Origin of the sequence: Allobrachymonas sp. (assembly GCF_041912815.1) — a bacterium.
Taxonomy (GTDB): Bacteria; Pseudomonadota; Gammaproteobacteria; order Burkholderiales; family Burkholderiaceae_C; genus Brachymonas.
The window spans coordinates 112763-167528 of the sequence record NZ_JAYRLV010000003.1 but is presented as its reverse complement, the minus strand read 5'-3'; the positions used below and the strand labels follow the sequence as shown (position 1 = coordinate 167528).

56 protein-coding genes, 1 pseudogene and 1 riboswitch (2 of these 58 cut by a window edge) are annotated in these 54766 nt (G+C 67.8%); of the genes and pseudogenes, 31 read left to right on the top strand and 26 right to left on the bottom strand.

Translation table 11 applies throughout. The annotated features are described in order from the left end of the window. From ACE3P9_RS04645 to ACE3P9_RS04620, 6 genes and pseudogenes are all read right to left on the bottom strand, one after another. On the bottom strand, window positions 1–173 hold the 5' portion of the coding sequence (locus tag ACE3P9_RS04645; protein ID WP_374492100.1) for a magnesium transporter CorA family protein. It extends 1054 nt beyond the left edge of the window; 173 of the gene's 1227 nt are visible here — the first part of the coding sequence; it begins with the start codon at window positions 171–173; the stop codon falls past the left edge of the window. 58 nt (window positions 174–231) lie between these two features. Further along, on the bottom strand, window positions 232–1245 hold the full coding sequence (hemB, locus tag ACE3P9_RS04640; RefSeq protein ID WP_374492098.1) for a porphobilinogen synthase: 1014 nt from the start codon (window positions 1243–1245) through the stop codon (window positions 232–234). A gap of 211 nt (window positions 1246–1456) precedes the next feature. Beyond that, a complete protein-coding gene (locus ACE3P9_RS04635; protein ID WP_374492097.1) occupies window positions 1457–2284 on the bottom strand; it encodes a P-loop ATPase, Sll1717 family in 828 nt (275 codons plus the stop codon). Then, window positions 2223–2993, bottom strand: coding sequence for a P-loop ATPase, Sll1717 family (locus ACE3P9_RS04630; RefSeq protein ID WP_374492096.1), 771 nt, complete (start codon window positions 2991–2993; stop codon window positions 2223–2225). Before ACE3P9_RS04630 ends, ACE3P9_RS04635 begins: the two co-directional genes overlap by 62 nt. A 69-nt stretch (window positions 2994–3062) precedes the next feature. After that, window positions 3063–3757 (bottom strand): annotated as a pseudogene (locus ACE3P9_RS04625) (IS3 family transposase); the annotation flags it as partial. 39 nt (window positions 3758–3796) lie between these two features. Beyond that, the gene (locus tag ACE3P9_RS04620; RefSeq protein WP_374492095.1) at window positions 3797–4000 is read right to left on the bottom strand and encodes a helix-turn-helix domain-containing protein; all 204 of its coding nucleotides are present in this window, start codon (window positions 3998–4000) and stop codon (window positions 3797–3799) included. A 122-nt stretch (window positions 4001–4122) separates the two neighbouring features. After that, window positions 4123–4344, top strand: a riboswitch (cobalamin riboswitch). A gap of 188 nt (window positions 4345–4532) precedes the next feature. On the opposite strand from ACE3P9_RS04620, the gene ACE3P9_RS04615 reads away from it, so the two are divergent. The 17 genes from ACE3P9_RS04615 to ACE3P9_RS04535 all read left to right on the top strand — a co-directional run bounded on the left by ACE3P9_RS04615 (window position 4533) and on the right by ACE3P9_RS04535 (window position 19927). Next, window positions 4533–5201: an energy-coupling factor ABC transporter permease gene (locus ACE3P9_RS04615; RefSeq protein ID WP_374492094.1), complete on the top strand. Its 669-nt coding sequence runs from the start codon at window positions 4533–4535 to the stop codon at window positions 5199–5201. Continuing rightward, complete coding sequence (locus ACE3P9_RS04610; protein WP_374492093.1) at window positions 5198–5608, top strand: energy-coupling factor ABC transporter substrate-binding protein; 411 nt, start codon at window positions 5198–5200, stop codon at window positions 5606–5608. The genes ACE3P9_RS04615 and ACE3P9_RS04610 overlap by 4 nt, the downstream gene beginning before the upstream one ends. Further along, window positions 5598–6353: an energy-coupling factor transporter transmembrane protein EcfT gene (locus ACE3P9_RS04605; protein WP_374492092.1), complete on the top strand. Its 756-nt coding sequence runs from the start codon at window positions 5598–5600 to the stop codon at window positions 6351–6353. Before ACE3P9_RS04610 ends, ACE3P9_RS04605 begins: the two co-directional genes overlap by 11 nt. Then, complete coding sequence (locus ACE3P9_RS04600; protein WP_374492091.1) at window positions 6350–7240, top strand: energy-coupling factor ABC transporter ATP-binding protein; 891 nt, start codon at window positions 6350–6352, stop codon at window positions 7238–7240. Before ACE3P9_RS04605 ends, ACE3P9_RS04600 begins: the two co-directional genes overlap by 4 nt. Then, the gene (gene cobM, locus ACE3P9_RS04595) at window positions 7237–8145 is read left to right on the top strand and encodes a precorrin-4 C(11)-methyltransferase (protein WP_374492090.1); all 909 of its coding nucleotides are present in this window, start codon (window positions 7237–7239) and stop codon (window positions 8143–8145) included. Before ACE3P9_RS04600 ends, cobM begins: the two co-directional genes overlap by 4 nt. A 4-nt stretch (window positions 8146–8149) precedes the next feature. Then, on the top strand, window positions 8150–9241 hold the full coding sequence (locus tag ACE3P9_RS04590) for a CbiX/SirB N-terminal domain-containing protein (RefSeq protein ID WP_374492089.1): 1092 nt from the start codon (window positions 8150–8152) through the stop codon (window positions 9239–9241). Between the two features lie 81 nt (window positions 9242–9322). Continuing rightward, window positions 9323–10006 (top strand): precorrin-8X methylmutase, encoded by a 684-nt coding sequence (locus ACE3P9_RS04585; RefSeq protein WP_374492088.1) that lies wholly within the window; start codon window positions 9323–9325, stop codon window positions 10004–10006. 17 nt (window positions 10007–10023) lie between these two features. Then, window positions 10024–11235, top strand: coding sequence for a cobalt-precorrin-5B (C(1))-methyltransferase (locus ACE3P9_RS04580; protein WP_374492087.1), 1212 nt, complete (start codon window positions 10024–10026; stop codon window positions 11233–11235). A gap of 7 nt (window positions 11236–11242) precedes the next feature. Next, window positions 11243–11836 (top strand): methylated-DNA--[protein]-cysteine S-methyltransferase, encoded by a 594-nt coding sequence (locus ACE3P9_RS04575; protein WP_374492086.1) that lies wholly within the window; start codon window positions 11243–11245, stop codon window positions 11834–11836. Then, window positions 11833–12588 carry an NAD-dependent deacetylase gene (locus tag ACE3P9_RS04570; RefSeq protein WP_374492085.1) on the top strand — a complete coding sequence of 252 codons (756 nt, stop codon included), beginning with the start codon at window positions 11833–11835 and terminating at the stop codon, window positions 12586–12588. Before ACE3P9_RS04575 ends, ACE3P9_RS04570 begins: the two co-directional genes overlap by 4 nt. 65 nt (window positions 12589–12653) lie before the next feature. Next, window positions 12654–14000: a precorrin-6y C5,15-methyltransferase (decarboxylating) subunit CbiE gene (cbiE, locus tag ACE3P9_RS04565; RefSeq protein ID WP_374492084.1), complete on the top strand. Its 1347-nt coding sequence runs from the start codon at window positions 12654–12656 to the stop codon at window positions 13998–14000. Beyond that, entirely contained in the window at window positions 13997–14908 is a 912-nt protein-coding gene (gene cobI, locus ACE3P9_RS04560; RefSeq protein WP_374492082.1) for a precorrin-2 C(20)-methyltransferase, read from the top strand. Before cbiE ends, cobI begins: the two co-directional genes overlap by 4 nt. Next, window positions 14905–15705: a cobalamin biosynthesis central domain-containing protein gene (locus ACE3P9_RS04555; protein WP_374492081.1), complete on the top strand. Its 801-nt coding sequence runs from the start codon at window positions 14905–14907 to the stop codon at window positions 15703–15705. The genes cobI and ACE3P9_RS04555 overlap by 4 nt, the downstream gene beginning before the upstream one ends. Further along, window positions 15702–16184: a cobalamin biosynthesis protein gene (locus ACE3P9_RS04550; protein WP_374492080.1), complete on the top strand. Its 483-nt coding sequence runs from the start codon at window positions 15702–15704 to the stop codon at window positions 16182–16184. Before ACE3P9_RS04555 ends, ACE3P9_RS04550 begins: the two co-directional genes overlap by 4 nt. After that, complete coding sequence (cobJ, locus tag ACE3P9_RS04545) at window positions 16181–17200, top strand: precorrin-3B C(17)-methyltransferase (RefSeq protein WP_374492079.1); 1020 nt, start codon at window positions 16181–16183, stop codon at window positions 17198–17200. The genes ACE3P9_RS04550 and cobJ overlap by 4 nt, the downstream gene beginning before the upstream one ends. Before the next feature lie 134 nt (window positions 17201–17334). Beyond that, window positions 17335–17640, top strand: a complete 306-nt coding sequence (locus ACE3P9_RS04540) for a ferredoxin (protein WP_374492150.1) — start codon at window positions 17335–17337, stop codon at window positions 17638–17640. A 262-nt stretch (window positions 17641–17902) separates the two neighbouring features. Beyond that, window positions 17903–19927 carry a methyltransferase domain-containing protein gene (locus ACE3P9_RS04535; protein WP_374492078.1) on the top strand — a complete coding sequence of 675 codons (2025 nt, stop codon included), beginning with the start codon at window positions 17903–17905 and terminating at the stop codon, window positions 19925–19927. A 202-nt stretch (window positions 19928–20129) separates the two neighbouring features. Here ACE3P9_RS04535 and ACE3P9_RS04530 read toward each other — a convergent pair whose 3' ends face one another. Next, window positions 20130–21266: a PilT/PilU family type 4a pilus ATPase gene (locus tag ACE3P9_RS04530; RefSeq protein ID WP_374492077.1), complete on the bottom strand. Its 1137-nt coding sequence runs from the start codon at window positions 21264–21266 to the stop codon at window positions 20130–20132. A 40-nt stretch (window positions 21267–21306) separates the two neighbouring features. Continuing rightward, window positions 21307–22350 carry a type IV pilus twitching motility protein PilT gene (locus ACE3P9_RS04525; RefSeq protein WP_374492076.1) on the bottom strand — a complete coding sequence of 348 codons (1044 nt, stop codon included), beginning with the start codon at window positions 22348–22350 and terminating at the stop codon, window positions 21307–21309. Between the two features lie 245 nt (window positions 22351–22595). Between ACE3P9_RS04525 and ACE3P9_RS04520 the strand changes: the two genes are divergently transcribed. Beyond that, on the top strand, window positions 22596–23324 hold the full coding sequence (locus ACE3P9_RS04520) for a YggS family pyridoxal phosphate-dependent enzyme (protein ID WP_374492075.1): 729 nt from the start codon (window positions 22596–22598) through the stop codon (window positions 23322–23324). 43 nt (window positions 23325–23367) lie between these two features. On the opposite strand, the gene ACE3P9_RS04515 is transcribed toward ACE3P9_RS04520, so the two are convergent. Continuing rightward, window positions 23368–24360: a hypothetical protein gene (locus tag ACE3P9_RS04515; protein WP_374492074.1), complete on the bottom strand. Its 993-nt coding sequence runs from the start codon at window positions 24358–24360 to the stop codon at window positions 23368–23370. A gap of 173 nt (window positions 24361–24533) precedes the next feature. On the opposite strand from ACE3P9_RS04515, the gene ACE3P9_RS04510 reads away from it, so the two are divergent. Further along, a complete protein-coding gene (locus ACE3P9_RS04510) occupies window positions 24534–25673 on the top strand; it encodes an aminotransferase class V-fold PLP-dependent enzyme (protein WP_374492073.1) in 1140 nt (379 codons plus the stop codon). A 32-nt stretch (window positions 25674–25705) separates the two neighbouring features. On the opposite strand, the gene ACE3P9_RS04505 is transcribed toward ACE3P9_RS04510, so the two are convergent. From ACE3P9_RS04505 to ACE3P9_RS04490, 4 genes are all read right to left on the bottom strand, one after another. Further along, window positions 25706–26617, bottom strand: a complete 912-nt coding sequence (locus tag ACE3P9_RS04505) for a LysR substrate-binding domain-containing protein (protein ID WP_374492072.1) — start codon at window positions 26615–26617, stop codon at window positions 25706–25708. Window positions 26618–26671: 54 nt separating this feature from the next. Next, window positions 26672–27520 carry a formyltetrahydrofolate deformylase gene (gene purU / locus ACE3P9_RS04500; RefSeq protein WP_374492071.1) on the bottom strand — a complete coding sequence of 283 codons (849 nt, stop codon included), beginning with the start codon at window positions 27518–27520 and terminating at the stop codon, window positions 26672–26674. 230 nt (window positions 27521–27750) lie between these two features. Next, window positions 27751–28047, bottom strand: coding sequence for a DUF3567 domain-containing protein (locus tag ACE3P9_RS04495; protein ID WP_374492149.1), 297 nt, complete (start codon window positions 28045–28047; stop codon window positions 27751–27753). A 266-nt stretch (window positions 28048–28313) separates the two neighbouring features. Then, window positions 28314–29582: a DUF3108 domain-containing protein gene (locus tag ACE3P9_RS04490; RefSeq protein ID WP_374492070.1), complete on the bottom strand. Its 1269-nt coding sequence runs from the start codon at window positions 29580–29582 to the stop codon at window positions 28314–28316. 140 nt (window positions 29583–29722) lie between these two features. On the opposite strand from ACE3P9_RS04490, the gene ACE3P9_RS04485 reads away from it, so the two are divergent. The 4 genes from ACE3P9_RS04485 to ACE3P9_RS04470 all read left to right on the top strand — a co-directional run bounded on the left by ACE3P9_RS04485 (window position 29723) and on the right by ACE3P9_RS04470 (window position 33510). Beyond that, window positions 29723–30742: a fumarylacetoacetate hydrolase family protein gene (locus ACE3P9_RS04485; RefSeq protein WP_374492069.1), complete on the top strand. Its 1020-nt coding sequence runs from the start codon at window positions 29723–29725 to the stop codon at window positions 30740–30742. 167 nt (window positions 30743–30909) lie between these two features. After that, complete coding sequence (locus ACE3P9_RS04480) at window positions 30910–31308, top strand: hypothetical protein (RefSeq protein WP_374492068.1); 399 nt, start codon at window positions 30910–30912, stop codon at window positions 31306–31308. Between the two features lie 266 nt (window positions 31309–31574). Then, window positions 31575–32180 (top strand): copper chaperone PCu(A)C, encoded by a 606-nt coding sequence (locus ACE3P9_RS04475; RefSeq protein ID WP_374492066.1) that lies wholly within the window; start codon window positions 31575–31577, stop codon window positions 32178–32180. Window positions 32181–32517: 337 nt separating this feature from the next. Next, window positions 32518–33510 (top strand): PhaM family polyhydroxyalkanoate granule multifunctional regulatory protein, encoded by a 993-nt coding sequence (locus ACE3P9_RS04470; protein ID WP_374492065.1) that lies wholly within the window; start codon window positions 32518–32520, stop codon window positions 33508–33510. A 24-nt stretch (window positions 33511–33534) separates the two neighbouring features. Here ACE3P9_RS04470 and ACE3P9_RS04465 read toward each other — a convergent pair whose 3' ends face one another. From ACE3P9_RS04465 to nosZ, 8 genes are all read right to left on the bottom strand, one after another. Then, window positions 33535–34377, bottom strand: coding sequence for a pirin family protein (locus ACE3P9_RS04465; protein ID WP_374492064.1), 843 nt, complete (start codon window positions 34375–34377; stop codon window positions 33535–33537). Window positions 34378–34415: 38 nt separating this feature from the next. Continuing rightward, window positions 34416–35045 (bottom strand): nitrous oxide reductase accessory protein NosL, encoded by a 630-nt coding sequence (locus tag ACE3P9_RS04460; protein WP_374492063.1) that lies wholly within the window; start codon window positions 35043–35045, stop codon window positions 34416–34418. A gap of 101 nt (window positions 35046–35146) precedes the next feature. Continuing rightward, window positions 35147–35731, bottom strand: coding sequence for a nitrous oxide reductase accessory protein NosL (locus ACE3P9_RS04455; RefSeq protein WP_374492062.1), 585 nt, complete (start codon window positions 35729–35731; stop codon window positions 35147–35149). A gap of 13 nt (window positions 35732–35744) precedes the next feature. Next, entirely contained in the window at window positions 35745–36560 is an 816-nt protein-coding gene (locus ACE3P9_RS04450; protein WP_374492148.1) for an ABC transporter permease, read from the bottom strand. Further along, window positions 36560–37597, bottom strand: a complete 1038-nt coding sequence (locus tag ACE3P9_RS04445) for an ATP-binding cassette domain-containing protein (RefSeq protein ID WP_374492061.1) — start codon at window positions 37595–37597, stop codon at window positions 36560–36562. The genes ACE3P9_RS04450 and ACE3P9_RS04445 overlap by 1 nt, the downstream gene beginning before the upstream one ends. Continuing rightward, a complete protein-coding gene (locus ACE3P9_RS04440) occupies window positions 37581–38837 on the bottom strand; it encodes a nitrous oxide reductase family maturation protein NosD (protein WP_374492147.1) in 1257 nt (418 codons plus the stop codon). Before ACE3P9_RS04440 ends, ACE3P9_RS04445 begins: the two co-directional genes overlap by 17 nt. 80 nt (window positions 38838–38917) lie before the next feature. Further along, a complete protein-coding gene (locus ACE3P9_RS04435) occupies window positions 38918–41569 on the bottom strand; it encodes a 4Fe-4S binding protein (RefSeq protein WP_374492060.1) in 2652 nt (883 codons plus the stop codon). A gap of 208 nt (window positions 41570–41777) precedes the next feature. Continuing rightward, complete coding sequence (gene nosZ / locus ACE3P9_RS04430) at window positions 41778–43739, bottom strand: TAT-dependent nitrous-oxide reductase (RefSeq protein ID WP_374492059.1); 1962 nt, start codon at window positions 43737–43739, stop codon at window positions 41778–41780. 351 nt (window positions 43740–44090) lie between these two features. Here nosZ and ACE3P9_RS04425 point away from each other — a divergent pair, with 351 nt between their 5' ends. After that, window positions 44091–45164, top strand: a complete 1074-nt coding sequence (locus ACE3P9_RS04425) for an FAD:protein FMN transferase (RefSeq protein WP_374492058.1) — start codon at window positions 44091–44093, stop codon at window positions 45162–45164. Window positions 45165–45196: 32 nt separating this feature from the next. Here the strand turns inward: ACE3P9_RS04425 and ACE3P9_RS04420 are convergent, their stop codons facing one another. Together ACE3P9_RS04420 and ACE3P9_RS04415 are read right to left on the bottom strand one after the other, a co-directional pair. Next, entirely contained in the window at window positions 45197–45994 is a 798-nt protein-coding gene (locus ACE3P9_RS04420; RefSeq protein WP_374492057.1) for a class II glutamine amidotransferase, read from the bottom strand. A 38-nt stretch (window positions 45995–46032) separates the two neighbouring features. Continuing rightward, window positions 46033–46263, bottom strand: coding sequence for a cysteine-rich CWC family protein (locus tag ACE3P9_RS04415; RefSeq protein WP_374492056.1), 231 nt, complete (start codon window positions 46261–46263; stop codon window positions 46033–46035). A gap of 155 nt (window positions 46264–46418) precedes the next feature. On the opposite strand from ACE3P9_RS04415, the gene ACE3P9_RS04410 reads away from it, so the two are divergent. The 7 genes from ACE3P9_RS04410 to ACE3P9_RS04380 all read left to right on the top strand — a co-directional run bounded on the left by ACE3P9_RS04410 (window position 46419) and on the right by ACE3P9_RS04380 (window position 53444). Then, window positions 46419–46775: a hypothetical protein gene (locus tag ACE3P9_RS04410; RefSeq protein ID WP_374492055.1), complete on the top strand. Its 357-nt coding sequence runs from the start codon at window positions 46419–46421 to the stop codon at window positions 46773–46775. Continuing rightward, on the top strand, window positions 46753–47535 hold the full coding sequence (locus ACE3P9_RS04405) for a prolipoprotein diacylglyceryl transferase (RefSeq protein ID WP_374492053.1): 783 nt from the start codon (window positions 46753–46755) through the stop codon (window positions 47533–47535). Before ACE3P9_RS04410 ends, ACE3P9_RS04405 begins: the two co-directional genes overlap by 23 nt. Then, window positions 47532–48515 (top strand): hypothetical protein, encoded by a 984-nt coding sequence (locus ACE3P9_RS04400; RefSeq protein WP_374492052.1) that lies wholly within the window; start codon window positions 47532–47534, stop codon window positions 48513–48515. The genes ACE3P9_RS04405 and ACE3P9_RS04400 overlap by 4 nt, the downstream gene beginning before the upstream one ends. A gap of 96 nt (window positions 48516–48611) precedes the next feature. Next, window positions 48612–50066 carry a radical SAM protein gene (locus ACE3P9_RS04395; protein ID WP_374492051.1) on the top strand — a complete coding sequence of 485 codons (1455 nt, stop codon included), beginning with the start codon at window positions 48612–48614 and terminating at the stop codon, window positions 50064–50066. A 193-nt stretch (window positions 50067–50259) separates the two neighbouring features. Next, complete coding sequence (locus tag ACE3P9_RS04390) at window positions 50260–51633, top strand: class I SAM-dependent RNA methyltransferase (RefSeq protein WP_374492050.1); 1374 nt, start codon at window positions 50260–50262, stop codon at window positions 51631–51633. Further along, window positions 51630–52946 (top strand): hypothetical protein, encoded by a 1317-nt coding sequence (locus ACE3P9_RS04385; RefSeq protein ID WP_374492049.1) that lies wholly within the window; start codon window positions 51630–51632, stop codon window positions 52944–52946. The genes ACE3P9_RS04390 and ACE3P9_RS04385 overlap by 4 nt, the downstream gene beginning before the upstream one ends. 9 nt (window positions 52947–52955) lie before the next feature. After that, window positions 52956–53444, top strand: a complete 489-nt coding sequence (locus ACE3P9_RS04380) for a putative toxin-antitoxin system toxin component, PIN family (protein WP_374492048.1) — start codon at window positions 52956–52958, stop codon at window positions 53442–53444. Window positions 53445–53480: 36 nt separating this feature from the next. Here ACE3P9_RS04380 and ACE3P9_RS04375 read toward each other — a convergent pair whose 3' ends face one another. The 3 genes from ACE3P9_RS04375 to ACE3P9_RS04365 all read right to left on the bottom strand — a co-directional run. Continuing rightward, window positions 53481–54056, bottom strand: coding sequence for a YbhB/YbcL family Raf kinase inhibitor-like protein (locus ACE3P9_RS04375; RefSeq protein ID WP_374492146.1), 576 nt, complete (start codon window positions 54054–54056; stop codon window positions 53481–53483). Window positions 54057–54146: 90 nt separating this feature from the next. Next, window positions 54147–54530, bottom strand: coding sequence for an aspartate 1-decarboxylase (gene panD / locus ACE3P9_RS04370; protein ID WP_374492046.1), 384 nt, complete (start codon window positions 54528–54530; stop codon window positions 54147–54149). A gap of 83 nt (window positions 54531–54613) precedes the next feature. Beyond that, window positions 54614–54766 carry the 3' end of an NAD(P)/FAD-dependent oxidoreductase gene (locus tag ACE3P9_RS04365; RefSeq protein WP_374492044.1) on the bottom strand. It continues 1593 nt past the right edge of the window, so 153 of the gene's 1746 nt are visible here — the last part of the coding sequence; its start codon lies beyond the right edge, outside the window; its stop codon occupies window positions 54614–54616.

Below are 54766 nucleotides of genomic sequence, written 5' to 3'. Positions count from 1 at the left end.
AGATCGAACAGCTGCGACCCGCCCAGGTGCTGTGCCGTCTGCTGCACCATCGGCAGCAGGGCAGGCAGCTCCTCGCGGTCCAGAATCAGCCACACAAAGCCCTCTGCCGGCAGCGCCGCAGGCACCGCGTCGGCAAAGCGCAGGGTATCGGCCGTGAATTCGACGATCTGCATGGCAGGCAGCAGGGGCAGGTGTACCGGCGAACGGTGCGAAAACGAAAACCGCCCGGCCTCAGCGGCCGTGCGTGCGCAGCCACTGCGCCGCTTCCAGCGCGCTGTAGGTCAGAATGCCATCGGCCCCTGCGCGCTTGAACGCCAGCAGGCTCTCCATCATCACCGCGTCGTGGTCGATCCAGCCGTTCTGCGCCGCCGCCTTGAGCATCGCGTATTCGCCGCTCACCTGGTAGACGAAGGTGGGGACGTGGAAAGTCTCCTTCACCCGCCGCACGATGTCCAGATACGGCAGCCCCGGCTTGACCATCACCATGTCGGCCCCTTCGGCAATGTCGAGCGCCACCTCGCGCAGCGCCTCGTCGCTGTTGGCCGGGTCCATCTGGTAGACCTTCTTGTTGCTCTTGCCCAGATTGGAGGCGCTGCCCACCGCGTCGCGGAACGGGCCGTAGAACGCGCTCGCATACTTGGCGCTGTAGGCCATCAGGCGCGCATTCACCAGCTCCTCGCGCTCGAACGCGGCACGGATCGACCCGATGCGCCCGTCCATCATGTCGCTCGGCGAAATGATGTCGGCCCCCGCCTGTGCGTGCAGCACCGACATGCGCGTGAGCAGCTCCACCGTGATGTCGTTGAGGATGTAGCCGCTGTCGTCGAGCACCCCGTCCTGCCCGTGGCTGGTGTAGGGGTCGAGCGCCACATCCGTCATCACGGCCAGCTCCGGAAACTCCTGCTTGATCGCCGCGATCGTGCGCGGAATCAGCCCCTCGGGATTGAGCGCCTCCCGCCCCTCCGGGTCCTTGAGCGACGGATCGATGGCAGGGAACAGGTCGATGCACGGAATGCCCAGCTCCACGCACTGCTCGGCCACCCGCAGCAGCAGGTCGATCGACAGCCGCTCCACCCCCGGCATCGACCCCACCGCCTCGCGCCGCTGCGTGCCCTCGTGCACGAACACCGGCAGGATGAAGTCATCGGCACTCACATGGTGCTCGCGCACCATGCGGCGGGTAGCGTCATCCACACGCAGACGGCGCGGACGACCAGCAGGAAAAGCAGCGTAAGGAGTAGTCATGATCCCAGCAACAAAGACAGAACACAAAAGCACCCCCTCCCGTGCGCCCCGCAGGCCCCCGGCCCGCCACCAGCCCACGGAACAGGGCGGAATGGGGGCATTCTATGCCGGTGGGGGGGCGGGGCAGTGTTGCACTTCGGATTGGAGACCGCCCTTCATGCCATGACTGTCTCATATCGGGCCGCAGGCAGAGAGGTTTTGCAGACCTTCCCTAGGCATTTGAGGTGCCGTTCGGCCTAGTGGGGGGAAGCTTTGCCAGTTGAGCTTGCTTAACACCAAGAAGATAAGTTCGGAAAGCCGGATGAACCTCCCATCGTGCACCTTGCATAGAGTTCCAGTTCGCCAACTTGACAAAGTTGGAATCTTCGTGAAAAAGGATGTGGCGAAACCCGCGTGGCTTTGAAGTGTCAGCGACCCGTGGATTTAAAAATCCAGTCTCGTGCAAGAGCCGAAGGATAGAAATGGCATCATCAACAACATCTGGTCGAAGCTGCGCTCCACGTATTTGTAGCGAGGCGATGCTCGGCACCGTGAGAAGGTGCCTGCGAAGCTTTTCAAAGTCAGACTCAAAGTCAAGATCAGCGAATGTGTTGATGATCTCTCGGATGTTCTTGCAATCGAGAGAGAACTCATTTACAACGTCATCTACCCGCTCCGAAGAATAGATTTTCATTGCGTTCTCGGCCTCTCTACTGCCGATCAAGGGCGCGTTTCCTTGTTTGGCTGCATCAACCATGTTCTTGACAAGTTGAATGGCATCCCTTGGGCGCTCACGAGCTGATTTCGATATGAATGAATCCCAAGAGCGTCGCTCGTCACTTGTCGGCAGCGTCATGGTTGTGTCGCTGAAAAAGATGGTGTAAGGGTCTATTTTTGTTTGACCAGCGTCTCTGGCGGCTCGTTCCAATCGTTTTCTGACAATGCTCTGCATAAGCTTGTCATCTGCCAAAAGTGGGATCACCAAGCCACGCATGTGATCAGTCTGATCTCTTTGCCCCTGACTCTCGCTGGTGAGGCGCGTCCAGACGCTCGATCGCAAACTTATTTATAATTGCTCTTACTGCACTGCATTCCCCAGTTAGCCGTCTGACGGCCAACAAAAGTGCCCAAATTCTGTTTAGATGAGCAGGTTGGTCTGGGGCGGCTAACTGATCGGTGTCATCGATAAGCAGGTAGAAAACATTGCTTGATGAAAGCAACTGTGAGTTGATTGCTCTGATCAAATCGTGTGCAGAGTTGGTTCCCGCAAGTTCCTTTGCTAGCTGTGCTCCGTTTATTTTTGAGGCAGGTAAAGACACTGCAGAGATGAGCTGTAGCGACTTTTGAATGAAGTCATCTTCCGCAAGTCCTTGTTGGCGTGCTTCGTTGTGAAGTTTTGCGGCGTCCCCCTTCAGCATGCCCTTCAGTTGCGCGCCAATCTGCGCTCCCATTGTCCGTAGCAACACTTCGTAGTAATAGCGCTTCAATGAGCCGATATCAGGCGATGATGGAATCTCCTTAGAGGAGATATTGTCGGGCCGAATCAGTAGGCATGGCAGTTTTTTTGCTTTAGCCACCTTGTCGATCCACTCGACAACAGCACTTTTCCCGATGCCTTTGTTTCCCACAAGAACTCGCATTCCACCTGGTTCAATTGCGCATAGCTGCGTAAATTGACTCGGCACGATAAATATCTCTCCAAGAAATGACCGGTCGCCTTCTGCGGTGCCAGTTCTGACATACTTTAAAAGGTAGTCAAGTTTGCTCATATTTATTTCCGGCTGGTAGGAAAGAAAAGATGCGATGAGCCACCCCGGGATTCGAGGAGGCCGATTGGTCTAAGTTGATACCTCTGTCGAGGTATTGCTGTTGGCGAGTTGCCTCCAGTAGTTTGCCTCAGCTTCTGCCGGAGGAATGCCTCCGATCGACGTGAGCAGTCGGACGTGGTTGAACCAGTGCACCCACTGCAGGGTGGCCAGTTCCACGGATTCCCTGTTCTTCCAGGGGCACCGGCGGTGAATCACCTCGGCCTTGTACAGACCGTTGATGGTCTCGGCCAGGGCGTTGTCATAGGAGTCCCCCTTGCTGCCCACCGAGGGGCGTATGTCGGCCTCGTCCAGACGTTCGGTGTAGCGGATAGAAACGTATGGACTGCCCCTGTCGGAGTGGTGCGTCAAGGCTGCGCTGAGGGCTGGCGGTCGTACAGGGCCTGCTCCAGGGCGTCGAGCACAAAGTCTGCCTGCATGCTGCGGCTGACCCGCCAGCCCACGATGCGCCGGGCGTACACGTCCACAACGAAAGCCACATACAGCCAGCCCTGCCAGGTCGAGACGTAGGTGAAGTCCGACACCCACAGCTCGTTGGGACGGCTGGCATGGAAGTGCCGATTGACGTGGTCCAGCGGGCACGGCGCCGAGGTGTCCGGAGTGGTGGTGCGCACTCGTGTGCCGCGCCGCGCCCCTTGCAAGCCCATGGCACGCATCAGTCGCTCGACCGTGCAGCGCGCTACCACGATGCCTTCGCGGTTCATCTGCAACCCGCCGACACGAGAGACGTTCACGATCTTGATGCATCAGCACTGTAGCTTGAACTCTGCAGAGTAGGCGCCGCGTTTGGGCTGCAGGGCGGCGATACCGTGCAGACGGTAGTGACTGACCCAGGTCCGAATCTTCTCCTCCGGCACTGACCAGCGCCGGGCAAGCAGCTTTGCGCCGCCTTCTCCAACCAGAAAGCTCTCGACGACCTTGAGCTTGAACCTTGTTTCGTACTTCTCCATGGGGCCCCTCGAAGTTCATCCAACTTCTGGGGGGTAGTTCAAACTCGGTGCGGTTCAATGACCCTGGGGCTGGGTGATCCGGTCCACAGCTGCCGCTCCCCCTCCCCAGCACGCACCTCCGTTCCTATAATGGCGGCACGGGTGCGTGGGTTGCCGGGCTTTGGGTCTGGCGCCTGCGTTAAACGGGAAGCCGGTGACGCCATGCAGCTAGTGGCCATTCCGGCGCAGCCCCCGCTGCTGTAAGCCTGACGACTCCGCCTCACGCCACTGCGTCCTCCGACGCGGGAAGGCGCGGACTAGGAAGAGGGCAAGCCAGAATACCGGCCCGCGACGAGCCAGCACCATTCCCCGGGGGATCTGGGAGTCTGCTGCCGCGCGTTGGCGTGCGCCTCTGTGTTTCCTCTCTGCGGAAACGGCGGGGCGCGGCTGCCGTGCCGGCCTGCCCAGACTTTCCCTGCCCATCTTCCTGTTGCCGTGGTGCGCTCGTGTCTTTCACATCACACGGTTCGACGGGAGGTTTCGAATGCACATCATGGAAGGTTTTCTGCCACTCAAGCACGCGGTGGCATGGACGGCGGCTTCGGCGCCGTTTCTGGCAGCGGGCATCTGGTCGGCGCGCCGCAGTCTGCGCGATCACCCGGAGCGGCGCATGCTGCTGGGGGTGTCGGCGGCGTTTTCCTTTCTGCTCTCGGCCATGAAGCTGCCCTCGGTCACGGGCAGCTGTTCGCATCCCACGGGAGTGGGGCTGGGCGCCCTGCTGTTCGGGCCGCTGGCGATGGTGCCGGTGAGCTTTGTGGTGCTGCTGTTCCAGGCGCTTCTGCTGGCGCATGGGGGGCTGACGACGCTGGGGGCCAATCTGTTCTCGATGGGCATTGCCGGGCCGCTCATGGCGGCGGCGGTGTTCCGCACCGGGCGCGTGCTGCGCCTGCCGCTGAGCGTGAATGTGTTTCTGGCGGCGACGCTCGCTGATCTGGTGACATATGTGGTGACCTCGCTGCAGCTGGCGCTGGCGTTTCCCGATGCGATCAGCGGGGTGGCGGGCTCGATGCTCAAGTTCGGCGGCATCTTTGCCGTGACGCAGATTCCGCTGGCGATCAGCGAGGGGCTGCTGACGGTGCTGGTGGTGCAGGCCATGACGCGCCTGCAGGGCGAGGATCTGCGCGGTCTGCCGCTGTATGCAGGGCAGGAGGTGCGGGCATGAAGCGGCAATTCTGGATCATTGCGGCATGCGTTGTGGTGCTGACTGTGGCGCCGCTCCTGTTCGTGCGCACGCCGGCGCTGGGGCCGGACGGCAAGGCGCAGGCGCTTTTTGGCGGGTCGGACGATGCAGCCCGCGACGCCATCACGGTGATTGCACCGCACTACCGCCCGTGGTTTGCGCCCCTGATGGAGCCCGGGCCCGAAATCGCCTCGATGCTGTTTGCGCTGCAGGCGGCCATTGGGGCGGGGGTGATCGGCTACTGGCTCGGGGCGTCGGTGACGCGCCAGCGCGAACGCGAGCGCCAGCGCCGCGAGCGGGAGGCAGCCGGCCATGCGCCGGAGCAGCCCGCCCATCAGGAGCGTATCTCTGCTGCTGCGGGCCCCGCCGGAGTGGCCCGTGTGGATTGAGCAGGCTGCCTATGCCAATCGCTGGCGCGATGTGACACCGGGGGCCAAGGCCCTGTTTGCGGGCTGTGGCCTGGCGGCGGCCTTTGTCGCGCCGGACTGGAAGGCCGAGCTGCTGCTGGCGGCGCTGCTGGCGGCGGTGACGCTGGGTGGCGCGCGGGTGCCGGCGCGGCTGTATGCGCGGGTGGTGGCACCGGCGGGCAGCTTTGTGGTGCTGTCGTGCGCGACGCTGCTGGTGGCGGTGGCGCCTTCGGCAGGCGGGTGGCCGGAGGTGCACTGGCATGCGGCCGGCTGGCCCGAGGCTGCCCTGACGGGCACGCGGGCCATGGCGGCGCTGGCGGCCATGGTGGGGCTGGTGCTGACCACGCCGCTGAGTGACCTGATCGGGCTGGCGCGCCGGCTGCGGGTGCCCGAGGTGCTGGTCGATGTGATGGTGCTGTGCTACCGCATGGTGTTCGTGTTCATGGAGGCGTGGGACGACGGCGTCACGGCGCAGGCGGCGCGGCTGGGCTATGGGCCTTTCCGGCGCTCGGTGCGGTCGCTGGCGCTGCTGGCGGCCAATCTGGCCGCGCAGATCTGGAGCCGCGCCCTGGCGCTGCAGGCAGCGGCGAGCGCGCGCAATGGCGACGGCCCGCTGGATTTTCTGGCACCCGACTATGCCCATGCCCGGCGCGATCTGCGCGTGGCGGGCTGTGCCGGGGCGGCGCTGCTGGCGGGCATGGTGGCCCTGCGCGGAGGTCTCGCATGACGGCGGCGGAGGGAAATCTGCTGCTGGAGGCGCAGGACGTGTCCTACCGCTATCCCGACGGGAGCGCCGGGCTCGATGGCTGCACCCTGGCCATTGCCTCCGGCACGCGCAATGCGCTGCTGGGTGCCAACGGCGCGGGCAAGACCACGCTGCTGCAGCACTGCAATGGCCTGCTGCGGCCGGCGTCGGGGGAGGTGCGCGTGCACGGCACGCCGCTCGACTATGGCCGCCGGGGGCTGCATGCGCTGCGGCGCGAGGTGGGCATGGTGTTCCAGAATCCGGATCGCCAGCTGTTCTCGGCCTCGGTCATCGAGGATGTGTCGTTCGGGCCGCTCAATCTGGGGCTCGACGAACCCACCGTGCGCGCCCGGGTGGCCGAGGCGCTGGAGGCCGTGGGCATGACGGCGCTGGCGCGCAAGCCGGTGCACCAGCTCAGCTTCGGGCAGAAGAAGCGGGTGTGCATTGCCGGCGTGCTGGCCATGCGGCCCCGGCTGCTGCTGCTCGATGAGCCCATGGCCGGGCTCGATGCCGGCATGCAGCAGGAGCTCGCGGCGCTGCTCGACGGGCTGGTGGCGGACGGCATGACGGTGCTGCTCTCGACCCACGACGTGGATTTTGCCTATGGCTGGGCCGACGCGATCCACCTGCTGCGGGCAGGGCGCTGCGTGGCCTCGGTGCCGGCGGCGGAGCTGCCGCACCATGCCGAGGCCCTGCAGGCCGCAGGCCAGCCGCTGCCCCAGGCAGCGCAGTGGCAGGCGGCGCTGGCGAGGCGGGGGCTGCTGCCGGCGGCACCGTCGGTGCGCAGCATGGCGGCCCTGCTCGGGGTGGTGCAGGCACTGCCCGATGCATTCTTTCTTCATTCTCAACCACAAGGAGGCCCGGCATGATGGATGCCGCGCAAGCGCAAGTCTGGTTCGTGGGGGCCGGTCCCGGAGACCCCGAACTGCTCACCGTCAAGGGACGCGGTCTGCTGGAGCGGGCCGGTGCCGTGCTCTATGCCGGGTCGCTGGTGGACCAGGCGGCCACCCGCTACACCCCCCCGGGCTGCGAGATTCGCGATTCCAAGGACATGACGCTGGAGGAGATGACCGACTGGCTCATCACCCGCGCCCGCCAGCACGACACGGTGGTGCGGCTGCAGACCGGCGATCCGGGACTGTACGGCGCGCTCATCGAGATGACGCGCCCGCTCGATGCGGCGGGGGTGGCCTGGGCCGTGGTGCCGGGGGTGTCCTCGGCCATGGCCTCGATGGCGGCGGCGGGCGAGTCCATGACCCTGCCGGAGGTGACGCAGACCGTGATTCTCACCCGCGTGGAGGGGCGCACGCCCATGCCCGAGGGCGAGGACCTGGCCGCGCTGGCCGCACACCACACCACGCTGTGCCTGTTCCTGTCGATCACGCTGCTGCACAAGGTCGAAGCCGGCCTGCGCGCGGCCGGCTGGGCAGATGACAGCCCCATGCTGGTGGTGCACAAGGCGAGCTGGCCCGGGCAGGAAAAGGTCGTGCGCGGCACGCTGGCCGACATCCGGCAGCGCTGCCGCGAGGCGGGCATCGTGAGCCAGGCCATGATCGTGGCGAGTCCCACTCTGGGCGCGAGCCAGTGGGAGACGCTGGCCCGCTCCAAGCTCTACGATCCGGGCTTCACGCACCGCTTCCGGCGCGCGAGCACGCCGGCATCCCCGGCTCCGGCCGCTGCGGGGCACGACGCGCCCCCTGCCGAGTCCGCACCTGCAATTTCTGCGGCATCCTCTGCCGCTTCTGTTCCGCCCACGGAACATTCCGGAACCTGACTCCATGCAAGACACTCTTCTCCTGGTCGGTCACGGCTCGCGCGCTGCGGGCGGCAACGACGAAATCGAACAGTTCGCGGCCCGCTGGCGCGAGCGGCATCCGGGCTGGCACATCGAGGTCGGCTTCATCGAGTTTGCCGATGTGCTGCTCGACGAGGGGCTGGACCGCGCCGCGCGCGCAGCCCGTGCCGGCACCGGCCGCGTGCTGGTGCTGCCGCTCATCCTGAACGCGGCCGGGCACGTCAAGGGCGACATTCCACGCGCCATCGAGGCCGCCAGCCAGCGCCATGCCGGCGTGCGCTTCGACCAGGCTCCGCATCTGGGAGCGGGCGAGCCGATCCTGACCGTGCTGCGGCGCAAGCTCCGGCATGCCATGCACCGCCTCGATGTGCCCGATCCGCGCAGCACGGGCGTGGTGCTGCTGGGGCGCGGCTCCAGCGACCGCAAGGCCAACGGCGAGGTGGCCAAGATGGCCCGCTGGCTGTGGGAGGAGAGCGACCACGAGCTGGTGGACATCGCCTTCACGGGCATCACCCACCCCCGACTGGAGCGCGTGGTGCAGCGGCAAGTGACGCTGGGCATGACGCAGGTCGTCGTGCTGCCGTACTACCTGTTCACCGGCACGCTCATGGAGCGCATCGACCGGCAGATGGGGCATCTGGCCCGGCAGTACCCCGGCGTGCGCTTTGCCCATGCGTCGTACTTCGGCTTCGAGCCCGAGATTTTTGCATTGCTCGACGAGCGCGTGGACCGCTGGCAGCGCGGCGCGCCCCATGCCACGGTGCGGCACGACCACCATCTGTACGCCCCCCACAGCCATGACCATGGCGCCGACCACGATCACGGTCCCGATCATGCCCATGACCACAGCCATGAGCACGCACACGGTCATGACCATGACCATGACCATGACCATGCACACGGGCATGATCACGCACACGCCCATGGTTCCGAGGGGCACGGTCATGACCACGATCACGACCACGCGCACGGCGCTGCCCCGCTACCCGCCGACGACGGCAACGATGCGGCCCGCCACTGCACCCACCGCACGCCGGAACCCGGCCAGCCGGTGCACCCGGCGCATCCGGCCTGAGGGCAGGGCGCACGCCTGCCGATCTGCCGCGCACCCCGGGGTGCCGGCCTTCCGTTTTCTCTTTTTCCGAGTGATCCGACCATGAGCACCGTCAACACCATCACCGAACAGCTCACCCGCGCCGGGCAGGCCATCGAGCACGACAGCTTTGCCATCATCGACCGCGAGGCTGGCCCCCACGCCTACACGGCCGACCAGTGGCCCGTGGTGCGCCGCATGATCCACGCCAATGCCGATTTCGACTTCAATGGCCTCACGCGCTTCCATCCGGCTGCGGTCGATGCCGCGCTGCAGGCCATTCTGGGCGGCGGCACGCCCGTCGTGGCCGATGTGGAGATGATCTGCGTGGGCCTGTCGGCCCCCCGCCTGCGCCACTTCGGCATGACCACGCACCACTTCATCAGCGACGACGACGTGATCGCCCAGGCCCGCGCCGAAGACACCACCCGCGCCGTGCAGGCCATGCGCAAGGCGCACCGGCTGGGGCTGCTGGACAGGGCGATCGTCGCCATCGGCAATGCCCCCACCGCGCTCATCGAGATCGAGCGCCTGATCCGGGAGGAGGGCGCCCGCCCCGCGCTGGTCATCGGCATGCCGGTGGGCTTCGTGTCGGCCGCCGAGAGCAAGGCGCTCATGGCCGGCGTGCAGGACGTGCCCTGGATCGTCATCGACGGCCGCAAGGGCGGCTCCACTCTGGTGGTGGCCACCCTGCACGCGCTGCTGGCGGTGGCCGAGGCACGCCAGAAGCAGGCCGAGGCCGCCTGAGCCAGGGGAGCACCAGCATGGACAAAGCACCAGCCCGTGGAACCCGCACCGGCTTCACCACCGGGGCCTGCTCGGCCGCGGCGGCCCGTGCCTGCGCCATCGGCCTGATCGAGGGCACCGTGCCTGCGCAGGTCACCAGCGTGCTGCCCAACGGCGACCACGTGACCTTTGCCGTGGGGGACGGACATGTGGAGGGAGAGGGCGACGCGCGCGCCGCCCATGCCTACATCGAGAAGTTCGCCGGCGACGACCCCGACTGCACCGACCGCGCCCACCTCACCGTGGACCTGCGGCTGCTGCCCGGCCAGCCCGGGGACATCGTGTACCGCAACGGCCCCGGCGTGGGCACCGTGACGCTGCCCGGACTGGGCCTGGAGGTGGGCGGCCCGGCCATCAACCCCGTGCCGCGCCAGAACATCGCCGACAACCTGCGCGAGGTGGCAGCCGGGCTGCTCGCCACGCACGGATTCGAGGTCACCATCAGCGTGCCGGGCGGGGAGGAGATGGCCCGCAAGACCACCAATGCCCGCCTCGGCATTCTGGGCGGCATCAGCATTCTGGGCACCACCGGCATCGTCAAGCCCTATTCCACCAGCGCCTGGCGGGCCAGCGTGGTGCAGGGCGTGCAGGTGGCTGCCACGGTGGAGCACGATCTGGTGGCGCTCACCACCGGCGGGCGCACCGAGACCTTCGTCATGGCCGAGCTGCGCCGTGACCATCCCGGCCTGCCGGCGGCCTGCTTCGTGCAGATGGGCGACTTCCTGCGCTATGCGCTCGACGAGGCGGTGGCGCAGGGCATCCCGCTCGTGGTGCTGGGCGTCATGGTGGGCAAGCTCACCAAGATCGCGCAGGGCGAAACCATCACCCATGCCAACCGCAACGTGGTCGACACCGATCTCGTGGCGCGCATCGCCCGCGACATCGGCGCCAGCGAGGCCGACTGTGCCGCCATCGCGGGCGCGGAAACGGCCCGCTTCGGTGCCGAGCTGATGGTCGAGCGCGGGCTGGGCGATGCGTTCCACCGGGCGCTCGCGCAGGCCGCCATCGACACGCTCACCGCCCCCGCGCGCTACGGCCACGCCTTTCAGCTGCGGGTGCTGGTGTGCGACTTCGCGGGGCACAAGGTGGCCGACGTGTGGTCGGCACCGCCCGATCCGCATGCGCTGCCCGCCACGGCGGGGCGCACCGGCATCGGCCACACGCACAGCGCCGACTTCGACACCGAGTGAGGCTCCCATGACTCTGCTGGCCCAGACCTTCTTCACCCCCCTTGGCGACATGCTGGCCCTGTGCAGTGCGCAGGGCGTGCATCTGCTCGACTATGCCGACCGTGCCGAGGCGCGGGGCTTCCGGCTTGCGCGCGAGGCCGTGCGGGCCCATCACGGCATGGAGCAGCCCGCAGCCGCGGCGGGAGAGGAGTTCGAGGTCCGCGAGGCCCGGGCCCACCTGCAGGCGCTCGTGGCCCAGCTCACCGCGTATTTCGACGGCACGCGCCGGGAGTTCGATCTTGCCCTCGTGCCCTACGGCACCCCGTTCCAGCTCGCCGTCTGGCAGGTGCTGCGGGCCGTGCCCTACGGCCACACGCGCAGCTATGCCGACGAGGCCCACGCGCTCGGGCAGCCCGGCGCCGTGCGGGCCGTGGCCATGGCCAACGGGCGCAACCCGCTCGCCATCGTGGTGCCCTGCCACCGCATCATCGCGAGCGATGGGCGCCTGGCCGGCTACACCGGCGGCGTGGAGCGCAAGCGCGCCCTGCTGGCGCTCGAGGCAGGGCAGACTTCCTGCTGGTCCGTGCAGGAAATGGACGATCTCATGAAGGGTGGCGCATGAATCCTGTGCACAAGCCCCTTTGCGTCGTGCTCACGGGCGCAGGCATCAGCGCCGACAGCGGCCTGCAGACCTTCCGGGGTGCGGGCGGCCTGTGGGAGGGACACCGCGTCGAGGACGTGGCCACGCCCGAGGCCTTTGCAGCCCACCCGCAGCGCGTGATCGACTTCTACAACGTCCGCCGGCGCCAGCTGCGCGCAGTGCGGCCCAACGCCGCCCACGAGGCGCTGGTGGCGCTGGAAGCAGGGTACGAGGTGCGCATCGTCACCCAGAACGTGGACGACCTGCACGAGCGCGCAGGCAGCCGCCATGTGCTGCACCTGCACGGCGAGCTCACCCAGCTGCGCAGCACCGCGCGGCCCGACTGGCGCATCGCCTGGCACGAGGACCAGACCCCCGACCAGCGCGACCCCTGGGGCGCGCCGCTGCGGCCGCACATCGTGTGGTTTGGCGAGGAAGTGCCCCTCATGCCCGAGGCCGTGGCCCAGGTCGAGGCGGCCGATGTGGTGCTGGTGGTCGGCACCTCGCTCAAGGTCTACCCGGCTGCAGGGCTGGTGCACCATGCGCCCGCCCATGCCCCCGTGTACCTCATCGACCCCCATCCGGCGCCGGGCCTGTCCGGCGTGCACGTTGTGGCCGAGCGGGCGGCTGTGGGCGTGCCGCGCGTGGTGCGCCAGCTGCTGGAGCAGGTGGGCGCTGATGGCGATGCCGATGCGGGTGCCACGCCCCCTCCAGTTCCTCCCCTTTCCCGATGAGCCGCGATCCCGTGCGGCGTGCGCCAGCCGGCTCTTCCTTCTGATCCTCTGTTCTTCTGCAGTCCATGACCGATTCTTCTGATTCCTCTGTTTCCTCCTCCTCTCCCGATCCCAACCGCTGCCGCGTCATCGGCGTGCTCGATGACGGCGTGGCCAGCCTGGGCGCCACGGCGCTCGCGCACCTGCGCACGGCCGATGTGGTCATCGGCGGCGCCCGCACGCTGGCCCTGTTCGGGCCGGAGCTGCGAGCCGACTGTGTGCGGCGCGACCTGACCGGGCACCTGGCGCAGGTGCCCGAATGGATCCGCGAAGCCCGCGAGCGCCACCAGCGCTGCGTGGTGCTGGCCACCGGCGATCCGCTCTGCCACGGCATCGCGCCGTATCTGGCAAGCCGCCTGTGCATCGAGGCGCTGGAGATCCTGCCCAACCTCAGCACCCTGCAGCTCGCGTGTGCCCGCCTCGGGCTGGCCTGGCAGGATGCCCGCATCGTCTCCGTGCATGCGCGCGACGCGGGCGAGTGGCAGACAGGCGCTCCGCCCAGCCACGGCCTCTATGCGCTGGCGCAGGCGCTGCGTGCCCACGACCGGCTGCTGGTGCTCACCAGCCCCGACAACACGCCCGCCCGCATTGCCCGCCTGCTGCTGGCCGAGGGGCTGGGCGACGCCTTTGCCATGGCCGTGGCCGAGAACCTGCTCCAGCCCGGCGAGCGCGTGCATGCACAGCTCACCGTGCAGGAAGCGGCCTCCGGCACCTTTGCCCCGCTCAACGTGGTGGTGCTGTGGCGCCTGCAGCCACGTCCCGATCCCGTGCTGCTGGGGCTGCCCGATGGCGCCTTCCACCAGCGGCAGCCCGACAAGGGCCTCATCACCAAGCAGGAGGTGCGGGCCGTGTCGCTCGCGCGGCTGCAGCTGCGGCGCGACAGCACCGTCTGGGACATCGGCGCCGGCAGCGGCTCGGTCGGCCTCGAAGCCGCCCGTTTGTGCACGGCCGGGCACGTATACGCCATCGAGAAGAACGAGGGCGACCACGCCATCGCGGGCCGCAACCATGCCGCCTTCGGAGTGAGCAACTACAGCCTCTTTCATGGCCGTGCCCCCGAAGGGCTCGACGCCTGGCCCGACCCCGACGCCGTGTTCATCGGCGGTTCGGGCGGAGAGCTGGCGGGACTCATCGGCCTCATCCTGGGCCGGCTGCGCACCGGCGGCCATCTGGTGATGAACTTCGTCACCCTCGAAAACCTCGCCACCGCCACGGCCGCCCTGGCCGCAGCCGCCGACACCGATCCCGCCCTTCAGTGGGACGTGCTCCAGCTGCAGGCCGCCCGCAGCCGTCCCATCCTTCACATGCACCGCATGGCCGCCGAAAACCCGGTCTGGATCGTGTGCGCCTCCCGCGAGGAATCCCAGACATGACCCTCTCCACACCGCCTTCTTCCGCAGCAGCTCCGGCGCTGCCTGCCCGCACTGCCGGCCAGCCCCTGGGCCGGCTCATCGGCGTGTCGCTCGGCCCGGGCGATCCGGGCCTCATCACCCGCGCTGCCTGGGCGGCGCTCCAGCGCCGCGACTGCGCCTGGGTGTACCCGGCCCGCAGCGGCAAGACGCCGAGCTATGCGCTCGACATCGTCACCCGCGCCGGCCTGACGCCCCCCGACACCCACGGCCTGCTGCTGTTTCCCATGACGCACGACGGCGAAAAGCTCGCACGCGCCTGGCTCAAGGCCGCCGACACCGTGCTGCCCTGGCTCGCAGCGGGGCTGGACGTGCTTTTCCTCGTCGAGGGCGATGCCAGCACCTACGCCACCTTCGGCCATCTGGCCCGCACCGTGCAGGGGCTCGATGCGCGCGTGCAGGTGGAGATCATCGCCGGCGTCAATTCCTTCACCGCTGCCTGCGCCGATGCGGGCGTGCCCTTCGCCGAGCAGGACGACACCGTGGCCATCGTGCCCGCTGCCTACGGCGTGAGCGCCGTCGACCGCCTGCTGCCGGATTTCGACACGCTCGTGCTCATGAAGATCAAGCCCATCCTCGACGAGCTCATCGACTGGCTGGAAGCACGCCAGCTGCTCGAAGGTGCGCACTTCATCGAGCGCGTCGGTGCCGAGGACGAACGCCGCGTGAGCGGCACCGCCCTGCGCGCGCTGCGCGGCACCCGGGTGAACTACCTCTCGCTGCTCATCGTGCGCCATCCGCACCGCGTGCGTGGCGAACGCATCAAGGGCTGCCTGCGCAAGGCCGGCCCCGACGCAGCTCCCTCCGCCTCCGCCATTTTTCCCTCCATTTCCACCCCTACAGCCCCTACGGACGAAGAGAACGCCGCATGAGCCAAGACACCACCGTCGTCACCAGCGCACCCGCCACCCCGCCCGAAGCCACGCGTGTGTGCATCGTTGCCATCACCCGCCACGGCGTGACGCAGGCCCGCACCCTGACCAGCCGCTGGCCCGAAGAGCTGCCGCCGCCCACGCTGTGCACCTCGGCCAAGTTCGCCGCCGAATGGGCCAGCCTGCCGCAGCCCCAGCGCATCTACGAAGGCGCCCTGCGGGATGAAATCGCGCCCCTCTTTGCCCACTACGACCAGATCGTCTTCTTCGTCTCGCTCGGCGCCGTGGTGCGCCTCATCGCGCCCCACCTCGTGAGCAAGGACGTCGATCCCGGCATCATCGTGGTCGACGATGCGGGCCAGTACGTGATCCCCGTGCTCTCCGGCCATGTCGGCGGAGCCAACGCCTGGAGCGAGCGCGTGGCCGACCTGCTCGGCGCGGCGCCCGTGCTGACCACCGCCTCGGACGTGGGCCGCACCATCCCGGTCGACATCCTGGGCCGGCACCTGGGCTGGCGTGTCGAAGCCCCCAAGATCAACATCACCCGCGTCTCGGCCCACGTGGTCAACGGCGAGCCCATCGCCGTGGTGCAGGAAGCCGGCAGCCCCCACTGGTGGACCCGCCCCACGCCCCTGCCGGCCAACATCGAGCGCCTCACCCGGTTCGAGGACGTGGACCCCGCCCGCCACGCCGCCGTGCTCTGGATCACCCACCGCCCCGTTAACAACCCCCTCTGGCAGCAGTGGGCCGAGCGGCTGGTGGTGTACCGCCCTCCGCAGGAAGAGCCCGCCGCATGAGTGCAGCACCCTCCAGCACACCAGGCACCTCCCGCCCCCCCGCCGCAGACCTGCCCCGGCTCGCGCTGGGACTCGGCTGCGACCGGGGCACCCCCGTCGCCACCCTGCGGCAGGCCGTGTCCGAGGCGCTCGCGCAGCTGGGGCGTGACTGGTCGGACATTGCCGCCGTGGCCAGCATCACCCTCAAGGCCGACGAGCCCGGGCTGCTCGCCCTCGCGGCCGAGCAGGGCTGGCAGATCCATTTCCATGCCCCGGCCGAGCTGGCTGCCGTGCCCGTGCCCCACCCGAGCGAAACCGTGCGCAAGTACACCGGCACCCCTTCGGTGAGCGAAGCCGCCGCCCTGCTGGCCGCCGGAGGCGGCACACACCCCGCGCCGCCCGCCGCCCTCGTCATCGAGAAACACAAACTCCGCGGAGCCGACGGCCGCAACGCCACCGTCTCCATGGCCCTTTTCCCTTTCCCTGCAGACCTTTCATGACCGATACCGTCCTCACTCCTTCCCCTTCCGCCCCCGCCGCCGTGGGCCGCATTGCGCTCGTCGGCATCGGCCCGGGCAGCGTCGACCACATGACCGCCCGTGCCCGCGAAGCCATCGCCGAGGCCGACGTGGTCATCGGCTACGTCACCTACATCAAGCTCGTGGCCGACCTCGTCGAAGGCAAGGAAATCATCCGCAAGTCCATGACCGAGGAACTCGACCGCGCCGTCAGCGCGCTCGAAGCCGCCCGCGCCGGCAAGAAAGTTGCCCTCATCTCCTCCGGCGACGCCGGCGTCTACGGCATGGCCGGCCCCACCTACGAAGTGCTCTTCCAGGCCGGCTGGACACCCGAGGGCGATGTCGAGGTCGAAATCGTCCCCGGTGCCTCCGCCCTCAACAGCTGCGCCGCGCTCGTCGGCGCCCCCCTCACGCACGACTTCTGCGCCATCTCGCTCTCCGACCTGCTCACCCCCTGGCCCGTCATCGCCCGCCGGCTGGACGCCGCCGCCGCCGCCGACTTCGTCACCGCGCTCTACAACCCCAAGAGCGGCCGCCGCACGCGCCAGATCCAGGAAGCCCAGCGCCTGTTCCTGCGCCACCGCAGCCCCGACACCCCCGTGGCCATCGTCAAGAGCGCCTACCGCCGCCGCCAGTCCATCCAGTTCACCACCCTCGCGCAGATGGCCGAACACGACATCGGCATGCTCAGCACCGTGCTCATCGGCAACAGCAACACCTTCGTGCGCGACGGCCTCATGGTCACCCCACGTGGGTATGCCAACAAGTACGACGTCGCCGGCGATGGCACCGCCCACGAAGGCGAAAAAGCCGGCCGCTCGCTGTCCACCGGCCTCCACGGCTGGCTCGACACCCTCCAGGCCGCCCACGCCGCAGGCACCACCATCGACCAGCTCGCCCACCAGTACCGCCTGCCGGCCGACTACATCCGCATCACCCTGCAGGACCCCCTGCAGCCCGAGAGCGACGACACCGCTGCCGGGGAGACCGAAGCATGAGCGAGCAGCAGACCCCGCAGCTCTCCTGCGCCTGCCCGGCAGCAGACTCCGCCCCTGTCGCGGCACCCTGCACCGAAACGGCCGTCTGCACTGCTGACCCGCAGACACCGGCCGAAGGCGTCGTCAAGCCGCGCATCGGCGCCTACCGCCGCCACCTGCTCGTGTGCACCGGCCCACGCTGCACCCAGCACGGCGAATCGCAGCAGCTCTTCGACGCCCTTGGCGCCAAGTTCAAGGCCGCCGGCCTCGACCAGGGCGACCTCCGCGTCAAGCGCACCCGCGTAAGCTGCTTCGCCGCCTGCAAGGGCGGCCCCGTCGTCTGCGTCCAGCCCGACGGCACCTGGTACTACAACGTCACCCCCGAAAACATGGACCGCATCATCACCCAGCACCTCGTAGGCGGCCAGCCAGTCGAGGATCTGGTGTTTCATCAGGCGTAAAAAGCCAGTGCTGCCGTGGGCGGGCGTGTGACTTTCGCAGGCCATGCGCTCGGCAGCAAAGGCTTGGTTCGGTGGAGAAGTCGATTCTCAAGAGGAGAGGCGGTCTCCATGATGGTGCTGTCTTCCCTCTGCCCTTCTTCACTTCCCTCCGTGACCTATTCCCGCCCCGGTGTGCATGCACGGCGGGAAGGGCTGGGCGCTGATGGACAATCGGGGGTGCATGGGGCCGTGTGGCCCTGTGCGCGACAGGACAGGAGCAGCCTTGAAGATCATCGTATTTGCCCACAGCGGGGGGCCCGGAGGGGCCGAACATGCCTTGCGCCATCTGGTGGCGATGCTGGCCGAGCGCCATGAGGTGGACATCATCCTGCCCGATCTGGAGCGGGGCGAGGCGGCCTACTACACGGAGCGCGGCCATCGCTGCTACCACCTGCCGGTGCCCTTTGCCCTGCCGGATGTCTCGGGGGCGCTGCTGCACTATGCGCGGCTCGATCTGGCCGACATCGTGCGCGTGCTGCGCGAGGGGGCCTACGATCTGGCCCTGTCCAACACGCTGGCGATTCTGCACGGAGCGTGGATCGCGCGGTATCTGGGCATTCCGCACCTGCACTACGTGCATGAATATCTGCAGGACGAGGAGCTGATGCCGGTGGCGCTGTCGCGGGCGTCGTATCTGGCGATGGTGGGCGAGTCTTCCAGCGGGATCATTGCGTGCTCGGACTTCGTGGCCGGGCAGTTCCCAGAGGCGCTGCAGGCGCCGCTGCGCGTGCTCGAACCCTTCGATTACACCCAGGCCGTGGAGCCGCGCGCCTTCGACGATGCGGGCGAGAACGTGATTCAGGTGATCGGCACGCGCTCGCATCGCAAGCATGCCGTCTTTGCGCTGGATGTGGCCAAGGCGCTGGCGCTGCGGGGGGTGCCGGTGCGTGTGGACATCATCGGTTCGGCCCACAGTGCCGACGGCCGGCTGGGGCGCATGATCCAGAAGCGCGGGGTGCCGGTGCGGGTGTTCGACCATCATCCCGATCCGTATGCGATCAACATCGCCACCCGCACGGTCACGCTGGTGTGTGCCACGACCGAGCCCTACGGGCTGACCGTGCCCGAGTCGCTCCGGCGGGGCATTCCGGTGGTGGCGTCGCGCTCGGGCGGGCCGCAGGGGCTGCTGCCGTCTTCCCTGCTGTATGACGTGGATGACCTCGAAGGCTGCGTGCGGGCGCTCGAACAGGTGTTTGCCCACTATCCCGATCAGGTGGCGCAGGCCTGCCAGCAGTACGACACGCTGGCGGCCCGCATCGACCGCCAGAGCGTGGCCGAGGCACTGGAGCGGACGCTGACCGGGGCGCTGGAGCACCGCGTGCCCATCGGTTCACCCCGGCTCGATGCGCTGGTGGAGCGGGTCAAGCCCGTGCTGCACCTGCCGCTCGATACGGCGGACATGGCTGCAGCCATTGCCAAGGTGGGGCGGCGCGAAGGGGTGAAGCAGGACGCCGCTGCCGTGATGGCCCGCATCGAGGCCGAGCGCCAGCAGCCCGGCACCGCCGTGGCGGAGGACCTCCGGCGCTTCGATGTGGTGCCCTTTGTCATGTCTGCGGGCATGGACCGGCTCTACCGGCACGGGCTGGGTCTGGCCGTGGAGCTGGCGGCCACCTGCGAAGACCCGGGGCGGCTGCAGATGGCGGCCTTCATTGTCTCGGCGCTCGACGAATGGCAGCGCGAGCACCAGCGCAGCCCCCGCGTGCTGGCGCTGGGCGACGGCATCGGCATCGACTCGCTGCGGTTTGCGCTGGCGGGATTTTCCGTGACCTATGTGGACTACGACCAGTCCCGCATGGCCGAGGTGGCGGCGCGCCATTTCGACACCGTGCGTGCGTCGCGCCGGGGCCGCAAGCTGCCGGTGCGGGTGGTCGACCGGGTGACCCACGCCTACGACGCGGTGGTGTGCCTGGAGGTGATCGAGCATGTGCCCGATCCGGCCCAGTTCTTCGAGGGGGTGGCCGGCCATGTGGGCGAGGGCGGGCTGCTGTTCATCAGCGAGTGCTTCAACGGCATCGAGAACCGCTGGCCCACGCATCTGCGCAGCAACGAGTCGCTGGCGGGCATGCTGCCCCTGATGGCGCCGCCCACGCTGGACTATGTGGGCACGCACCCGGCCCTGCCGGGCAAGCCCTTCGTGTTCCGGCGCCGCGAGGCCGATGCCCCGGCAGCCGCCTCCTGCACCGATCTGCTGCGCCAGCGCACCGTGGAGCGCATGCTGCTGCAGCAGCGCCTCGATCTGGGCGTGTAGGTCGTAGAGGGGGTGGCCACAGAAAAATGAATGGGCCTGGAACCAGGACACCTGATCTGATGGCCTGAGCCTGAGCGCATGCGCAACAAGGGGGAGGGAACCTGGGCTGGTTCTCTCCCCCTTTGGCCTTCCGTTCCCGTTTCTTTCCACTTCCCACTGGGGCCGCAGGGCAGGTCGGGGATCCGGGCGGCGGTGAGGCGGCTTACATGACCGAGAGGTGCTCGGTGCCGGCGGCCAGGTCGGAGGTGGCGGCGCGCTTGGAGTTGAGCTTGATCTGCAGGCGCAGGTCGTTTTGCGAGTCGGCGTTGCGCAGGGCATCCTGGTAGGAGATCGTGCCTTCCTCGAAGGCGTCGAACAGGGCCTGGTCGAAGGTCTGCATGCCGATGTCCCGGCTGCGGCGCATGACTTCCTTGATTTCGCCCACCTCGCCCTTGAAGATCAGGTCGGAGATCAGCGGCGAGTTGAGCAGGATTTCGATGACCGCGACGCGGCCCTTGCTGTTCTCGCGCGGCAGCAGGCGCTGCGAGACCATGCCCTTGAGGTTGAGCGAGAGGTCCATGAGCAGCTGCGTGCGACGTTCCTCGGGGAAGAAGTTGATGATGCGGTCGAGCGCCTGGTTGGCACTGTTGGCGTGCAGCGTGGCCAGACAGAGGTGTCCGGTCTCGGCAAAGGCCACGGCGTGTTCCATGGTTTCGCGGTCGCGGATTTCGCCCATCAGGATCACGTCCGGGGCCTGGCGCAGGGTGTTCTTGAGGGCGATTTCCCAGTCCTCGGTGTCGAGTCCCACCTCGCGCTGGGTGACGATGCAGTTCTTGTGCGGGTGCACGAATTCCACCGGGTCCTCGATCGTGATGATGTGTCCGTAGGAGTTCTCGTTGCGCCAGTCCACCATGGCGGCCAGCGTGGTGGACTTGCCCGATCCCGTGGCGCCGACCACGATCACCAGCCCCCGCTTGGTCATGGAGATGTCCTTGAGGATGGGGGGCAGCCTCAGGTCGTCGATGGTGGGGAGCTTGCTCGGGATCACCCGCAGCACCATGCCCACCTTGCCCATCTGCACAAAGGCGTTGACGCGGAAGCGCCCGGTGCCCGGGGGCGAGATGGCGAAGTTGCATTCCTTGGTGCGCTCGAACTCGCTCATCTGGCGGTCGTTCATGATCGAGCGCGTCAGCGCCAGCGTGTGGGCCGGCGTGAGCGGCTGGCTCGACACCTTGTTGATGCGGCCGTCCACCTTGATGGCCGGGGGAAATTCGGCCGTGATGAACAGGTCGCTGCCGTTGCGGCTCACCAGCAGCTTGAGCAATTCGTGGATGAACTGACTGGCCTGGTCGCGATCCATAGGGAGTCTCCTGGTCGGGGGCGGACGGGCGCGGGGCCGGTCAGCCGGGGAAGTTTTCGGGGATCTTGGCCTTGCTGCGGGCTTCGGCCGGAGAGATGAGGTTGCGGCGCACCAGCTCCGTGAGGTTCTGGTCCAGCGTCTGCATGCCCACGGAGTTGCCGGTCTGGATGGTGGAGTACATCTGGGCGACCTTGGCCTCGCGGATCAGGTTGCGGATGGCAGGGGTGCCCAGCATGATCTCGTGCGCGGCCACGCGGCCGCTGCCGTCCTTGGTCTTGCACAGGGTCTGCGAGATCACGGCCACGAGCGACTCGGAGAGCATGGCCCGCACCATTTCCTTTTCCTCGGCCGGGAACACGTCGATGATACGGTCGATCGTCTTGGCGGCGCTGGAGGTGTGCAGGGTCCCGAACACCAGGTGGCCCGTTTCGGCGGCGGTCATGGCCAGGCGGATGGTTTCGAGATCCCGCATTTCCCCCACCAGAATCGCGTCCGGATCTTCCCGCAGGGCCGAGCGCAGGGCGGCGCTGAAGCTGTGCGTCATGGGGCCGACCTCGCGCTGGTTGACCAGGCACTTCTTGGACTGGTGCACGAATTCGATCGGGTCCTCCACCGTGAGGATGTGGCCCTGCTCGTTCTCGTTGAGGTAGTCGATCATGGCGGCCAGGGTCGTGGACTTGCCGGAGCCGGTCGGCCCGGTGACCAGCACCAGTCCGCGCGGGCGCATGGCCAGCTCGGCAAAGATCTTGGGGGCGTTGAGGTCTTCGAGCGTCAGCACCTTGCTCGGAATGGTCCGGAACACGGCCGCCGCGCCCCGGTTCTGGTTGAAGGCGTTGACCCGGAAGCGTGCCAGCCCCTGCACCTCGAACGAGAAGTCGACCTCCAGTTCCTCCTCGTACTGCTTGCGCTGCGTGTCGCTCATGATGTCGTACACCATGGCGTGCACTTCCTTGTGCTCCATGGGCGGCAGGTTGATGCGCTTGACGTCGCCGTGCACGCGGATCATGGGGGGCAGCCCTGCCGAGAGGTGCAGGTCGGATGCCTTGTTTTTGACGCTGAATGCGAGAAGTTGGGTAATATCCACGGAAATCCCTGGTCGAAGAAGAATGCGGGGCAGAGTCGGCCTCCAGTGCCGCCCTGCGGCACCCTGGCCGCAGGAGGGGCCTGTCCGGCTCGAAGGCCGGGTTACGGCCTGCGGCGCTTCATCATGCACCTATGGCGCACCCGTGCTGCCCATGCCCGCAGCAGATTCGCTGCCGTGTCCCCTTTCGGCCGAGGCCCCCTGGCTGCCTCCATGGTAGCCAGTTGCTACATCCAAATGTACTCCCTATGTTTTCCAGTGCCCCGATTGCCCTGAATTTGCAGCACGTGCAGCACAGAATCGCCCAGGCTGCGGCGCGTGCACAACGTCCCGTGGAATCCATCCGCCTGCTGGCGGTCTCCAAGTTCTTCGACGCCGAGGCGGTGGCCGCTGCGGCCGATGCCGGCCAGCACGCCTTTGGCGAGAACTACGTCCAGGAAGGCGTGGCCAAGATCGAGGCACTGCGCGCGCGAGAGCTGGAGTGGCACTGCATCGGTCCGCTGCAGAGTCGCAAGACCGCGCTGGTGGCCACCCACTTCGACTGGCTCCAGAGTCTGGACCGCCTGGAGCTGGCCGAGCGCCTGAACCGCCAGCGTCCCGAGACGTGCGCGCCGCTGCAGGTCTGCCTGCAGGTGAACATGGACGGCGGGGCCACCAAGCACGGCGTGGCGCCCGATGCAGTGCTGGCGCTGGCATGCACCGTCATGGCCCTGCCGCGGCTGGAGCTGCGCGGCCTCATGAGCATTCCCGACCCCAGCGACGACCCGCAGCAGACGCTGGCGGTGCACCGCGACACCCGCGCCCTGTTCGACGATGTCGGCCGGCAGCTCGGGCTGCCGCGCTGGGACACCCTGTCCATGGGCATGAGTGCCGATCTGGAAGAAGCGGTGGAAGCCGGCAGCACCATGGTGCGTATCGGAACCGCCATCTTCGGGGCGCGTCCGGTCAAGCCACAGGCGCCGGAGGGCGCTGCCTGATGGCGTGAGACGCAGGGCTGCCGCGCGTGGCGGGCCTTGCCCGTCAGTCCATGCCGTCGGTGGCGTGCAGCGTGGTGGGATCGAACAGGCGTGGTGGCGCCTTGCGGTTCAGGGCCCTGCAGTCGATGGCCAGCACCCGCGTGAACAGCAGGCCGGCCACGGCGCGCAGCAGTTCACCGGTGTCCAGCGTCGGGTGGCTGAGGGCATCGGTGATGCGCAGCCGGTGGCCATCCTGCACCTGGGCAAGCACATGGCGGGCCGGATCGGACAGCACGCGGTCGGGCAGATGGTAGGTGCGGTGGGCGTGCACCGTGTAGCGCCACAGGCGTGGCGGCAGCATGGCATGCACCTGCGGCAGCGGGCAGCGCAGGGTGTACTCCCACAGCAGCTCCCAGAACGAGAGCTCCTCCATGCCCGAGGCATCGAAGCGCCAGCCCTCGGCGTAGGGAATGGTGGAGAGCATGGCGCTGCGCATGGCTGCCAGCGGCAGATGCTGCTGGCGCCAGACCTTGCGGCGGGAGGCCGAGACCACGGCCACCAGGGCGCTGCTGGCAGGATCGCGCCACACCAGATGGTGGCAGCCCCAGGAGGCCCGCTGCGAGACCATGGCCGTGATGAGCGCATAGCGGCTGCGCAGTGCATCGAGCCCCCCGAAGCTCTCGGTGAGGTTCTGCGCCAGCTCCTCGCCGGCGTGGTCGGTGCTGTTGCGCCATTCCTGATGGGCTTCCTCGTCCTCGCCGAGCAGACACGCAGGCAGCCCCTGGTAGTGGCCCTGGGGGTCCAGGGCCACCCGCTGGATGTAGCGGTTGAATCCGATGGCCGTGTCGGCGGGGCCGTCGGCTCCCTGCTGGCCGTCGTCGTCCAGGTCGACGCAGCGCAGATGGGTGAGATAGAGGTCCGGCGCCAGTCCCGGCGGCGCAGCCTTCCACTCGGGCGCGTCATCGGGCCCGTCAGCGCCCGCCAGGGGCGCGAGGGCTTCGGCAATGTCGGAGATTTCGTAGGGTGTCAGCCCCACCGGGGCATAGAAGGCACGCATCCCAGAAGCATACGGGCATTGCACCCCTTTGCTGCACGGGTGTTGTGACGGAGCCGCACCGGAGGCGCTCCCGTTTGCCCGTACCATGCACTCCACAGCCCGTCCGCGTGGCGGCCCGCCTGTGCGGGCCGTTGTTCCGGCGCTTCCCTTCCCGATTTTCAGGAGAGTCTCCCATGTCCGGCCTGCTGCCCTTTGTCGATCCCGATGGCCTGCGCGAATATTCCGTGGTGTATACCGATCGCGCGCTCAACCACATGTCCCGCCGGTTTGTCGGGGTGATGCAGGACATCCAGTCCGTGCTGGCCGAGGTGCACGGTGCCCATGTCTCGGCGCTGGTGCCGGGCAGCGGCACTTTCGGCATGGAGGCGGTGGCGCGGCAGTTTGCCCGGGGGCGCCGCGTGCTGGTGGTGCGCAACGGCTGGTTCAGCTACCGCTGGAGCCAGATTCTGGAGACATGCGGGCTCACGCAGGACGTGCAGGTCTGCACGGCACGTCCCCTGACGGCCGACGTGGATGCGGCCTGGGTGCCTGCTCCGGTCGACGAGGTGGTCGCTGCCATCCGCACGCACCGTCCTGCCGTGGTGTTCGCGCCCCATGTGGAAACGGCCAGCGGCATTCTGCTGCCCGACGCCTATGTGCAGGCGGTGGCACGGGCGGCCCACGAGGTCGGGGCCCTCATGGTGCTCGACGGCATTGCCAGCGGAGCCATGTGGGCCGACATGCAGACGCTGGAGGTGGATGTGCTGCTGGGAGCCCCGCAGAAGGGCTGGAGCAGCACGCCGTGCTGCGCCATCGTCTGCCTGAGCGAGCGCGCACGCCACGCGCTGGAACAGACCACGAGCGACAGCTTTGCCTGCGACCTGCGCAAGTGGGTGGCCATTGCCGAGGGCTATGCCCAGGGCCAGCATGCCTACCACGCCACCATGCCCACCGACGGCATCGTGCGCCTGCGCGACGCCATGCTGGAGACGCGTGCCGATGGTTTTGCACTCACCCGCGAGCGCCAGCTGGCGCTGGGAGCACAGGTGCGGGCGCTGCTGGAGGCGCGCGGATTCTCCAGCGTGGCTGCCGAGGGCTACAAGGCACCCGGCGTGGTGGTCAGCCACACCACCGATCCCGAGCTGCAGAACGGGCGTGCCTTTGTGGCGCAGGGCATGCAGGCGGCGAGCGGGGTGCCCCTCATGTGTGGAGAGCCCGAGGGGTTCCGCACCTTCCGGCTCGGGCTCTTCGGCCTCGACAAGTGGCGGGCCGTGCCGCACACGGCCGACTTCGTGGCCCGGGTACTTGATGACATGGGGTACACGGCCGGCTGAACGCGGCATTCCAGGCTGCGCGTGCAGCGGCTTCAGGTCGGCGCGGCCGGAGGGGCGGGGAGTGTCGTGGCCGCATCGCGCAGGCTTTCCTGCAGCCATTGGGCAAAGGCGGTGCATTCCCAGCGGTCCATGGTGCCGGCCCGCCAGCACAGGTAGTGCGCGTGCGGGCTGGCCACTTCCCGCTCGGACAGGCGGGCGAGCGTGCCGTTGGCCAGCCAGGGGCGCGCGAGCTGCAGGCGCACCAGCGCCACCCCCAGACCCTGGGCAGCGGCATCGCAGGCCAGGCCGACATCGTTGAACGAGGAACCGTCCACCGGCTCGGGCCAGTCGAGTCCGTGGGCCACGAACCAGGTGCGCCAGGGTTCGAGCGGGCTGCGCAGCAGGGCCGCGCGCTGCAGGTCGTGCACCGAGGGAAAGGGCCCTGCCGTCTGCAGGTATTCGGGCGAGGCCACGGGGGTGATGGCGTCTTCGAGCAGGCAGATCGATTCCATGTCGGCATAGCGGCCGGTGCCGAAGCGGATGGTGAAATCCGCATCCTCGGCCACCACGTCCAGCAGCGGAATGCTGACGTGCAGCGAGAGGTCGATCTCAGGGTGCAGGGCCAGGAAATGGCGCAGCCGCGGCATCAGGATGCTGCGCGCAAAGGTGGGCGTGACCGCCACCCGCAGCTTGCGGCGCGTCAGCGCGCCCTGACGCCCCGGAAAGCGCTCCAGCATGGTGAGCGCCTCGCGCACGTGCGACAGGTACTCGCTGCCCTCGGTGGTGAGGGAGAAATCGGCCCGGCCGAACAGCCGCGTGCCGATGAGCTGTTCGAGCTGCCGGATGCGGTGGCTGACCGCGCTGGGCGTCACGCACAGTTCCTCGGCCGTGTGCGTGACGCTGCGCAGACGCGCCAGCGCCTCGAAGGTCAGCAGACATTGGATGGGGGGAATGCGCAGGGCCATGGCAGCAGGGCCGATGCGCCCGCACGGAGCGCAGGCACATCGGCCACAAGGGCGTCAGCGGAAGATGACGGTGCGCCGCCCGTTGAGCAGCACACGGTGTTCGCTGTGCCACTTCACGGCGCGCGCGAGCACCTGGCTCTCGGTGTCGCGGCCGATGGAGGTGAGGTCCTCCACGGTCTTGCTGTGATCCACACGGGCCACGTCCTGCTCGATGATGGGGCCTTCGTCGAGATCGGCGGTGACATAGTGTGCCGTGGCACCGATGAGCTTGACGCCACGGTCATGCGCCTGATAGTAGGGCTTGGCGCCCTTGAAGCTGGGCAGGAAGCTGTGGTGGATGTTGATGGCCCGGCCGGACAGGCGCTCGCACAGGTCGTTGCTGAGGATCTGCATGTAGCGGGCCAGCACCACCAGCTCGGCGCCTTCCTGCTCGATGATTTCGAGTTGCCGCGATTCGGCCTGCTCCTTGTGCTCGCGCGTCACGGGCAGGTGGTGGAAGGGCACGTTGTAGCTGGCCGCGAGCTGGTAGAAGTCGCGGTGGTTGCTGATGATGGCGCGGATGTCGATGGCCAGCAGCCCGCTCTTCCAGCGAAAGAGGAGGTCGTTGAGGCAGTGGCCTTCCTTGCTCACCATGATGACGGTGGGCATGCGGTGCGAGGTGGCGTACAGACGCGCCTGCATCTGGAAGGGCGCGGCGAACTCGGCCAGACGGCGGCGCAGCACGGCCACATCGGGCTCGGGGCAGACGAAGCCCACGCGCATGAAGAACAGTCCGGTGCCCGAGTCGTTGTACTGGGCAGCCTCTTCGATGTTGCCGTCCTGCTCCATCAGGAAGCCGGAGACGGCGTGTACCAGCCCCTTCCGATCGGGGCAGGACAGGGTGAGGATGTAGGGATGAGTCATGACAGATCAGGGTGGGCCATGCCCGTGCCGGACGGCGCAGACCGAAAGGACAGCCCCCGCGCACCATATCGGCGCCTGTGGGGCCCAGAACACCTGATTGTAGTGATCCTGCCCCTCTGGTTCCGTGCCGGGGATGCGGGGGGCAGAGGCATGCGCCGGGAGCAGGGTACAGCCGGCAATGGCGGTGCCGCTCCCGCTGTCGGATCAGTGCAGCATGTCCCGCGATGCGGTCAGTGCAGCATGACGGGGCTGCCCGCCAGCCCGGAGTAGTGGTCGAGCATGTCCTCGACCTCTTCCTGGGTGGGGGTTTCTTCCTGCCAGCGGGTGATCTGCTGCTGGAACAGCTCGGCCCAGCTGCCGTCGAGATACACGTGCTTGCCGCAGCGCTTGTCCACGATCTCGAATCCGTGGCGGGCTAGCGCGAGATGGGCGCGCCCATCCATGCGGATGGCTTCATCGGCGTCCAGCTCGGGCGTGGGCTGCATGTGGACTACGGCGAAGGCTTCCGAGTCGTAGAGGGTGTTCATGCCCACAGTGGACTGGCTGAATTTGTCTTCGTTGTTCATGGCAAAGATATGGTAGTCCATATGGGCACTTTCAAGAACAGGGGTGGACACGGGAATGTGCAGAAAAATTCTGCTGCTGTGCATTTTTCCCTTACATCACATCGTATGAAGGCAGAAATGTAGCGTCAATTGGCAATCTGTGCAGGAAAGCTTCCCCCGATTGGGGGATTGGATGTGCATTTCCTGCAGAAGTTCCCGTTCTTCTGCAGGCAGGGTGGATGCGCAGGTCAGGGGGCCGTGGCAGGCATCCGCTCCAGCAGCTGCTCCACGTAGTCGCCCGAGGCTTCGGAGATGCGCAGCCGCACGGGCAGGTAGACCGTTTCGCCGGAGCCGGCCTTCCAGGGGGTGTACCACACGTCCACCGTGCGGGAGACATCGGGCGTGGCAGCACGCTGCAGGTGCACGGTCTGCAGGGGCTTGCCATCCACCGTGACGGTGTCGGCCGGCAGAACCCCAAAGTTCCACACCGAGGCACCCCGGAGTTCGGCCACCTGTATCGGCAGCGTGCTGCCAGGCTGGCCCAGCCCGGGATGCGCCGCCAGCAGGGCCGCGAGCTGCATGAAGACGCTGACCTCGTCCTGGGCGCCGGGCATCAGCGCGGCGTCGGGCCGGCCCGTGGAGAAGGCGATATGGCCGCCAGCGCCCTGTGCGCCGTCGGCAGGCCGCACGAACGTGGTGACATGGCCGCCGCGCCAGTTGTCGCTGAGTCGGTCGGGCTGCAGGCCGTTCGGAGTCAGGAGGCCGGTGCTGGCCTGGGTGCGGGAACCGATCAGGAAGGCACTGACCGTGAACGACATGCGGTAGCGCCCCTGGGCGTCGCTGCTCCACTGCAGACGCGAGCTGGCGTGGTAGTTCCAGGTGGTGCGCTTGCCCGTGACTGCATAGGCCAGCTCGTAGGCGAGCGGCACGCGGGCCGGCTGCCGGGCCATGGCGGCCACGGCCGGGGGCACGGCAGCCGCAGGGGCTGCTCCAGATGCCGGCATGGCGGGCATGGAGGGCTGATCGGGCAGGGCCGGTGCACTGGCAGCGGAAGAAGCGGCCGGCTGGGCTGCAGAGGCGGCCGAGGCAGCAGTCTCCGCAGCGGAGGCACTGCCGGTGGGGGCTGCCGCTGCGGCAGCGGCAGACAGGCGGGAGCGGACCGGCATCGGCAGGCGAGGGACGGGCAGATGCAGGGCCGGCGCAGGCGTGTCCAGGTGCGGGGAGGGGGCTGGTGTCGGCGTCGGGGAGGCAGGCAGCGGAGTCTCGGGGACCGGGGCCGGAACCACGCGCGTCTGTACCGGAGCGACCCGGATGACGGTCGGAGTGGCAGCAGTGTCCGGCTGCGCCGGCAGGAACAGTCCCGGTGCAAGCAGCACCCCGTGTGCAGTCACCACCAGGGCCGTGGCGGCCAGCAGCGGCAGCCAGCGCACGGCTGCGCGGCCGCGCGCGCCACGGCGCCCGATACGCAGGCGAGACAGTGGCAGACAGGGCGGGAACGCAGGAGGCAGGACAGGCATGGACAGGCGATCGAAAGAGCCGGCCTATTCTAGAATGCCCGATTCCCCCGGGCAGGGGGTTCCTGCCCGGTGTTGTGTAAGCGCCTGTTTGCACGGTCCCGGCGGGGCGGCAGGCAGCGCATCCAAAGAAATGGTTCCCCATGAAACTGGCCACCTACCGGGACGGTTCGCGTGACGGGGTGCTGGTGGTGGTGTCGCGTGACCTGCGCGAGGCCCACTATGCTACCCATGCTGCCGACCGTCTGCAGCAGGCCCTCGACGACTGGAATTACATCGGTCCGCAGCTGCAGGATGTCTATGACGCGCTCAACGCCGGACGTGCGCGCGAGGCCTTCCCCTTCGAGCCCGCGCGCTGCATGGCGCCCCTGCCGCGCGCGGCGCAGTGGGTGGAGGGCTGTGCCTTTCCGCGCCAGGAGGCCCGGGTGCGGATGGCCTTGCCTGCCGGGGCGATCCCCTCGGATGCGGCTCCGCTGCTGTTTCAGGGGGCGAGTGACGACTTCCGGGGAGCCTGCGCTCCCGTGCGCTGTCCTGCGGAGGCGGGGGCCGATTTCGGGGCGGGGCTGGCCGCCATCACCGCCGACCTGCCCATGGGGTGCAGCGCCGAGCGCGCGCTGCAGGGCATTCGGCTTCTGGCTCTGACCAACAGCATCTGTCTGCGCACCATCGAGGAGTGGGAGCTTGCACGCGGCATGGGGGTGCTGCTCGCGCGGGTGGCCACGGTGTTCAGCCCTGTGGCCCTCACGCCGGACGAGCTGGGCGAGGGCTGGCGCGAAGGGCGTGTCCATGGCACGCTGCAGGTGGACTGGAACGGCCGCCGCGTCGGCATGTGCGATGTCGGCAGCGACATGCGCTGGGGGCTGCATGAGCTGCTGGCCCATGTGTGCCGCACGCGGACTCTGCACGCCGGCAGCGTCATGGGCTCCGGTGCGGCGAGCAACCGGGACAACCGCAAGGGCTATGCCTGCGTGGCCGATCGCCGCATGTCCGAGGCGCTGGAGCAGGGCGAGGCCATGACGGCCTGGCCGGTGCCCGGAGATTCGGTGCGCATCGAAATGAAAGGGCGTGACGGCCGCAGTCTGTTCGGCGCCATCGACCAGGTGCTGGCAGGCCCCGAAGGGCAGGGCGAGGCCGACGCCGACGAGGACAGCGCAGCGTCGTGAGTGCTGCGTGCGCTGCAGGCGAAGGCGCACACGGCGAGGGGCGCCGCAAGCGTGCGCTCCAGGGCAAGGGCCATCTCCGGTGAGGACCGCATGATGTCCGTCAAGGAACGGCAGCCCGTCTGCCAAGACCCTTGGAGCGTCAGGGGTTTGCACGCATAATGGGCTTCATGGTGCTCGCTTTTTCTCCCCCAGTCCTGCAGCGCGTCCTGCGCATGCCGGCCGGTTCTGCCCGGAGCTGGCTGTGGGGGGTGTTGCTGGCTCTGGCGGCGGGATGGTTCTCGCCTCTGGTCAAGGCCGAGGCCTTCGAGGTGGTCTGCTCCGGGGGAGAGAGCGGTGTCCTCGTCGTGACCGAGACGCAGGATGACCTGTCGCATGCCCTGCTGCATGGACGCACCTGCGCCTTCTGCATGCCGGTGTCCATGGCACCGCCACCGGCGCTGCTGCCCGTGGTGCCTGCGGCCACGCTCCCGGTGGCGGAGCCTGTGGCGACTTTGCCGGCCTCGGTGCCGGCGCGATTCCCGGCCCATCGGCTGGCCCGCGCGCCACCTGTGTCCCGCCTGCTCTGAGCACCCGGCAAGACCGAGGCATCGTCCTGTGTGTCCTGTCTCCGATGAGATGGGCAGACAGAGGATGGTCGGGTGTCGAGGTGTCTGTCTGCTGTTCCCTTTTTTCCGTTCCCTTGTTTTTCCTGTCTGTTTCCTCCGGATCCGTGATCCGGGAAACGGTGGGTTGCTGCGTCGCCTTGCGCTGTCGGGCGGGCCACGGCTTCGTCCGTGCATGCCCGGTGCACAGGGCAGAGCGGGCAACCTGCATCTGCCTTCTGAGGTGTGTCATGTCTTTTGCATCGCTGTCTTCCTTCTCTTCTTTCCGTTTTTCTTCTTCCGTGACCTGGGGCGCTGCCGTGCTGGCCGTGCTGCTGGGCGCATCCGCCGCAGTGCAGGCACAGGTGCCTGCACCCGCCCATGCGGGCCATGCGCCGGCACGCATGGCGGTGGCTGGCGAGCATCTGCTGTCGGTGCAGCATCCCTGGGTGCGGGCCACGGTGGCGGGGCAGAAAGCCACCGGAGCCTTCATGGAGCTGCGGGCCAGCGAGCCGCTCGAACTGGTGGGGGCGCGCAGCCCCATCACGCATGTGGTGCAGGTGCATGAAATGGCCGTGGACCACGGCGTCATGAAGATGCGCCACCTGCCGGTGCTGCCCCTGCCCGCAGGCCAAACCGTGTCCCTGCGCCCGGGCAGCTACCACATCATGTTCATGGATCTGGACAAGCCGCTCGCGGCCGGCAGCACGGTACCCCTGACGCTGGAGCTGCGCAATGCGCGCGGGCAGCAGTTCCAGCGCACGCTGCAGGTGCCGGTGCAGGCCATGACGCCGGGTGCCGGCGCTGCGGCCCATGCTCCCGGCATGCACGGAGGCATGGCCATGCCCCATCCGTAAGGCAAGGGGCAGGTGCCCCTGAGTCCGGCCGGGGTCTGCACGGGCCTCTGCCGGGAAGTGTTTTCATGATTTGACGCACGCCATGCAAGAGGCCGTTCTGGCGCGTGCTCCCCTTGCTGAATGGAGCCCGGCGCGCCCAGCCCCTGCCCGATGATTTCACCTCTTTCCGGGGCATGTTGGCGGCCGTGGCGTGCGTCCTTTTGAACTGGTGTCTGCTCTTTGCCCCGCTCGGGACTATCCCGTGCATGCAGGCCGATGGGCTTGCAGTATCCTTGTGTGGATCAGGGCCGTGCACGTGCCGTGCAGGGTGCAATCCGCCATTTCAGGAGACAAGAGCATGAGCGCCAATGCAGCGGGATTCGATTTCAGCAAGTTCGTTCCGGGCTTCGACTTTCTCAAGCAGATCACGCAGCCGCGTGGCCTGACGCCTTCTCCCGCACAGTGGGTCGCCCCTACGGTGGATCCCGAGGAGATCCAGCGCCGCATCGACGAGCTCAAGACCGTGCAGTTCTGGCTGGAGCAGAACACCACTGCCCTCAAGGCCACGATTCAGGCGCTGGAAGTGCAGAAGATGACGCTGACCACGCTGCGCACCATGAACGTGGGGCTCACGGACATGGCCCAGGTGTTCCAGCAGGGCATGGCCGACACCATGTCGAGCGTGACCCAGGCCGTGAGTGCCGGTGCACGCCAGCCTGATGCCGATTTTTCCACCCCCGCCGAGCCGGCGGCTGCGGCATCGTCCGTGGGTGCAACCCCCGGGGCCAGCTTCGGTGCTTCCCCCGAGGAGAGTGCGGCCGGGGAGCCGTCTGCACCGGCAGAGGATGCAGCGGCCCCTCCGCAGGGCGGAACCGAAGCGCTCCATGCCGCCTTTGCCCAGGCGGGGCAGTGGTGGGCCGGCATGCTGCAGACCTTCCAGTCCATTGCGCAGCAGGCGCAGGCCGATGTGCTTGAGCGTCAGGAAGCCTTTGCCCGTGCACAGCAGGACATGGCGTCTTCTCTGACCGAGCAGGCGGGCGCAGCGGATGCTGCCACTGACACCGCGGCCGACCCGACGAGCGAGGCTCCTGCTGCTGCCCGTGCGGCGAGCCCGCGCCGTCCTGCACGCAAGGCGGCCTCTGCGGCCCCTGCAGGGGCAGGCCCATCGGCGCGTCCTTCCAGGGCGGCAGGGGCCAAGTCCGGCAGCGACACGCCCCGCACCAGCGCCGCACGGCCCAAGGCTGCAGCAGCCGCTTCCGGCATCAAGAAAACCACGGTGGCACGCCGATCCGCCACCGGAGCCAGTACGGCAGGCCAGCCCACATCGACCCCTGCCCGCAAGCCGCGCTGAGGCGCTGCATGGGGCGGGCACTCCTCAGGCCGGGAGGCTGCCCCAGAGTCCCGTGCGGACGGCTTTCAGCGCCTGCTCCAGTTCGGCCGGGCTGTTGCTGACAATGGCGTCGGCTGTGGCCAGCGGCTCTTCCAGGGGCGCTGCGCTCAGGAGCAGCAGCCGCGTGTCGGCGAGGGCATGGATCTGCACCTGATCCCCCGCCGCATCGAAGAACACAAGGGAGGGCGCCGCCAGGCTGCCCGGCCAGAAATCGACGGCGGCTTCACCCGCCACTATCAGGGCACTGGCATACCACCCGCGCGGCAGGGGCGCGTCGAGCGTATGCCCTGCCCGCAGGTGGACGTCCCAGCACTGCACGGGGGTGGCGGTCTCGGCCGGGCCGATCTGGCCCTGCCATTCGCCGGCGATGATGCGTGCGGATCCCGCATCATCCGGCAGGGGAACGGCAGGGATGTCCGCTGCCCGGAGGGGCTGGCTGTGGGGGGGCGTGGATTTGTAGGCGGCAGGCAGGTTCAGCCAGACGCTGAGGGCTTCGACCGGGGTGTCCGTCGCGCCCGCGTAGCGGTGGAGCGTGCCGTGTCCTGCCGTGCTCCATTTGGCATCTCCGGCCTGCAGATGGGCGTGATGACCAGCGGAATCCTGCACGTCCAGGGCCCCGTGCAGCACGAGCGTCAGGCATTCGATGCCGGACTCCGGACGCACGAAACACCCCGCTGAAGCAGTGGTGCCCCTGATATGGCTGGCATGGAGCACGGGATTGGCCTGCTTGCCGAGGCCGTGGCTGTCGAAGAAGACATGTTCCTCGCCCAGGGTGCCCAGAGGCTGTGCGGAGAGTGCGCGCGAAGCGCCAATGACCAGTTTGCGCATGAAGGCTTTCCTGAAGAGCAGTGTGTGGAGGGGAAAAATCAGGTGTCGTGCATGGATCGGCGCATGGCTTCCTGACGTGCAGAACCCAGGGGGGCCAGCAGGGCGGGTGTCATGGCGCTGGCCTGCAGCACGCGGCCTCCATGGCGGCGTGCGTGGGCCAGCGCCCGTGACCGGTCGGCAAATGCGGGGAGGTCGGGGTTGCGCATGGGGCCCAGCGTGTCGGAGCCCTGCACCAGCCAGGCCGCGTCGAGCGGCACCCAGGCGGCAGTGGCCAGATCGGTGACCCACAGAGAGCGCACGTCGGAGGCAGGGCGCCCGGCGCTGTAGTGGGCGACGTTGTGCCGGAAGCGCAGGAGATCCACCGGGGAGTCGAAGAAGTGAGCGGCACCGTCGGCATACAGCACCTGTGCCGCCCAGCACGGCATGCGCGCCGGAAACATGCCGCAGACCGGGCAGCGTGCCGAGGCAGGGACTGGGCGGGGTGCCGATGGTGGCAGTCCGCTGCGGGGATTATGGGCAATGGCCGGGGCCGTGATGCACACCGCATCTTCCAACGCGGACGCCGAGGCCACCGGCGCGCCGGCCGGCGACGTGCCGAGCAGGGGCAGCCAGTGCCGGCGTGTGAACCAGCCCGCCGCCCCCGTGGCGATTGCTCCGCACGCTGCCATGCAGAACCACCGCCGGCTCCGAGCGGCGGAGACGGCGGATGCAGGGGCAGGAGGACGAGGCATTGGGGGCATGGGCAGCCTGGCAGCAGGGAAAGGGCTTCTCACATGTGGCTGTCGGTGTTGGCTCCGCCGCGCAGGTCCACCATCTCCGGTCGGATGTCGGACATGCGCAGCAGCTTGCCTCCGTACTGCTGGATGAAGGCACGGGCGTCCGCTTCGCGGCTGAAGCTGGCAAAGGTCGGCCCCATCGAGCCGTGGCGCCGGCTGCCCTGCACGTACAGGGCCGTGCGGGCGTCGATCCATGCGCCCTGGGGGTGCTCCCAGTCGGTCTTGCCCATGTCCTGGACGTAGACGGCGCTGACCTTGCGCACCTGCTCGGGTTGCAGCAGGGCATTGAGTACCTCGACCGTGTCACAGTGGAAGGCGGGCTTGTCGGCCTGGGCGAAATGAATCTGGCCCTTGGGCCCGGGGTAGTCGGCGAGCAGCATGCCGTCAAGCTCGCAGGCCGTGCTGCGGGTGAAGTCAACCGGGGCCACGCTGGCCCGGCTTTCGCCCCGCCCGCCGCAGGCGGCCAGTGGCGCCACGGCAGCGAGTGCCAGCATGCCCAGCAGCAGCCGGTGTTCGGAACAGACGGATTCGTGCCGGGCATTGCGCCCCTGGCAGCAGCGGCAGGTATATGGCTTCATGGTGTGTCGATTCTCAGGGTTTGAAGCGCCAGCTCGCCATGACGAGAGGCAAGACGATCCAGCCCAGCATGACGCCGGTGAGTACGCCCGCGTTCGACAGCAGCGGCGGCACCATGCTGACCAGTCCATAGGCGCTGCGGACGTCGTCGACCGAGAACACGTTCAGGATGCGGAACACATCGGTGGGGTTGCACAGCAGCAGATACGGAAACAGGTCGCCGCCATAGTGGCCCGCCGTGGCCACGAGCACGCCCAGCAGCACGAGGTCGAACACCAGCACGAACAGGAACCACAGCACAATGGCTGCGCCCGAGGCGCGTGTGCGGTCGCGTGCCACCACCGAAATCAGCACAGCCATGCTCAGGAAGGCCAGCCCCATGAGCAGCGCGCTGAACACGAAGCCCGTGTAATGGAACAGGGCGGCCGAGCCGAACTGCCAGCCGAGCACCACGCCGACTGCGGCCAGTCCAGCGCACATGGCCAGTGCCAGGGCACAGGCCAGCCCCAGATACTTGCCGAGCAGCAGTTCGCCCCGGGTGATGGGGTAGGCAAGCAGCAGATCGAGCGAGCCGCGTTCGCGCTCGCCCACGATGGCGTCGAATCCCAGCAGCAGGGCAATGAGCGGCACGAGATAGATCACCAGACTCACCAGGCTGGTGATGGTGAATTCCAGCGAACGCAGGCCCACGGTGCCCTGCTGTGCGCCGCCCGCGTAGGCGATGACGAGGGAGAACACGGCAAACACCAGAGCCACCGCCAGCACCCAGCGGTTGCGCAGCCGGTCGCGGAATTCCTTCGAGGCCACGGCCAGGGTCTGTGGAACTTGCATCATGGTTGGGTCTCCCTGGAGGAATCGGTGTGGCCGGGACAGGACCTGGCGGGGGATGTGCGGCTGAAGAACATGTCTTCCAGCGAGGGTTCCTGTACCTGGATGTCGCGCACGGGACCGGATTCGCCGAGCAGGGCCCGGAGCAGGTCGAGCTTGCGGCCCCGGGCCACCCGGCACAGCACCGTGCCGTCGTCTTCCGTGTGGAAGACGATGTCGGACAGGGCCGGAGGCAGCAGGGCGTGCAGGGCTTCGGTGCCGGCGGTGGCAGGGAGGGCAAGGCGTGCCCGGACCGTCACCGGCAGATCGAAGCCGGCCCGCAGCTCCTCGATGCTGCCCAGCGCCTGCACGCGGCCGTTGGTCATGACGGCGACGCGGTCCACGCGGTTCTGCAGCTCGGCCAGGATGTGGGAGGTGAGCACGATCGTGAGTCCCTGCGCGCGCAGCTCGGCCAGGGTGTCCCAGAAGAAGTGGATGGCGCTGGGATCGAGCCCGGTGGTGGGTTCGTCGAGGAACAGCACCTGCGGCGTTCCGAGCAGCGCCTGGGCAAATCCCAGACGCTGGCGCATGCCCTTGGAATAGGCGCGCACGGCGCGGGTGCCGGCGTGACCCAGCCCGACCCGTTCGAGCAGGGGCGGGCATTCGCGCGGGTCGACCTGCTTGAGGCGGGCGAAGAAGCGCAGGGTTTCGAGCCCGCTGAGGTTGTCCCACAGCGCCACGTTTTCCGGCAGGTATCCCAGGCGGCGGCGCACCTCGCGCGAGGAGGCTCCGGCCACGGACTGCCCGGCGATGTGGATCTGGCCTTCGCTGGGTGCCAGCAGCCCCAGCATCATCTTGAACAGGGTGCTCTTGCCGGCGCCGTTGTGGCCGATGAGGCCGAACACCTCGCCGCGCGCGATGTCGAGGCTCACGTGGTCCACGGCCGTGAAATCGCCAAAGTGGCGCGTCACTTGCGCGAGACGGATGAGGGCTTCGCCGCCGCCCGGAGCCGGGGCGCCGTGCGAGGAGGCGGCAGGAAGCGTTTCAGGGGGCAGGGGCATGGTCGGGATCCTTGAGCACGCGGGCGCGCCACTGCGCCCAGGAGGTGGAGAGGGGCAGCATGCGGGGGTGGGCCTCGACGATGCTCGGCACCCGCAGCAGCGGGAACTGCTGTCCCACCATGCGCAGGGCCTGTACCGCAGGGCTGGCCATGAGCAGCCGCACGATCGGGTATTTCCAGGTGAGGCGATCGACCATGTCGTTGGCTTCGTAGGCAATGTCGCCGCGACCGTCTCCGTTACGGTCCCAGCCCCGGTAGTTGCTCCAGTAGTTGCCGACCGTGCCGCCCCATTCCTGATCGCGCGCGCCGACGAACTTGACCTGCTCGTGGTTGTCGATGAAGTCGTTGCCGTCCCAGGTGTTGCGGGCCGATCCCGACAGATGGACGCCGATCTGGTTGTCCGCGATCACGTTGTGGCGCAGCTGGGTGTATTCGACGTCATACACGAACAGACCCCGGGCGTTGCCCATGACGATGTTGCCCTCGACGACGGAATCCTCGATCGTGCGCAGCATGATGCCGTGGTCCTGGTTGTTCCAGGCGCGGTTGTTGCGTATGACCTGGTTGCGTACCTCCATGAGGGCCAGGCCGCCCCGGTTTTCCCAGGTGTCGTTGTCCTCCCACACGTTGTAGTAGGAGTTCATGTAGTGGGTGCCGTAGCGGCTGTGATGCAGACGGTTCCGGCGGAACACGGCATGGTGCGACACGTCGATGTAGAGGGCATCGCGCACGAAGCTGATCTCGTTGTCGATGATGCGCGCGCCCTGCGTGTTGTAGAGCTCCACGCCGTTGCCGCGCTGGGCGCTGTCGTAGTCGCGCTTGCCGGTGATGTTGTTGTGCAGAACCTGCACGTCGTCGGCGCGTTCGATCCACAGGCCGAACAGGTTGTAGCTCAGGAAGCAATGCTGCACCCGGGCCCGGTGTGCGCCGGGCTGGATGTAGATGCCCGCATTCTGGGCCAGCAGGCTGTCGCCCGAATCGCTGACGATCAGGCCGTCGAGAGTGACATCGGTGGCCTTGACGCGGATGGTGTCTCCCTTGTCCGATCCGCTGATGGTGGGGCGGTCGATGCCATGCAGCGTCAGGGGCTTGTCGATGACGAGGTTTTCGGCATAACGCCCCCGGTGCACCTCGATGATGTCCCCGGGCCGGGCCCGGTCGATGGCCTGCTGGATGCGCTGTCCCGGCCGCACCGTCACCAGCGCTGCCTGCACCGCGCACAGGGGCGCCCCCGCCAGCATCAGTCCCAGGGTGCAGCGGGCCAGCCACTGGCCGACGCGTCCCCGGCTGGAGCGGGAACGGAGGCTGCAGGTTCCGGCGCCTACACCCATTGCACGCCTCCTGCACGCAGCATCCAGAACAGGGCCGCACCGATGAGCAGGTTCTTGAAGCCGACGTAGGCGATCATGTCCATGACATTGGCGCGCCGATAGGTCTGGCCCCACCATGGGCCGTCCTTCACATAGCGCTTCTGGCGCAGGCGCACAAGCACCTCGAACACGCTCCATCCGAACCAGCAGCCGATCACCACCAGGGGCGACACACTGCCGCGTGCGGCCAGAATCCACACCAGCGTGGCTGCGATGGCCGCAGCCACTCCCGCAGCCTGCAGCACGGCACCGGTCTGCCAGCCGCTGCGGCTGAACGGCCACAGGTGGTCGAAGGCTTCGCCGGCCAGGCGGCGCAGGCCATGCAGGGTGCCCACGGGGGGCTGCACCCGTGGCGTAGGCCAGCGGGGATCGGGGCCGGTGCCCAGCAGTTCGCGGGCGTGCCGCTGGGCGTGGTCTTCCTCGACCGGCACGATGGGGATGAAGTACCCGTCGCGTCCGATGGCGGTGAGAGGCTGGCCTTCGCGTTCGCGCAGCTTGCGCTCCCGGGCCAGCGGGGGGCAGCCCGTGTCGTCGGTATACAGCACCATGCAGTCGAGGCAGTGCAGGCATTCGCGGTGATCGATCTGGCCGGCCGCATTGATGGCCTGCGCGCCGCACCCCTTGGCACATGCCTTGCAGCTGTTGCAGTCGGCCTTGCGCCGGAGGCCGAACCAGCGGAAGGTGCTCGGCATGGCCAGCGAGGCCCCGAGCGGACAGACATATTTGCAGTAGGGGCGCTCGATGAACAGCGACAGGGCAAAGATAGCGAGCACGAAGGTCACATAGGGCCAGCTGCGGTGGGTGATGCCGACCAGGAACGTGGTCTTGAAGGGTTCCACCTCGGCGAGCTTCTCGGCCAGCCCCATCGAGAACAGGGAGGTGGCAACCAGCCCGAAGAACACGGCATATTTCACCCATTTGAGCCGGTCATGCCAGCGCTGCGGCACCTGGAACTGGAAGCGGGCCAGTCCGAGGCGCCCCGCCACCTTGTGCGTGACTTCCTGCATCGAGCCGAAGGGACAGGTCCACCCGCAGAACAGGCCGCGGCCGAACACGAAGATCGTGACGAAGATGAAGATCCAGTACAGGAACAGGAAGGGATCGCTCAGGAACAGCGTCCATTCCCACTTGAACAGCAGCGAATGCAGCCAGGTGAGCACCTGCGTCACGGAGGGCTGGGCCATGGCGCCGAATCCTATCCAGACGATGAAGATCATCCAGAAGCTGTACTTGAACAGATTGACTGGCCACTTGTTGCGGTGCGTGGCGCGGCGGGTGAGACGCTCGCGCAGGCCATAGACCACGGCCACGGCCAGCAGCAGCGCAGCGAACAGGCCAATCTGCGGGGCACGCTGCTTCCACACCTTGAGCCAGCTGGGGTCGGGGCGCGTGATGGTGGGGTGGCCGCCCACCATGTAGGCTGCGGGCAGCCAGTATTCGGTGTCGAAATTGGTGAACGTCTTGGTGCCCGTGGCGCGGTCCACCCGGTTGCCTAGGAACGTGAGCTTCCACGGATAGGCGGGAGAAAACGCCTTGGAGCGGAGTATGAAGATGCCCGATTCGGTGAATGCGGGCGCTCCCTTGGCCTCGATGCCGTAGAGGTTCATGGCGTCCGTGTCGCGGAAGGTGAAGGTGTCCCCGTCCTGGCGGACCTGGATGCGGTCATAGATGCCCCCCCGCACGAAGCCCGATCCCTTGAAGGATTCCTTGCCGGCGGTGCGGATGATGAAGATCGCGTTCTCGCCGGGCCTGAGCTGTCCCATGAGCGAGCGCCAGGAGGCATCGCCCAGCACGGCCGGGCCCACGATGGGGGAATTCAGCGTCCCGAACCACAGCTCGATGAACGGCTCCCCGGTGCGCTCCAGACCCACCTGCTCGGGCTGCACCACCATGCGCTGCACGGCTCCCTGGGCGGCCAGTGCCGACCAGTCGGGCAGCGCAGCGCCGGCCTGGGGATCCACATAGCGCACGGGCTGGCGCACGACCGGGGCGATGATGCCGGCCTCTTTGGCCACAGTGGTGCCCGACGTGGTGATGACCTGGTTCTGGGCAATGGCCGTCACGGTGGCGCCGGAGATGGCATCCACCCCCAGCACGCCTTCGTCGGGGCGCGACTGCCCCACTTCGATCTTGTCCTTGACCGACTTCCCGACATACTGCTGGTTGAAGTGCAGCAGGGCGGATTCCGGGATGCCCAGCAGCAGGATGGGCTCGGAATGCTTGAGCACCTTGATGCCCACGTACCTGCCCGCAGTGTCCATGCCGATGAGCGTGACCACCGGTTTGCCGGAGTAGGCAGGGGTATCGGTGATGTCGGTGGACAGCATCACATACCCCAGCTTGTGCCTGCCGTCGGCGCCGCCATAGGCTTCGACATAGGGCGGCTGCCCCTTGCGCAGCGAGAAGGAAGTGGCCCCGGGGAACACCTCCTTGCAAGGCACGCGCGCGCACAGGTCGCTCGCGGTGGCCAGATCGGGGGGAAGATGCGCCTCGTAGGCCTGTGAGCCGGCAGCGCCGGCCATGACCGGGGCGGCCACGCCTGCGAGTGCCAGGGTCGTCCATGCCCTGCGCCAGATATGGCGGATCCGATTCATCCACGTCATGGTTGTGACTCCTGTCCCATCCTTGCTGCCGGAGGAGGCCCACAGGGCTCCCTCACCGACGCCGGAGCCGGTGCCGAATGAGCCTGTGACTCCGCAAAACGAACAGGGCCGGATGCGCTGCTGGCACCGGCCCCGTACCCGTAGTACCCTGGGCTGCTGCGCGTGGGACACCTTCTGTCGGGGCCCCACGGAGCTGCTGCCGTGCCGATCAGCCTTCCACCAGCATGCGCCCGCGCATTTCCAGGTGGAGGGCGTGGCAGAAGTTGGTGCAGTAGTACCAGAAGACCCCGGGCTTATCGATCTTGAAGGTGACCGACTTCGTCTCGCCCGGATTGACCAGGAACTGGATGTTGTATTCGGGGATGGCAAACCCGTGGGTCAGATCCTCCACCTTGTCGATGTTGGTGAGAATGATGGTCAGTTCGTCGCCGACCTTGACGTTGAACTCCGCCGGGTTGTAGGTGGGCGCCTGCGAGGTCATGCGGACCGTCACCTTGTGGCCTTCGCGCTTGAGCCCCGTGTCCTTGGGGTCCTTGGTGGCGAGGGGAAACTCGTTGATGTCGTAGACCTGCTTGGTGTGCAGCACGTCGCGCTTGAACAGGATGAAGTCATGCGGCTCGGGACGCACGGCATTGTCGTGCGCGAGGATCATCTTGTCGCCCGTGATGTCGAGCAGCTGGTCGTTCTCGGGGTGCATGGGCCCCACCGGCAGGAAACGGTCCTTGGAGAACTTGTTGCCCACCGCCATCCAGACCCCGTCGGCTGCGCGGGTCTCCCCATGCGTGGCGCTGATGTGGCCTGGCTGGTACATCACGTCGATCTTGTCGACGATGGGGTTGATGGTCTTGTCGCCTGCGTATTTCTTGATGGCCTTGTCGATGTTCCACTTGCAGATCTGGCTGTCGAGGAAAAGCGTGGTGTAGGCGTTGCCCCGGCCGTCGAACGTGGTGTGCAATGGCCCGAGACCGACTTCCGGCTCGGCCACGATGGCCTTGTCGGGGCTGGCCAGCTTGCCGTCGAACCAGTCCAGCACCTTCTGCAGCTCGATGACGGTGCAGGTGGGCGAGAGCTTGCCCGAGCAGATGAAGTATTTGCCATCCGGCGAGGCATTGACGCCGTGCGGATTCTTGGGCACGGACACCCGGACGCACAGGGCGGTCTTGGGGTCCTTGTTGGCATCCACCGTGCAGTCCACCACCGGAACCTTGGAATCTCCCAGGGTGGTGGTTTTGCCGGCTTTCACGGCCGCCTCGATGCGCTCGATATGGAAGAACAGGCAGGCGTCGCGCTCGGCGGCCATCATTTCCTGATAATGCACCCCATTTTCGGTGTTGTACTGATTGGTGGCAGCGAGCTTGCCGTCATAGGAGGTGGCCACCAGATCGCAGTTTCCATCGATTCGCGCCTGCCATTTCACTTTCATGCTGTTGGAATCCACACAGGTGAAAAGGCAGTGGTATTGCTTGGGGTCATTCGTGTTCTTGCCATTGTTCGGCAGGGGAACATGAAACTCCTGGCCGCAGAATACACGGGTGGTGTAATTGATTTTTGGATCGACAGGATCCCGCTTGTCCGGGAATATGCCGTGAAAACCCTGCACATTCGGCAGTTTGGTGATTTTGTCGCACACCATGTAATCGAGCCGGATACGGGCGAGCCGGGCATTGATCTTGTCATTGATCCATACATATTTGCCGTCGTATACCCCGTCCTTGTAGGAACCATGCACATGGTGCGTGTCGCCCACGTGGTACTTGAGCGAGCCATCGGGATTGGTGCCCATGACGGCCTTGGACTCGTTGGTGATGCCCCAGCCGATCAGCGCATCCGGCACAAAGCACGGAATGCGCAGCAGCTCCCTGCCGGACGGAATGCCGAGCACGCGCACATCGCCGGTGTGCCCGCTGCTCCAGATGCCGTAGTGGGTGTCGAGCTGGCCGGGCTTGATGTCCACCGAGCCCGCTCCTCCGACATTGCCGCGCGCCGCGTCTGCGCCGGAAGCCGCCTTGCCGCCCGCAGCCGATGCGGCGCCGCCTCCGGCCGTCCGATCCTCCTTGCAGGCCACGAGCCCCACCCCCGCCGCGCCCAGCACGGCAGCGGAATTCAGGAATCGGCGCCGGCCGATCCCGGAAGACAGAGGCTGATCATGGGTATCGGAAGTGTGGCTCATTTGAACGCTCCTTGCAAAATGGAAAATGGTCACCGCAGGCTGTGGAGTGACATGGACTCCGCATGCCATTTGAATGAAGCCAAGGCATCGTAATGCGGCCCATGGCGCTCCGGAAGGGGGGATTTTTGAGTGGATGCCCGCCGCTTGACTGCAATCAAGCAGAGAACGTGCAGGCATTTTCTTTCTCTGTGAAACACACGCGGTTCAAGACCGCATGCGTACACTGCAGGGCTGGTCAAAAGGGTTTTTCAGCAGGCTGTGTGCTGCCTTGATAATCAATTCATCATTATGTATTTTATGAATACATAATGATCTGCGCGTCCTGCCTCATTCTCCTGAGGAGCATTTTCCATGCATCTCGATACAGTCTTTTCCCCATCGGCCGCAGCCCCTGCGCTGTCGCGTCGGCAGCTGCTGCTGGGAGCCGGCATGGCCCTGGCTCCCCTGGTCTGCCTGCCTGTGCAGGCGGGCAGCGCGCCATACCGTGTGCGCCGGCCGCTCATGGGGACCCTGGTGGACGTGGTGGTGGAGGCCGGACCCACTCCGCAGGTGCAGCGTCAGGTCCAGGCTGCACTTGACGAGATGCAGAGGCTCGAAGCCGTGATGAGCCGCTTCGACCCGCACAGCCAGGTCAGCCGCATCAATGCTCTGGCCGGACGCGGGACGGCGGTGCCGGTCACGCGGGATCTGATGCGGGTGCTCGTGCAGGCACAGGCGCTGGCCCAGCGAACCGGGGGGCGCTTCGATCCTGCCCTGGGGGCTTTCACCTCCCAGATCGATCCCGGCAGGGGCCTGCTCGATGCCGCACAGCTGCGGCGCCTGCTGCCCCATGCGCGCCCGCAGGCCCTTGTGCTGGACCGACAGCGGCAGACGGCGCGTCTGGTCGATGCCCAGGCGCGGCTGGATCTGGGCGGGGTAGCCAAGCTGCCGATTCTTCAGGTCGGGGTGGCGCGCCTGCAGGCCATGGGACTGCATGGGGTGATGATCAATGGCGGCGGCGATGTGCTCGCCACGGCGCGGTCCGACGGGCAGCCCTGGAGAATCGGCATCCGCGATGCCGCCCACCCCGATCGCCTGCTGGCCATGGTCCCGCTGCGCGAAGGAGTGGTGGCCTCTTCCGGGGACTATGAACGCTACATCGACCTGGGTCGCACGCGCCTGCACCACATCATCGACCCCGCCACGGGACGCTCCACCCAGGGCGTCCATGGGGTGACGCTGGTGGGGGCACGCGCCGAGCAGGTCAACGGACTGGGCACGGCGGCCATGGTGGCCGGCCCGCGCGCGGCAGCCCGGCAACTGGCTCAGTGGGGCGTGCGCGATTTCGTGGTGATGCACGCAGACGGGCAGGTGGAGGCATCGGCCGGACTGCGCGGGGGATGGCTGCCTCCTCAGGGACAGCGCGCCATCCGCGGCGTGCTCTGATACGGAGCGGCAGGGCCGCAGACCCGCAGACCTCAGGCGGACAGGGGCGCACCGTCGACGAAGGCGCGCAGCTCGCCCGGGGCAAAACGGGTCCATTGCTCGTTGACGGTGAGCGGCTGGGTGGCAATCACGGCCACGCGGTCGCGGGGCGTGGTGCAGCGTGCGAAGTCGATGGCGAGGTCTTCATCCTTGAGCTCGGCCGTGGCAAACGGATACTGCCGCACCACGTAGTGCAGGTCGGTGGTGGCATGGGCCCACAGGGCCGCGCCGTTCGACAGCAGCATGTTGAAGGTGCCGTGGCGCGCGATGCGCGGCAGCAGCTCGCGCAGGGTGTGGTTGAGCTCCTCCACGGGCGGCATGCAGGCGTGCGACTTGGATATCTCCTGCATGATCCAGCAGAAGGCGCGTTCGCTGTCGGTGTCGCCCACGGGCTGGAAATGGCTGTGCAGGTGGGGGTGGTAATCGGCCAGATTGCCGTTGTGGGCAAACACCCAGTAGTGTCCCCACAGCTCCCGCACGAAGGGGTGGCAGTTCTCCAGCGCCACCACGCCCTGCGTGGCCTTGCGGATATGGGCGATCACATGCCGGCTCTTGATGGGGTACTCGCGTATGAGCCGCGCCACCGGCGAGGTGCTGGCCGGAGCGTGGTCCACAAAGTGGCGCAGCCCCTTGTCGAAGGCGCCTGCGTCCGCGTCGCCGTGCCCCTCGAAGAAGGCAATGCCCCACCCATCGCTGTGGTGGTCCGTCACACCCGCCCGCTGCGCAAAGCCGCTGAAGCTGAACGTGATGTCCGTGGGCGTGTTGCAGTTCATTCCAAGCAGTTGGCACATGGCAGGAAGGCGGAAAGGGAAAGGGAGAAAAGGGCTGCTCAGTGCGGCGAGGCGTTGGAGTCCGTCGGTGGCAGGGGATCTGCTGCCGCGAGGGCAGCAAGGCAGCGGGGGCAGAGGCAGCTCCGGGGCGTGCCTGCGGGCAGCGCCGCGCGCAGCCGGGCCGCATCGGGGGCAGGGCGCTGCATGCACCAGCAGGTGGCTGCATCCTGGCCGGAGGCCATGGCGCACTGGTTGGGATGGCCGCAGAGTGGGCAGAGGGTGGAAGACATGGGAGCGTCCAATAGGCTGCCGGGTATCGTGAAAGTATACTTTCTGCTTCATGCCGCCTTCCGGTTCACCGGGGCCGGCATGCTGCATGCCCGATTGCCGGCATTTTCTCATTTCCCCTGCGGTTTTCCCCTGCCTTCTGCAAAGGAGCCTTTCCATGCCTGACCACACGCCTGCCCCCCGCAAGCCGGAGGGATCGGAGGGGTTGTCGATGCTGCTGACCGTGCTGCGGTGGCTCGGGGTACTGGCTTCCGCCTGGGTGCTGCTGGGCAGTGCGGCCCTGATGGTGGGCCTGGGCACCTGCGGAGCCATGTTCATTGCAGCGGGGGAAACACGAGACGTGGTGCCCTGGACGCTTCTGCTCGGGGCTCTGCTGGCGGGTGCGGTGGCCTGGGCAGCCATGGCTGCCATTCGCGGGCTTCTGCGGTCACGCGGCCGCCCGACCCTTCCCCCTGCCGTCCACCACAACGCTGCGGCGCAGACGACTTCCCATGATGACGATCCGCAATCCTGAGACCGCCCTGCTGGTGCATGGCCTGCTCGAATGGCTGGCCCTGGCCGCAGGGGCCTGGCTCTACCGCCGGGAGCGGCGGCAGCGCCAGCAGGGTTCCCTGCTGCAGGGCGAGGGCTTCCGCCTGGCGGTGGGCTGCCTGCTGGGGGCCGCCGTGGGCAACAAGCTGGTGTTCTGGATCGAACAGCCCCAGCTGGCCGCACAGGTGACCCATCCTCTGCACTATCTGGCTGCCGGGCAGAGCATCGTAGGCGGGCTGCTGGGGGGCTGGATCGGTGTGGAGCTGGCCAAGCGTGCGGCCGGCATCACGGTGCGCACGGGCGATGATTTCGTGGCTCCCATCCTGCTGGGTGTGGTCATCGGCCGGCTGGGCTGCTTTCTGGCAGGCCTGTATGACGATACCTATGGCGTGCCGACCGGGCTGCCCTGGGGAGTGGATTTCGGCGATGGCATTCCCCGGCACCCCACGCAGCTCTACGAGATGCTGCTCGCACTGGGCGCGCTCTGGGCCTGGCAGCGGTGGCGCCCGGCGCTGGCAGCCGAGCCGGGACGGGGATTCCGGCTGCTGATGGCGGGCTACCTGCTGTGGCGTCTGGCGGTGGATGGCATCAAGCCGGTGCCCTATGCCTACGCCTGGGGCTGGAGCGGCATCCAGTGGGTCTGTGCCTGCGGGCTGCTGGTCATGGCCGCACTGGCCTGGCGCGATGCGCGTCGGTGTGCCGCAGGGACGGCCCGTTTTGCGCAGAAAGGGAACCATTCATGAACGTACGCAAGGTGCTGGTCTGCCGTGTGCAGACGTGGCGTGCCGCACGGCCCGTGTCATGGCGTCTGCTGACGCTGGGAGGCCTGTGCGCGCTCGTGGTGGGAGGTTCGGGGTGCGTCACCATGACGGTGGTGGGCTCGATTCAATCCGCAGCCTCGGCACGCGCCCTGCATCAGCGGCAGGTGGCCTGGAAGACCCAGACCGATGCCTTGCGCCAGCAGGCGCGGCAGGGCGATGCGCAGGTGCGTCTGGCCCTGGCCGAGCACCTGCTCTCGCAAGACGACGGACACGACTGGTCCACCCGGAGGGCCGATCGACAGGAGGCGCTCGGGTATCTGCATGAGCTGGCGGCACAGGGCCATGCCTATGCCGCCTACCGACAGGCCGAGCTGCTGGTCGAGGGAGCCACGGACACAGAGGCAGCCACCTGGAAAGACGGTTTCCCCGGCTTTGCGGAAGCCGCACAGGCCATGCAGCAGGGCTGCGTGCTGCCGGAGGCGGGGAAGGCGTCCGCTGGCCCGGTCGACATGGCCGCCCGCGTGGGCACTGCCCTGCAGGCGCGTGCCAGCGGGTTGCCCGAGCGCAGTGCCGGCCCCGTGCTGGATCTGGCCGGGGCATGGAAGGCCTGGCACCATGCGCGGTGTCCGGCCTCGGGACCGACCGAGGATCGGCAGTGGGTGTCCCCATCCGCCTGCCGGAGCAGTGCGGCGTCGCTGCTACCCGACGCGGATGGACGGCCCGATGGCACGGCACCCTGCGTGCAGGCCCTGCGGGAAGTGCAGGGCCTGCCGGAAGCCCCGGCTGCCACGCCCCGTTCAGCGGCGCTTTCTCCTGCCGGCCAAAAGCTGCGGCGCGGGCTTGTGCGGCGCTATCGCCAGCAGGCTGCTGCCTGGGCGGCACGCTATCCGGCCGCCCCGACCTTCAGCGAGGCGCCGCACGGGCTGGCCGTCTTCCGCCCCGCTTCCGGGCCGGCCCCGTGAGGGAGCGATGCCCCTCTTGCGTCCGCTTTTTCCTTGTTCTTTCTTTCGTCACGTCACCGGCCCGGCAGGGCCATGACCCATCAGGATCCCTCCGCCATGCGCAAGAATCGTCCCTACATGTTCTATGACACCACCAGCAGCGTGTGCAGCACCTGCCTGCGGCCGGTGGAGGCCAAGATTCTGTTCAAGGATGACCGGGTCTACATGGACAAGTGGTGCCCCGTGCACGGCACCGAGCGGGTGCTGATGAGCGACGATGTGGCGTACTACCGGCTCGGGCGCGAGGTCTTCGTCAAGCACCCGGAAATGCCCCAGCGGTTCGAAACGGACATGCACTACGGCTGTCCCTACGACTGCGGGCTGTGCCCCGACCACATGCAGCATTCCTGCCTGTCCATCGTCGAGATCACCGACCACTGCAACCTGCGCTGCCCCACCTGCTACGCCAGCAGTGGCCCCGAGCGGCTCACGCACCGCAGCCTGCAGGAGGTCGAAGCCATGCTCGACGCGGTGGTCGCCAGCGAGGGCGAGGCCGACGTGGTGCAGATCAGCGGTGGCGAGCCTACGCTGCATCCCCAGTTCTTCGAGATTCTCGATGCCGCCCGGGCCCGTCCCATTCGGCATCTGATGATCAACACCAATGGCCTGCGCATTGCCCAGGATGCCGCCTTTGCCGAGCGGCTGGCCAGCTATGGCCCGCACGCGCTGGAGGTCTACCTGCAGTTCGATGCGTTCGGTCGCGAGGCGCTCATGGATCTGCGCGGTGCCGACCTGCGCCGCATCCGCCAGGACGCCCTGGCCCGGCTGGAGGCTCTCGACATTTCCACCACGCTCGTGATGACGGTCAAGCGCGGCGTCAACGATCACGAGATCGGCGATGTGATCCGCTTTGCCCAGGGGCTGTCGTGCGTGCGCGGCGTCACCCTGCAGCCGGTGCAGGACGCCGGGCGCTGCGAAGGCTACGATCCCGCGCAGCACCGCCTTACCGTGAGCGAGATCCGCCGCCGCATCGTCGAGCAGACGGGGCTCTTCACCCCCGAGGACATCGTGCCCGTGCCCTGCAACCCCGACACCCTGGCCATGGCCTATGCCCTGCGCGTGGGCGACCGGCTGCAGCCGCTCACCCGCTACGTCGATCCGCGCACGCTGGTCGAGGGCAGCGGCAACACCATCGTGTTCGAGCGTGACGAATCCCTCAAGGACCAGGTCTTCCGCCTGTTCTCGACCCAGCACTCGCCCGAATCGCAGGCCGACTGCCTGGGTTCCCTCATGTGCTGCCTGCCCCAGGTGGCCGCCGCCGGGGTGGATGCCCGGGCGCTGGGGTATCGCAACGTATTCCGCGTGCTGATCGTGCAGTTCATGGACGCGCAGTCGCTCGACATCCGCGCGCTCAAGAAGAGCTGCATCCACATGGCCCGCCCCGACGGGCGCATGATTCCCTTCGAGACCTACAACCTGTTCTACCGCGACGGCCGCCAGCAGGTGCTCGACACCATCCGTGCCGAAATCGACGCCGCGCAGGCCGTGCGGCGGGTGGCCTGGCCGGACTGAGCCTGCGCCCTCCGGTCCATGGGATGGAGCCGGTGGTTCGGTGTTCCGGTGCTTTGCATGCCCCATGCGCAAGGGGCAGGACACCCCCGCCCTGCGCCCTGGAGTGTGCGCCAGTGACACAAGGGAACGCATGTTGCAGGTCCTTTGACACATGTCTGCCAGAAAACAGTCAGACTCTGTTATGGTGTCGCCCATGAATGATCTGCAGCTGTTTTTGCCCTGTGCGGCCGGAGTCGAGTCCTGGCTGGCAGAGGAGGTGTCTCGCATCACGGAACTTCCCGCAGGAGCCGTGCAGGCGCTGCGTGCCGGAGTGCTCGTGCGGGGCAGCTGGCGTGCCATGCTGCAGCTCAACCTGCACAGCCGGCTCGCCCAGCGGGTGCTGGTGCAGCTCTCGCGCTCGCCCTATGCGACCGAGCAGGACCTCTACGAGGCCGCCAGCACCGTGCCATGGGAGATCTGGATGGCGCCCACGCACACCTTCCGGGTGGACGTGACGTCCCAGCACAGCCCGCTGCGCAGCCTCAACTTCGCCACCCTGCGCATCAAGGACGCCGTGGCCGACCGCTTCCGTGCCCGCAGCGGCGACCGCCCCAGCGTCGACACCCGACAGCCGCATGTGCGCATCTATGCCCACCTGACGCAGGATCGGGTGGCGCTCTACATCGACACCTCCGGCGAGCCGCTGTTCAAGCGCGGCTGGCGCGAGGACAAGGGCGATGCCCCGCTCAAGGAAACCCTGGCCGCCGCCATGATCGCGGCCTCCGGCTGGCAGCCCGATGCCGGCGTGCCCCTGTACGACCCCTGCTGCGGCAGCGGCACCATTGCCATCGAGGCGGCCCAGATGGCCTGTCACATGGCGCCGGGGCTGCAGCGCCGCTTCGGTTTCGAGCGGCTGCTGCCCCATCAGGCCCATGTGTGGCAGACGCTGCGCGAGCAGGCCCGTGCGGCCGAGGTGCGGCCCGCCGAAGTGACCGTGTTCGGCAGCGATGTCGCCCACCGCATGGTGGACTTCGCGCAGCGCAATGCGGCGCGTGCCGGCGTGGCCCATGCCCTGCAGCTGCGCGGCGGCGATGCCCTGCAGCGCATGCCGCCCACGGAGGTGCCGGGGCTGCTGCTGGTCAATCCGCCCTATGGCGAGCGCATTGCGGCTGCCGGGGTGGCCGGCGAACGGGCCGAGCAGCGTGCCTACCGCGTGCACCGGGTGCAGGATGTGCCCCGCATGGCCGGCACGCTCGGCCTGCGCGGGCGCAGTGCAGCGGTCGGAGGGCGCGAAAGCGCCGTGGTCGATGGCCGTGCCGACGAAGGGCAGGACGACTTCTTTGCCCGACTCGCGAGCCACTGGAAGCACCACTTCACCGGCTGGACGGCCTGGATGCTCACGCCCGACCGGACCCTGCCGCGCCGCATGCGGCTGCAGGAGTCGCGCAAGATTCCCATGTGGAACGGCCCGATCGAATGCCGGCTGTTCCGCTTCGATCTGGTGGCCGGTTCGGTGGCGCGCCGCCGCCCCGGCACCGGGGCCGAAGGGCAGCCTCCTGCGGCAGACCCCGGGAGCCCCCGGCCATGATCCGTGCGCAGGGACCGGACCGGACGCAGGTCGACCAGACCAGGCCCACCCGCGGGTGGGCTTCGTGGTCGCGCCGCACCCGGCTGGCCCTGCAGGGGGCGGCTGCCGCCCTGGTGGCAGTGGCTGCGCTAGTGGCATGCCATTCCGCTTCCGACACGACCGATGCAGGGGCGGCTCCGCGCAATGGAGTGGCCCCCGGTCTCAAGCCCGCCGAGCTGATGGACGCCGCCTTCGGCAGCGACCAGCAGATCATCGGCCGCAAGGACGTGTACTGGCGTGCCGAACTGACGCTGCCGGCCCCCGTCTGGGCCCGTGCGCAGGATGCGGGACTGCCTGCAGCTGCCGCGTCGCAGCCCGCGGCCCATTCGGCCCGCGCCGATGCGGGCGCGGCAAGGGCAGCCTCGGCCTCCCTGTCGGCTTCCGGCCCCGATGCGGGGGCAGCGGGCGTCGTCGCCCCGCCCCAGCGCATGGCCGTGCGGGTGCGTCCACGTGAAGTGGTGCGCATCAACGAAGACAATGCCGCGCTGGTGCTGGAATCCGCTCCGGTCGATGCCGCCGGCGAACTTCGGTATGGCACCCGCACGCCCGCCTATCTGGGCGTGGTGTATTTCCGGCGCGTGGCAGCCCGCCCGGCCTCGGACGCCGACAACGGCGCCGCCATGATCGAGAAGTGGGCCATCAGCCGCTTTCAGCCCGCCGTCGACCAGCTCGGACAGGCTGGTACGGCGGGTGACAGCCAGATCTACAAGGTTGCTCCCAATCTGTATCTGATGACCTTCGAGCCCGTGGTGTGCACGGCCCGGGTCTGCAGCCAGTGGCTGCAGGGCTATCGGCTGGAGCTCGCAGGCATGGGCGAGGCGCTGCGCCTGCAGCTCTCGGGCAGCAACGTGCAGGCCTGGCCAGACTGCCATCGCCGGCTGGCCGATGCGCGCGGGCAGATTCCCACCGTCATCGCGCCGCCCCTGCTGCAGGCCGCCATGGCGCGGGCAGACGAAGCCGCCAGTGCCGCCGGCGCCGGCGCTTTGTCCGCTGCAGCATCGGCGGCATCTGCAGCGTCCGGGGCGGCATCCGGTGCAGCTTCTGGGGGGGGAACGCCGGGCACCGCAGACGGCCATACCTGCTATGCCCTGCATGGCGAGGCCAGTCCCATCTCGCGCGAGGGAGCCTCGGCCGACTTCTCCATCCGCTATCGGGGAATGGTGTCGCCCCGTCCCGGCGAGCGTCGGCGTGTGCAGCAGACCGTGCTGTACCGGCTCCACAACGGACACTACGCCCTGGCCGAAGGCGGCCCCGGGCCGCTGCCGGGATTCTGAGGCCCCTGCATGGACGTGTCACACCTGCAGGAGCGGCCGGATCAGGCAGCTCCCCGGCCCATCGTCATCGACACCAACATCGTGCTCGATCTGTTCGTCTTCGACGATGCGGCGGTGGTTCCCCTGCGCGAGGCCCTGGCCGCCGGGCAGCTTCACTGGATCGCCGTGCCCCGCATGCGCGACGAGCTCGAACGGGTGCTGGCCTATGCCCAGATCGCGCCGCGCATGGCCTGGCATGGACGCGAGGCTGCCGGCGTGCTGGCCCAGTGGGATGCCCATGCGCACCTGCAGCCTCCGGCACCGCGCTGCCACGCCATCTGCAAGGATGCCGACGACCAGTGCTTCATCGACCTGGCCGTGGCCCATCGCGCCCTCTTGCTGAGCAAGGACGGCTACGTGCTGCGCCTGCGCAAGCGCCTGGCACAGCACAGCGGGGTGGCTGTGGCACGCACGCTGTCCGAAGCCCTGCAGGTCTCGCGCACATTCGGCGGCGCCTGAGCGCGGCGGGCTGTGGCTGCGTCTGGAGGTGGGGGATCAGCGCCGTGCGAAGGTGGTGACCAGCTGGCCGCTGGCGATCTGGTGGGACCGAATGGCATCGGCGACCGAGGCAGCAGGCGCTCCCGCCGGCAGCCCGAGCGAGGCCACATCCAGCGCATGAACCGTGAGCACATAGCGGTGAGGATGGTCGCCCGGGGGCGGGCAGGCCCCGCCGTAGTCGGCACTGCCGAAATCGTTGCGGCCCTGGTGGGCTCCGCGAGGCAGCAGGGCTGCATCCGCCCGTCCGGCTCCTTCGGGCAGCGAGGTCGTCGCAGCCGGGAGGTCGTACACCACCCAGTGCCACCAGCCGCCGGGATGGGGGGCATCGGGATCGTGCAGGGTGATGGCGTAGCTCCGGGTGCCGGCAGGCGCATGCGCCCACTGCAGGGCAGGGGAGAGGTTGGCGCCGGTGCACCCGTGGCCACGATAGACCTGCCGCAGCGGCAGTGTGCCACCGGGGTGCAGATCGGGGCTGGATACGGTCAGGGCCGGGCGGGCCTGTGCGGGGGATGCCAGGGGCAGGACCGTGCACAGCAGCAGGGAGCCTGTCAGATGGCGCAGGGGATGCAGCATCACGATTCTCCAGGGGAGCGGGGGCGTTCCCGCAGGGAGATCATGCGCCGTGCCGGGGTGCCCTGCAAGCCCGGCGCGGCGGGGGCAGGGTCAGGCCTGCTGCGTGGGGATGTGGTGGCGCAGCTCGACTTGCTGGTTGCGCTCGTTCACGAAGACCAGGCTCGGCTCGTGGCCGGCGATCTCGGAGGAGTCGAGCTGCACGAAGGCCGCAATGATGACCAGATCGCCCACGGCAGCGCGGCGTGCGGCCGAGCCGTTGAGGGAGATGATGCCGCTGCCGCGTTCGGCCTTGATGGCATAGGTGGTCAGGCGTTCGCCGTTGTCCACGTTCCAGATGTCGATCTGCTCGAACTCATGGATGCCGGAGGCTTCCAGCAGGTTCTCGTCGATTGCGCAGGAGCCTTCGTAGTGCAGCTCGCAGTGGGTGACGGTGGCGCGGTGAATCTTGCCGCTCAGGAGGGTATGTTGTGCCATGGCTCGGAAAACCGGGGGTAATGCTGAAAAAAGCCGCATTCTAGGACAAGGCCCCCAACCTTGCCAGTGCGGCACGGGCGCTCTCAGGCGGCTGGCAGGGCCACGGCCGCACGGGCCACGGCCTCGGCGACCTTGATGCCGTCGACTGCGGCGGACAGGATGCCGCCGGCGTAGCCGGCCCCTTCGCCCGCGGGATAGAGGCCGGGCAGGCCGGGACTTTCCAGGGTAGTGGCATC

Coding starts and splice junctions, on each gene's coding strand:
- ACE3P9_RS04480 (WP_374492068.1), top strand. CDS start 30,910: ATGGTGCTCGCTTTTTCTCCCCCAGTCCTGCAGCGCGTCCTGCGCATG.
- ACE3P9_RS04395 (WP_374492051.1), top strand. CDS start 48,612: ATGCGCAAGAATCGTCCCTACATGTTCTATGACACCACCAGCAGCGTG.
- nosZ (WP_374492059.1), bottom strand. CDS start 43,739: ATGAGCCACACTTCCGATACCCATGATCAGCCTCTGTCTTCCGGGATC.
- ACE3P9_RS04435 (WP_374492060.1), bottom strand. CDS start 41,569: ATGACGTGGATGAATCGGATCCGCCATATCTGGCGCAGGGCATGGACG.
- ACE3P9_RS04450 (WP_374492148.1), bottom strand. CDS start 36,560: ATGCAAGTTCCACAGACCCTGGCCGTGGCCTCGAAGGAATTCCGCGAC.
- ACE3P9_RS04375 (WP_374492146.1), bottom strand. CDS start 54,056: ATGCTGCATCCCCTGCGCCATCTGACAGGCTCCCTGCTGCTGTGCACG.
- ACE3P9_RS04490 (WP_374492070.1), bottom strand. CDS start 29,582: ATGCCTGTCCTGCCTCCTGCGTTCCCGCCCTGTCTGCCACTGTCTCGC.
- ACE3P9_RS04515 (WP_374492074.1), bottom strand. CDS start 24,360: ATGCGTGCCTTCTATGCCCCGGTGGGGCTGACACCCTACGAAATCTCC.
- ACE3P9_RS04550 (WP_374492080.1), top strand. CDS start 15,702: ATGAGTGCAGCACCCTCCAGCACACCAGGCACCTCCCGCCCCCCCGCC.
- ACE3P9_RS04510 (WP_374492073.1), top strand. CDS start 24,534: ATGTCCGGCCTGCTGCCCTTTGTCGATCCCGATGGCCTGCGCGAATAT.
- ACE3P9_RS04610 (WP_374492093.1), top strand. CDS start 5,198: ATGAAGCGGCAATTCTGGATCATTGCGGCATGCGTTGTGGTGCTGACT.
- ACE3P9_RS04600 (WP_374492091.1), top strand. CDS start 6,350: ATGACGGCGGCGGAGGGAAATCTGCTGCTGGAGGCGCAGGACGTGTCC.
- ACE3P9_RS04570 (WP_374492085.1), top strand. CDS start 11,833: ATGAATCCTGTGCACAAGCCCCTTTGCGTCGTGCTCACGGGCGCAGGC.
- ACE3P9_RS04455 (WP_374492062.1), bottom strand. CDS start 35,731: ATGAAGCCATATACCTGCCGCTGCTGCCAGGGGCGCAATGCCCGGCAC.
- hemB (WP_374492098.1), bottom strand. CDS start 1,245: ATGACTACTCCTTACGCTGCTTTTCCTGCTGGTCGTCCGCGCCGTCTG.
- cbiE (WP_374492084.1), top strand. CDS start 12,654: ATGACCGATTCTTCTGATTCCTCTGTTTCCTCCTCCTCTCCCGATCCC.
- ACE3P9_RS04460 (WP_374492063.1), bottom strand. CDS start 35,045: ATGGCAGCGTGCGGAGCAATCGCCACGGGGGCGGCGGGCTGGTTCACA.
- cobM (WP_374492090.1), top strand. CDS start 7,237: ATGATGGATGCCGCGCAAGCGCAAGTCTGGTTCGTGGGGGCCGGTCCC.
- ACE3P9_RS04405 (WP_374492053.1), top strand. CDS start 46,753: ATGATGACGATCCGCAATCCTGAGACCGCCCTGCTGGTGCATGGCCTG.
- ACE3P9_RS04440 (WP_374492147.1), bottom strand. CDS start 38,837: ATGCTGGCGGGGGCGCCCCTGTGCGCGGTGCAGGCAGCGCTGGTGACG.
- ACE3P9_RS04390 (WP_374492050.1), top strand. CDS start 50,260: ATGAATGATCTGCAGCTGTTTTTGCCCTGTGCGGCCGGAGTCGAGTCC.
- ACE3P9_RS04485 (WP_374492069.1), top strand. CDS start 29,723: ATGAAACTGGCCACCTACCGGGACGGTTCGCGTGACGGGGTGCTGGTG.
- ACE3P9_RS04590 (WP_374492089.1), top strand. CDS start 8,150: ATGCAAGACACTCTTCTCCTGGTCGGTCACGGCTCGCGCGCTGCGGGC.
- ACE3P9_RS04410 (WP_374492055.1), top strand. CDS start 46,419: ATGCCTGACCACACGCCTGCCCCCCGCAAGCCGGAGGGATCGGAGGGG.
- ACE3P9_RS04470 (WP_374492065.1), top strand. CDS start 32,518: ATGAGCGCCAATGCAGCGGGATTCGATTTCAGCAAGTTCGTTCCGGGC.
- ACE3P9_RS04495 (WP_374492149.1), bottom strand. CDS start 28,047: ATGAACACCCTCTACGACTCGGAAGCCTTCGCCGTAGTCCACATGCAG.
- ACE3P9_RS04400 (WP_374492052.1), top strand. CDS start 47,532: ATGAACGTACGCAAGGTGCTGGTCTGCCGTGTGCAGACGTGGCGTGCC.
- ACE3P9_RS04520 (WP_374492075.1), top strand. CDS start 22,596: ATGTTTTCCAGTGCCCCGATTGCCCTGAATTTGCAGCACGTGCAGCAC.
- ACE3P9_RS04620 (WP_374492095.1), bottom strand. CDS start 4,000: ATGGAGAAGTACGAAACAAGGTTCAAGCTCAAGGTCGTCGAGAGCTTT.
- ACE3P9_RS04505 (WP_374492072.1), bottom strand. CDS start 26,617: ATGGCCCTGCGCATTCCCCCCATCCAATGTCTGCTGACCTTCGAGGCG.
- ACE3P9_RS04425 (WP_374492058.1), top strand. CDS start 44,091: ATGCATCTCGATACAGTCTTTTCCCCATCGGCCGCAGCCCCTGCGCTG.
- ACE3P9_RS04530 (WP_374492077.1), bottom strand. CDS start 21,266: ATGGATCGCGACCAGGCCAGTCAGTTCATCCACGAATTGCTCAAGCTG.
- purU (WP_374492071.1), bottom strand. CDS start 27,520: ATGACTCATCCCTACATCCTCACCCTGTCCTGCCCCGATCGGAAGGGG.
- ACE3P9_RS04630 (WP_374492096.1), bottom strand. CDS start 2,993: ATGAGCAAACTTGACTACCTTTTAAAGTATGTCAGAACTGGCACCGCA.
- ACE3P9_RS04575 (WP_374492086.1), top strand. CDS start 11,243: ATGACTCTGCTGGCCCAGACCTTCTTCACCCCCCTTGGCGACATGCTG.
- ACE3P9_RS04385 (WP_374492049.1), top strand. CDS start 51,630: ATGATCCGTGCGCAGGGACCGGACCGGACGCAGGTCGACCAGACCAGG.
- panD (WP_374492046.1), bottom strand. CDS start 54,530: ATGGCACAACATACCCTCCTGAGCGGCAAGATTCACCGCGCCACCGTC.
- ACE3P9_RS04615 (WP_374492094.1), top strand. CDS start 4,533: ATGGAAGGTTTTCTGCCACTCAAGCACGCGGTGGCATGGACGGCGGCT.
- cobI (WP_374492082.1), top strand. CDS start 13,997: ATGACCCTCTCCACACCGCCTTCTTCCGCAGCAGCTCCGGCGCTGCCT.
- ACE3P9_RS04465 (WP_374492064.1), bottom strand. CDS start 34,377: ATGCGCAAACTGGTCATTGGCGCTTCGCGCGCACTCTCCGCACAGCCT.
- cobJ (WP_374492079.1), top strand. CDS start 16,181: ATGACCGATACCGTCCTCACTCCTTCCCCTTCCGCCCCCGCCGCCGTG.
- ACE3P9_RS04420 (WP_374492057.1), bottom strand. CDS start 45,994: ATGTGCCAACTGCTTGGAATGAACTGCAACACGCCCACGGACATCACG.
- ACE3P9_RS04415 (WP_374492056.1), bottom strand. CDS start 46,263: ATGTCTTCCACCCTCTGCCCACTCTGCGGCCATCCCAACCAGTGCGCC.
- ACE3P9_RS04580 (WP_374492087.1), top strand. CDS start 10,024: ATGGACAAAGCACCAGCCCGTGGAACCCGCACCGGCTTCACCACCGGG.
- ACE3P9_RS04475 (WP_374492066.1), top strand. CDS start 31,575: ATGTCTTTTGCATCGCTGTCTTCCTTCTCTTCTTTCCGTTTTTCTTCT.
- ACE3P9_RS04585 (WP_374492088.1), top strand. CDS start 9,323: ATGAGCACCGTCAACACCATCACCGAACAGCTCACCCGCGCCGGGCAG.
- ACE3P9_RS04380 (WP_374492048.1), top strand. CDS start 52,956: ATGGACGTGTCACACCTGCAGGAGCGGCCGGATCAGGCAGCTCCCCGG.
- ACE3P9_RS04445 (WP_374492061.1), bottom strand. CDS start 37,597: ATGCCCCTGCCCCCTGAAACGCTTCCTGCCGCCTCCTCGCACGGCGCC.
- ACE3P9_RS04555 (WP_374492081.1), top strand. CDS start 14,905: ATGAGCCAAGACACCACCGTCGTCACCAGCGCACCCGCCACCCCGCCC.